Here is a 57,671-nt window from a genome sequence, read left to right as displayed (position 1 = left end):
TGCCACTTTCGCTATGCCAAATGGCGTTTTCCCGGACAACGTTTGGCTATCCGTTTTACCTTCACCAGTAATAATAAGATCCGCATCTTTTGTCTGTTCATGAAATGAAATTGCTTGTAACACAACTTCAATCCCTTGTCTCATTTCCGCGGGAAAGAATGCTTGGAATGCCCCGCCGGCTCCTCCGGCAGCGCCGGCCCCTGTTTTCTCGTGAAGTGATATTCCTGTTTGTTCTTCAACGACATTCGCAAACTTTGTGAGGTTTTGATCGAGATGCTCTACCATTTCAGGCGTAGCCCCTTTTTGTGGACCAAAAACAGCGGATGCGCCGACCGGGCCAACAAAAGGATTTTCCACATCACAAGCAATTAGGAAATGACTCTCCTGAATACGTGGGTCGAAATGCGAACAATCAATTTCATAGAGTTCAGTAAGTGAACCTCCTCCTGGATGCAATTCCTTACCTTCTTTATCGAGAAACTTCATCCCGAGTGCTTGTAACATCCCAGTCCCAGCGTCATTTGTAGCGCTTCCACCGAGCCCAATGACAAACTTTCGAAACCCAGCATCAAGTGCGTGCCGGATCAATTCCCCTGTTCCATACGTTGACGTAATAAGTGGATTTCTTTCAGTTTCCTCTAAAAGCATGAGTCCTGAAGCTTCCGCAATTTCGATCGCACATGTTTCCCCATCACCGAGTACGCCAAAGCTTGCTTCAACATTTCTGCCAAGCGGGTCCTGCACAACGAAAGGTACTTCTTTTCCTTTCGTAGCACCTACCAAACTTCGCATGGTGCCTTCTCCGCCGTCTGCCGCTGGAAGTAAAACAGTTTGAATCGTTTCGTCATACTCACTAATCCCTGCGGCCATTGCTTCGGCTGCCTCTAGCGCAGTCAAACTCCCTTTAAATGAATCCGGTGCCACTATAACTTTCATTACTCTCACCCCGTTATTTAAGCGTTTACAAAAGTATAATGACATAAATTCGAAAAGTCATTATACTTGATGTATAAAAAAGTACGGAGTATTTGTGAATTTCTATACAAAGGGGTAGTTTTTTTGTTGACAAAACAGCTTGCGGAAGAAATTGTCGCACCCACAATGGTCAAATTAAACCGTAATTCAGGTAAGCATTCGGCACTCATCATATTATTCAAAAATAATAATATTTTATATCAAGGCCATATTTCAGCATACTATTAAAGAGAAGGGGGTTATCAAGAGCAGGGAAAGCGATATCCAAGTAAACGTCATTATATTGCGGAAAACCGACTAAGCACTGGGTATACTTAGATAGGCAGGAATGATTATTAAGTATTGTAAAATAATAAACACATGATAAATAAGTGATTCTTTATGACAACAGAAAAAATAACCATCCCTTTTCAACTCATAGACGGGATGGTTACTATTCATAAACTTTTATTTTGATTGAATATATTTCTCGCCAAGGATGCTATCCAACTGAAAAGCAGCTTTCGGCAATTGTTTCTCCAGAAATATCTCTAATTCTTCTTTTTCGATTGAGTAGTATTCTTCAATTTCACGTGAGAATAACAATTTCTCCTGCTGCAATAGTTGATCTAAACCAGGCAGCTGTTTCGGCTTTAGTAATTCATCTGGCAGTAATTGTTGCAGTGCATTCGTGTAATCTTCTAACGTACGCGCACCAACGATTCGAACGCCTTTTTGTTCTTCGTCGACCATGACGATTGTTGGAAATCCGCGGACGCCTAACTTACGGACAAGCTGGAAGTCTGCATGTAAAGATAGGTTAGCTTCTGTTTGCTTTGATTGACTAACGATTTCTTCCCCATTTAGCCCAATTTGATTCACAAGAGTAATTAACAGGTCGTCTTGTGCAATGTTTTGATTGAACGCAAAAAGTTCTTCACGTGCACGACGTAAAAAAACGTTTGCGAGCTCCGGACTTTCTTCTTGAATGACTTTGTAAACACGAGATGGAATGAAAGATGATTCGATTGGGTTGTCGTACCAAACGGTTCCATCGATTGGCATACGGGAGTGTTCTCCTACTTCCCTCCAGTGACCCGCCACATCGGCTGGACTAGAAATACCGTTACTTACATCCGCGAAACCGTCCCATTTCTCAAGCAATCCTCCCATAAGCGTGTGCATATTAAAATATTGCCCATATTGACTGACAAATTTTCGAAGAACCGGCTCCAATGCCCAGCAATGCGAGCAGATTGGATCCGTTACATAATATAGTTCAATCTTTTTCTTCGGTGCTGTTAAATCGATGAACTCCATTGGACTTGTGTCTTCTCCAGCAGGTCCGCAAATACCTGTTTGCAAATCACACATCATAGGATTCTTCGTACCCATTATACATTCCCCTTTTATATTATTTTTTTCCTTCCCCAAGCTCAATATACTTCACAGCCCATTCATGTACAGGCTTTAAAGCAATTGCTAGCTGTTGGCCTTTTTCGGTCAGATGATACGTAATCGCGACGGGCGTTCCTTCTGTTACTTTTTTTTCGACTAATCCGAACTCCGAAAGTTCCGTCAACTTCAAAGATAGTGAACGTGGTGTAATATCATTTAAATCACGTTTCATCTGAGAAAACTGGGACATGAAATGTGGACAGTTCGATAAATAATGAATGATCAGCCCATTCCAGCGCCTTCCTAATATCTCAAAGCAAGATTCTAAATAAGGACATACTTGAATAAAGATCACCCTCACACTTCATGATATAAATATTATACCAAGTATAAATAGTATACTCAACATCTTTATAAAATGTTCAATAAATTTCATATCAACTATTATCATATCGTAGTAAAAGAAAGAATAGATTGATAAGGTATTGTGATTGCTTACCAAAAGAGGACAAACTTTGAACTACCCACCACTTAAAACGTTCCGTTTTTGAAGCGGGCGATTCCTAAGAACACCAGTGCGCTCACTAGTTATTGATTAGGCTAACCCCGCAGTCCCTGCGGTTACTTGTATAGCTTCATTACGAATATTGATACTTGCGTTTAGATCTCGATCATGATGTTTGCCACATTCCGGGCAAGTCCATTCCCGCAATGCAAGATTTTTAACGTCTTTATTACGGTAATGACAATTTGAACAAAGTTGACTGGAAGGAAAATTCCTAGCAACAGACAAAACCTTCTTCCCATACCATTTTGCTTTATATTCAAGCAATGTTCTAAATTTTGACCACGATACTTCACTAATCGCTTTTGCTAATTTACGATTCTTTAGCATATTCGTTACTTGCAAATCCTCAATACCAATGACGTCGTGGTTTTTGACAATCTCAGTAGAGGTTTTATGCAAGTAATCTATTCGTGCATTCGTGATTTTTTCGTGTAGACGTGCAACTTTAATACGTTGTTTATGCCAATTAGAAGATTCTTTCTTCCGCCTGGACAATATACGTTGTGCTTTCGCCAACTTCTTTTCCAATTTACGAAACCATTTAGGATTTCCATATATTGTTCCATCAGACAAAACGGCAAAGTCTTTTAAGCCAACATCAATTCCAATAGAAGAATCTGTTTGGGGCAGTGGTTTCACTTCTGTTTCGGCAAGAATGGACACAAAGTATTTGCCACTCGGATTCCGTCTAATTGTAGCGTTAAGGATACGGCCCTCTACTTCACGACTTTTTGCAAATTTAACGAAGCCAAGTTTGGGTAACTTCACTTTATTGCCAACGATGGAAATATTTCCGTTGGTATGTTTTGTTGTATAGGATTGTACTTTATTCTTTTTGGATTTAAAACGTGGTATTCTGTTTTGTTTCTTGAAAAAACGTGAATAGGCATCAGCAAGATTTTTAAGCGAGGATTGGAGGGCAATGCTGTCAACTTCTTTTAACCATATTAATTCCTTTTTTAACTGTGTGAGTTGTGAAGAACAAAAATTGTAAGTTAATCCTTTTCCGGTTTCTTGGTACGTTTGGTTCCACTTTTCCAAAAAGTGATTGAAGACAAAGCGACTACAACCGATTGTTTTAGCAATTAGTATTTCCTGCTCTTTGTTTGGATAGATGCGGAATTTATACGCTTTATTGACTAACATTAACCTTCACCTCACCTCTAGGAACATTTGTTTCATTGTAGCGCAACAGAGAAGGCTTTGACTATCGCCAACCGACATTCATCTCCCACTTACTCATTGGGCTGCGCCCTACACATTCCTTGAAATGGGAGTATTCTGTCAGAAAATGATAAAAAACTAGATGATTCCTATAAAAACATTCTTTTTACTTTTAGTATTGAAAGGAGAAGCGAATGACAGAATATCATCAACAATCAGTAGTTGAAGTTATGCAAGGATTAGGTGTGACACCTCACGGCTTAAGTAATGATGACGTCCATAAAAGACAAGAATTATATGGATACAATGAATTGGTGGAAGGTAAAAGGACAAGCTCATTCGCCGTTTTTTTAAGTCAGTTTAAAGATTTATTAGTCATTATTTTAATGGCCGCTGCTTTCATTTCATTTTTAATCGGTGAAGTGTCAAGTACGATTGTTATACTAATTGTCGTTATTTTAAACGCAATCTTGGGAACAGTACAGCATGTGAAAGCAGAACAATCTTTGGATAATTTGAAAGCTTTGTCCTCCCCTGTTGCAAAAGTTGTTCGCAATAATCAAATTGTGGAGATTCCATCAGAAGATTTAGTCGTTGGAGATCTTCTTTATTTGGAGGCCGGCAATTATATAAATGCCGATGGAAGAATACTGGAAAGTCATAATCTGCATGTAAATGAAAGTTCATTGACAGGTGAATCATTGGCTGTAGCGAAAAGTACTGAGCCCATCGAAGAAGATCATGTATCCCTTGCCGATAAAAAAAATATGATTTTCACAGGAAGCTTTGTCACCAATGGACGAGGGATCGCAGTTGTCACGGCTGTTGGGATGGAAACAGAAATTGGAAAAATTGTTAATTTGCTCGATACCGCAAAAGAGAAAAAAACACCTTTACAAGTAAGTCTTGATCAATTTGGAGAAAAATTGGCTTTGGGGATTACAATCATCTGTTTAGCCATTTTCACGATCGACCTTTTCCGGGGACGCGAGCTAGTAGACTCGTTTATGTTTGCTGTTTCGCTTGCAGTCGCAGCCATTCCCGAAGCATTAAGTTCGATCGTTACCATCGTGCTTGCTTTCGGGACTCAAAAAATGGCAAAAGAAAATGCCATTATCCGAAAACTCTATGCTGTTGAAAGTTTGGGCAGTGTGTCTGTGATTTGTTCCGATAAAACAGGAACATTGACAGAGAATAAAATGATTGTTCAACACGTCTTTGTTGATCAAAAAGTTGTCCCGCATGACGGGCTTCACATAGAAAATCCAATTGAGAGAAACTTACTTTTAAAGGCGCTATTATGCAATGATGCATTCGAAAGAGACGATAAAGAAATCGGTGACCCTACCGAAATTGCACTCGTCAAATTAGGTAAGCAGTACAATTTTGATGAGTTGCTCGTCAGGAAGCACAATCCAAGATTGGCAGAACTTCCTTTTGATTCAGATCGAAAGCTAATGAGCACTGTGAATACATTCAATCGTAAAACGATCATGGTTACAAAAGGTGCATTAGACGTTCTTCTGCCCAGAATTGTAAGGATCGATACTTCCAAAGGAACCATTGAGATGACGGAAGAAGACCGTAAAAAAATCGAAGAGGCAAATAACAATTTTTCTAGTAATGGTTTAAGAGTATTGGCAATTACTTACAAAGAGATACAAACAAATGAAACAATCGATGTCAGAGCCGAAAGAGATTTAATCTTTATTGGACTAATCGCGATGATGGATCCTCCGAGAAGGGAGTCAAAAGCAGCGGTTGAGAGCTGTATAAAGGCTGGCATTAAACCTGTGATGATTACAGGGGATCACAAAATAACAGCCACCGCGATCGCCAAACAAATTGGCATTTTAACGGATCCCTCAGAGGCAGTCGAAGGATATGAAATAGAACGATTAACAGATCAAGAACTTCAGGGATTGGTTCAAGATTTTTCCGTCTATGCCCGTGTAACGCCGGAGCATAAAATCCGAATCGTGAAGGCTTGGCAGGAACAAGGACATGTTGTTGCGATGACAGGAGACGGCGTCAATGACGGTCCTGCCCTAAAACAAGCTGATATAGGGGTTGCGATGGGAATCGCTGGTACTGAAGTGGCGAAAGATGCCTCCTCTATGATTTTAACGGATGACAATTTTTCGACAATTGTCAAAGCGATTGAGAATGGAAGAAGCCTCTATACGAATATTAAAAACGCCATTCTCTTCTTATTATCAGGGAATGCAGGCGCTATATTTGTTGTGTTATATGCAACTGTTTTAGGATTACCCGTTCCCTTTGCACCTGTGCACTTATTATTTATCAACTTGCTAACCGATAGTTTGCCTGCCATTGCGATTGGATTGGAACCGCATAATAAAAAAACGATGAAGGAAAAACCACGAGATATTCATACGCCATTGCTGAATAAAAGATTTACGATCCAGGTAGTTCTAGAAGGTTTATTAATTGCGATCGTAACAATTATCGCTTTTCGAATCGGGTTACAGACGGGGGATACGTTAACAGCAAGCACAATGGCCTTTACAACATTATGTTTATCGAGATTAGTCCATGGCTTCAACTCGAGATCCAAAGAATCAATCTTCACAATCGGCGTATTTTCAAACAAATATACGTGGCTAGCCTTTTTAATTGGGTTTTTATGTTTACACGTTGTATTACTCGCTCCATCGCTTGCAGGTGTGTTTAAAGTTGCCCCTTTAAGCGGCATGCAATTGGCCCTCATTTATATTCTGGCGTTTCTGCCATTTTTGGTGAACCAATGGGCTAAAGCTTTGTTTGTAAGGAGAAAATAATGCTATTTCAAATGAATGCAATATGTATGGATCAATTCAAACTCCGTCACAAATTTGTGACGGAGTTAATTGATTGTTTACTATAAAAGTAAAGCCCTTTATCACTCAAAGACGCTTATCGTTTTTACCTGCTACCATTTTGAAGCTCTTCGTACAGAGCGTGTGCTTTTTTCTCTGCTACTTTCTGGTCTTTGTCGAAAATGGTAATCAGTTTGTTTCCGATAATAAAGTTCCACTGTCTTGACATGCCATTCTCCTCCCCCTGATACACACCACATTCTCTTTGTGTTGTATTATTAAATTTTTCAAAATTTCTGTATTTTTACTACATTATATCATATTTCTTTTTAATATGCTTTCATTTTGTAAAATTCTTTGAATTTTTATATAGTTTCAGATAATAAAACAAACACGAAGGTTTAAACAATCGTGTTTGTTGAAATGAATTTGTTTATTCAATTGATCAATGCCAATAACACAACATTCCAGCCAAAGTTACTTTTCACTTTTTTTGCTCCACCATGTAGCAAGCAGCGAGCCGGAAATATTATGCCATACACTAAAGATCGCACTCGGTACAGCGGCTAGCGGTGAAAAATGTGCTGCTGCCAATGCCGCGCCTAGCCCGGAGTTTTGCATGCCAACTTCAATAGCGATCGCTTTACGGTCAGCATAATTTAATTTTAATAAACGAGCAACTCCATAACCTATCAAATAGCCTAACCCATTATGAATAATGACAACTAACAAGATGAGCAAGCCTGTTTCAGCAATTTTTTGCTGACTGCCACTGACGACAGCCGCGACAATCGCAACGATTGCAGTAACGGAAACGAGCGGCATTGCTTTCACACTTTGTTCTGCTTGCTTACGGAACAGAACTTTTGCAATCAAGCCTAGAATAATCGGGATCAAAACAATTTTCACAACCGACCAAAACATAGCCCCTGCCGAAACCGGCAGCCATTTACTCGCTAATAACAAAATGAGCCCGGGTGTCACAAATGGCGCCAATAAAGTTGTGCAAGACGTAATCGCAACGGATAAAGCAACATTTCCCCGTGCTAAAAAAGTCATTACGTTTGATGACGTACCACCTGGACAACAGCCAACAAGAATAACGCCAGCAGCAACTTCGGGCGGCAATCTAAATCCGACTGCTAATCCAAAAGCAAGCAATGGCATAATCGTAAACTGTGCAATAATCCCAATCGCTACTTTTTTCGGATGCTTTCCAACTTCCTTGAAATCATCTACTGATAAAGTCATACCCATTCCAAACATAATGATGCCAAGCAATATAGAAATATATGGGGCGATCCACGTAAAACCATCTGGGACAAAAAATGCCAGCGCCGCAAAAAGCAATACCCAAAATGCAAAAGTATTCCCCGCAAACTGGCTAATTCTTTCCAATACTTTCATCTTTCAAACAACTCCTTTTAAACTATGAAATAACTATACAGTATTTACAGAACTTTGCAACGGCAAAATAAATTTTTTGTCGAATCGTGAAAATACTTCCAAAAAAATCAAAATAGGACCAAGTGATCACTAAAGCAGCTGATCGACCTGGTCCTATTTTTCATTAACTTAAGTTATTTTCACGCAAACTATTATCATGTAATATCAATTGCGCCAATGCTTCCATTTCATCTGAAATCGCCCGATCTCCTTCTAATGGCGGGCAGATTTCCCTCACCTTTTCCAAATACGCCCTTGTTGCCGGTGCCAATTGATTTTCTGCACCTTCCAAATAAATAGCTTGTGATGCACAAATCATTTCAATCGCGATGACTCGAGCAGAATTATGGATAATATCGCGTGCTTGGCGTGATCCAATAGTCCCCATGCTGACATGGTCTTCTTGATTGGCCGATGTAGGGATCGAATCGACACTTGCAGGATGCGCTAACACCTTATTTTCAGAAACGAGTGAAGCCGCCGCATATTGCGCAACCATTAAGCCGCACTCAAGCCCTGGATCGACTGCCAAGAATGGGGACAGTCCACTCAATTGCGGATTCACGAGTCTCTCTGTTCTTCGTTCGGAAATATTTGCCCATTCTGCTGCACCGACTTTTAAAAAATCCATAGCCAGCGCAATCGGCTGACCATGGAAATGCCCGCCGGAAAGTACTTCGCCATTCTCTAAAATAATAGGATTATCCGTTGTTGAATTGATCTCAACTTTCAATCTTTCTTCAACATAATTAAATGCCTGCCAGGAAGCCCCATGTACTTGCGGGATACAGCGAATAGAATAGGCGTCTTGCATCCGGATTTCACCTTGATGTGTGATCCGCTTACTCCCCTCTAGCCATTTCCGCATGCGTGAAGCGACAAATTCCAGTTCCGGATGTGGACGAACAGCCAATAGATCACTATCAAAAGCTGAAATAATTCCTTGCAGGGCTTCCATCGTCAAACAGGCCGCCATATCTGCTGCTAATCCGACTCGCTCTGCTTCATTAAGTGCAACAACTCCCACACCGGTCATTGCCTGCGTTCCATTAATAAGCGCAAGTCCTTCTTTCGCTTCCAATGTAACCGGTTTCAAACCTGCTCGTTTTAGCGCTTCCCCACCGGAAAGAATTTCTCCCTCATATTCTGCCTTTCCTTCTCCGACTAAAACAATGGCGACATGTGAAAGTGGCGCCAAATCACCGCTCGCTCCAACCGAACCTTTACAAGGTACCACTGGATGGACGCCTTTATTAATCATATCGACTAACAAGGATAGTGTATCTTCTTTAATGCCTGAAAACCCTTTCGCAAGCGCATTGGCACGCAACACCATCATCGCTCTTACAACCGGTTTGGGTAACGGCTCGCCAACCCCTACGACATCCGCGCGTAGTAAGTTCAATTGTAATTTTGCAATATCTTCTTTTTCAATTTCAATATCACTTAATTTACCAAATCCTGTATTGACACCATAGATCACTTTTCCATCTTTCAGTTGTTTTTCAATTCGATCTCTACTCGCACGCACTCTTGCTAATGCTGTTTCAGGTATCACGACTTTTGCCTGTCCATACACAACGCTTTCTATCTGCTGCCGATCTACTGTAAACCCATCCAATTCAACTAGATTGTTCACGATAGGCCGATCCATTTCTACTAATTTTCCACTTTTCATGCCTGACCACCCCTTCTACATTATAAAATCATAGCTGCCAATATCCCAAAAACAAATAAGGGAATGTTGTAATGGATAAATGTTGGTACGCATGTATCCCAAATGTGATTATGTTTACCATCTGCATTTAACCCGGATGTCGGTCCAAGTGTGCTATCAGATGCAGGGGATCCCGCATCTCCTAACGCCCCTGCCGTTCCAAGCAAAGCAATGGTTGCTAATGGACTAAAGCCCATTAACATACATAATGGAACAAAAATCGTCGCTAAAATTGGAATTGTCCCGAACGACGTACCAATCCCCATTGTCACTAAAAGTCCAATGAGCAGTAAGACAATAGCTCCAAATAATTTACTATCACCGATCACAGAGTCTACCGCATTCACTAGATCTACAACAGCCCCAGTTTCTTTCAGGATCGTTGCATATCCAGAGGCGATGAGCATGACGAATGCGATGGCTCCCATCAATTTCACACCGTCTTGCACGACAGCTTCCCCATCCGCTAACGTGACAATTCTTCCAGCAAACATCACGATAATCCCTGCCATAGCACCTACAACAAGAGAACCAACGACAACTTGTGTCGCAAGTGCGACAACGATAGCTGCAAGCGTAATAAAATCTTTTGGCTGAAACTTGCGTGGACCTTCGTCACTCGATGCACTCATCTCAGCCAAAGCCTCACCCAACCGGACTTTTTGTTCTTGTTCTTGCTCTTGTCCTTTGTCATAATCCCTTGGCTTACGATACGTGATGAAAATCGCAATCGCTAACCCGACAAACATTCCAAGAGCTGGAAGTGCCATAGCTAACGGAATTTGACCGAGAGAAACCGGCATACCGTTTGCCTGCATCTCATTCGCAATAATCCCATGAAAAATGAGCCCATAGCCAGCCGGAATCAAAATATACGGCATCTTCAATCCGAATGTTAATGCACAAGCCACCGCTCTTCTATCAATCTTCAAATAGTTAAAGAAAAGCAATAATGGTGGAATTAAAATCGGAATAAAAGCAATGTGAACAGGTATAAGGTTTCCTGACAAACAAGTAAGCCCTGCAATTATTAATAGTAGCACAAATTTACTTGTCTTTTTCATTGCTAATAACTTATTAATTAGAATCGTTGTAATTCCGGAATAAGCAATCATCGCTGCAAACACACCGAGTAAAATGTAACTCAAGGCCGTTTCTGATTGTCCGCCCATCCCGCCAATAAATGTGGAAACCGTATCTGCTAAAGATAGATTGGCTGCTAGACCTGCGACAACGGTAGCCATTAACAAAGCAAAAATTACATGTACCCTAGCTAAACTTAAAACCGTCAGGACAATGACGGAAATGACTACTGGGTTTGTGAGCATTAAAACCCTCTCCTTTATATTAGGATAGATACAACGCCTGCTCTATTATTTTTCCGTCAATGATTATGCTTGTTTGTGGTTTTCGTACCATTGTTCAATCAATCCAGCAGTGAGTCTGCCAGTATTTATTAAGTTTTCTATACTAATACACTCTCTAAATGAATGGATATTTTGGAACCCAAGCCCTAATGTGAGGCATGTTAGTCCATTTTCATTTAACACATTCGTGTCAGCGCCGCCCAACGTTTCCGTTAGATAAGGCTGTACTTGTATGTTTCGAGCCGCTGCTTCGACTGTCTTCGTTAAGATATGATCTTCTGGAATATCAAATCCACTATACTTTTTCTCAATTCTCACATCTACACTGCCGCCGTTTTTCTCTGCTGCTTTTTGCATCGTTTCCTGCATATGTGCTAATTGCTGATCAAGCTTTTCTTTTGAGAAACTCCGTACCTCCCCCGCAACCGTTATGGCACCCGGTATAATGGACGTTAACTCCCCACCTTCTATAATTCCGATATTCGCAAGCGTCTCTTCGTCAATTGACCCTAGTTTCATATTTAACAATCCTTCAGCGGCAATCAAAAACGCACTATTCCCTTCTTCCGCGTTAAGCGCAATATGGGCAGCATTCCCTTTCACTTCCATCCAAATTCGACTGCTGTAAGGGCCTTTTAAAATAATTTGACCGACGTCACCACTGCTATCGAAAATATACCCCGTTTTACTTCTTGCTTTCGTATAATCCATATAGGTTGCGCCAACAAGCCCAGGTTGTTCATTGACCGTTAAGATCAATTCAATCGGCCCGTGTGGCGTCCCACTTTCAATAATTGCACGAATCGCCTCTAGATAGGCAGCCAGTGCAGCGCGATCATCTGCCCCTAAAATCGTTGTTCCATCAGAATAAATGACACCATCTTTAATCACTGGTTTGAGTCCTTCTGTCGGTAACACAGTGTCCATATGGGTTGAAAAGAAAAGCGGTGGAATGGAAGGATCCGTTCCTTCTTTCCATGCAATTAAGTTACCTACTTCGCCGTTAAAGTTTTTGTGGGCATCATCAAATTCAAATGTAAATCCCAGTTCAGGCAGCACGTCCGCTAAATAATTCGCAACAAGCTGTTCTTTCGTACTTGGTCCGTTGATTTTTGCTAATTCAAGGAATAAGTTTAATAAACGTTCCTCATTTATTTTAGATGCAGCAATAGATGTCTGTATGGACATTTCGGATCCCTCCATGAAAGTTTATATTCTTACCGTGACACAACGACTTTCCCTTTTTTAATAACCGTTTCAACGAGATTAGTTCCAAGTTCATAGGCGATGTGCTTATAGGAAGGTACATCCCAAATTTGCAGGTCAGCTAGTTTGCCTTCTTGGATCACACCACGATCATCCAGATCAAGCGCTTGCGCTCCTCCAAATGTAGCGGCTTTGATCGCTTCCTCTACGGAAAATTTGTATAGACGACAAGCTAAGTTAATGACAAACTGCATAGATTCGGTATAGCAGGCCGGGCAAAGATCGGTAGCAAGTGCTACTTTTACGCCAGCATCCAACATTTTACGTGCGTCAAATGGCCGCTGATGTCCAACCGCAAAGTCTAATGCCGGCATAAGAACAGCTGTCACTTCTGAGGCCGCAAGCTTTTCAATCACATCATCCGGCGTATAATTCATATGATCTACGGATACCATGTTCATCTTCACGGCTAAGTCCGACCCGCCAATATAGGAATACGCATCCGCATGTAATTTGGGCTTCATGCCATACGCTAAACCAGCTTCCAATATGCGTTCCGATTCTTCCGCCGTAAAATAGCCATCATCACACCACGCATCACAAAACTCTGCCAGTTTCTTTTCCCCAACTTCTGGAATCATTTCATCAATGATCAGGTCAACATATTGACTTTTCGTCATGCCTTCTGGAATTCCGTGCGCGCCAAGGAATGTGTTGAGAACATCTACAGGCGTTTCAGCATTCAGCCTTCTTCCTACTTCTAAAATCTTCACTTCACTTTCTGTCGTCAATCCGTATCCACTTTTACTTTCAACTGTCGTGATGCCAAATTCCAGCATTGCCATCATTCGTTTTTTTGCTTGTTGAAATAATTCCTCTTCGGTCGCATCCCGCGTCAGTTCAATGGTCCGATTTGGTCCCGTTGTGATACCAAGCTCTTTTGGATCTTTGCCGATTACTTTTGCGGCATATTCCTCGACACGTGAACCGTTAAACACAAGATGCGTATGGCTGTCCACAAAACCTGGAGCGACGACTTTTCCAGTCGCATCGATCATACGCGTTCCGTCCATCACAAATCTTTCAGTTATTTCATCTTCATGACCAACTCCAACAATGGTTTCTCCTTTCAATGCAACCCAGGCATTCGTCAACACACCGAGATTGCCTGCGCCATCTCCAACACACGTAATCACCTCCGCTGCATTCGAAATGATCGTATCTGCTTTCAATTTTTCTTTGACATTTACCATATCTAAAGCCTCCATCTCCCCTTACCAAAAGGCATTTCTTCATAATATCAACAACGCAATCGGGGTCATAATAAGTAGTGACAACACTGTTCGTATAAACCAAATCGACAAAATATGGCTCATCTTAATCGGTATTTCGGTTGATAGAATACAAGGTATGAGCGCAGAGAAAAACAAGATCGTCGAAATGGACAACGAACCGATGATGAAACGTGTTTCCAAACTTGCCTCCAGTACAACAAGAGAAGGTAAAAACATATCCACAAGATTAATAGCCGCTGCCTTCGCTGCAAGAAAAGGTTCTGGTATTTGCAGTAAAGTTGTTAATGGATAAAACAAATAACCAAAATAATCGAATACTGGCGTATGATTGGCCAATAGTAAACCGATTAAACCGATAGACATGATGGAAGGTAATATGCCCATCGCCATAACAAAACCATCTTTCACATTGTCAATAACATTGCGCCTCAATGACGGAGCACGATCTGCTGTTTGCATAGCTAATTCCCATGCTTTTTTGACTCGGTTTTTTCGAATGATCTCTTCTGGAAATCCAACTTCCGTATAATAGTCATCTTTTATTTTATTGATTGGCCATATGCGAACGGTAATGGCGGTTACAACAAAGGTAACGAAGAACGTTAACCAAAAATACAAATTCCAAATATGCATCAAGTCTAACGTTTTCGCTACGACAATCATGAATGTCGCGGATACTGTTGAAAAGCCGGTAGCGATAATGATCGCTTCTCTTTTCGTATACTTTCCTTCTTTATAAATTCGGTTCGTAATTAATAAACCGATTGAATAACTTCCTACGAAGGATGCCACCGCATCGATAGCGGATCGCCCGGGCGTTCGCCAAAGCGGCCGCATAACCGGCTGCATAAAAACACCAATGAGTTCGAGTAATCCATAACCAACGAGCATCGCAAGGAAAATCGCACCAATTGGAACGAGCATGCCAATTGGCGTCAATAACTGGTGAAACCAGTATGGACCCATATCTTCAGCAAGGAGCCAAGCAGGACCTATGTTGAATAATACTAAGAATGCAGAGATGGCTCCGAACACCTTGAACAAGCTGATGACAAGATTGACCTTGTCTTTCTTCCACGATTTTGTATAAAACGGATAGATGGCTCCTAATAACACAATGATCATCGTATAGTAGGCTGCGCCGATTCCAATTGACCCGCGAATCCACGTAACTAAGTGATCCAATGGAATGGAGTTTTTACCGTTTACATCAATTGGAACGAAAAACATAAAAATTCCAATGGCACTAAAGATACTAAACTTAGATAGATTCTTAACGGAATAAACGGTCGACCGCTGCTCTTTTTCGTTAAAAACTCTTTCCAATCCTTGTTCGGGAACATCGCTCATCGTATTCACCTCATCATCCACGATTCTCAAGATTCATACCAAACTCCCTAAAGAATTGTAGAGATCCATACATATGGATCTCTACAATTGTCAGACTCACATTCTAATAAGCGGCTTGCGTTACGCTTTCACTTCTTCTTTCTTTAAATCCTTCGGGCCAAATGTCGCTTCAGGTGTCCACCAAAGTGGAATTTGAATGCTTTCGTCCGTCAGTTTTCCTTTTCCATTCGCAACGTCACGGGCAATTTCATAGCCTGCTTGCGCATGTCGAACGACCCCAATACCTGAATCGACCGTCATCGCAACTTCAAGTCGCATATCAGATTCTGCTGTTCCATCCGCTACCATTGTCACGCCCGTATGCACCGCTTCACCCATTGAATAGTTCGCTTGGATCGCGATTAGATCACACATCCCGACTGCGTTTAATAGACCATTCAACATCGGCCAGTCCGAAATCAAGTCACTGCCGTCTTTCATATCTTCCGATTCGAATGTCGGATTCACAATGGAACCAGAGTCCAAGTTGTCACGGGAGAACGCAACCGGACCTGACAATTCCCCGCGGCGGATCATGTCGTTGACTTCCAGCGCAAAAGCTTTACGCTGACCGAAGCCCATGTAACAAATACGTGCCGGTAACGCTTCAATTGGAATATGCTCTTTTGCGAGTTTAATCCAACGTGTGACGAGGTAATCATCACTGAATTTCTCCAAAATCATATCGTCGATTTTGCGCAGATCTTCTGGATCTCCAGACAAACACACCCAACGGAACGGTCCGCGACCTTCACAGAATAGTGGACGGATGTATTCCGCAACGAAACCTGGCAGACGTTTCGCTTCTGCTGGATCCATTCCGGCATCGACACATTCTTTTCGGTGGCTTGTCCCGTATTCAAATGAATGTACACCTTTATCCATAAATTTAATAAGCGCTTTCAATTCACGGATCATCGTTTCGCGTGCTTTTTCTAAATACAATTCACGGTTCGTGTCACGCAGTTCTTCCGCTTCTTGTACCGTATATCCTGCCGGCAAATATGAAATCGGGTCATGCCCCGGTGTCATGGAAGTCGTAATATCCGGTAGCCATCCTTTTTCAAGCACTTCTTCAAATACGTCCGCTGCGTTCCCAACGACAGCGATGCCAAGCGGTTTTCCTGCTGCTGCGTATTCTTTCGCTTTCGCAATGGCTTCATCTAATGAACCTGCAAGCTCATCGATGAATCCTTTATCGATACGGCGCTGGATAATTTCTACGTTGGAGTCACACAAGATCGCTACACCGCCGTGCATTGTCATCGCACGCGTCTGGTTACCGCCCATTCCGCCCGCTCCGGCCGTTAACAAGATTTTCCCAACAAGGGAGTCGTTATAATGCAAGCGCGCAATGGCAGAAAGTGTTTCAAATGTCCCTTGGATAACCCCTTGCGTTCCGATATACTCCCACGGAGCCGCCGTATAGTTCGCATAGATTGTTAAGTTTTTATCTTGTAGATCATAGAATGTCGGCCAATCCGCCTTCATAATATTCGTCGTCGCCATGACGACTGTCGGCGCATATTTATGTGTTTTGAATACCGCAACCGGCATTCCCGATTGAACGACCAGCGTCTCGTCATCTTCCAGCTCTTTTAATGATTTCACAATCGCATGGTAAGATTCCCAGTTACGCGCAGCTTTCCCAATTCCGCCATAAATGACAAGCTCTTCCGGTTTTTCCGCGTTTTCCATATTATTTTCAAGCATGCGCAAGATTGATTCTTGTCTCCATCCTTTACAACGTAATTCCGGACCTCTCTGCGCTTTTACTGAGTATAAGATTTCTGGTTTTGTCATGGATGATTCCCCCTAAAATAATATAGTTGCCTTTCTTACTCTTCTATATTGCAAGTGTCATGCCGAAACTATCGAATTAGATAGAATAATTTTATATCAATTCAAAAAAACGCTTTATCTTAACGTTTCTTTCAACATTTCCAAACTGCTGTAGGCTTTATTATTTTGAATCTCGTGGAAAATAAACAGAAAAAATGCAGATAAATTTTGCAGGTGCAGTGCAAATAAAACGAAGCTAAAAACCTGTAGAACCACCATCATTCATGATTTTCTGATGGCGCAGAAAAGATAAAAAGCAGGTGCAGATACTTTTTCAATAATTCCCAAGAATCAAAATTATGTTATACTACAAGTGATTCATTAGACAAAGGGGGAAGCGTTCCTTGAAGGCTGAAACAATTGGGGCAATTATACGAACGTTCTTAGATGGGGTAATTGTTTTAAACGAACAACATGAGATCCTTTGGTACGACATCACAGACAACTTCCCTATTGAAGTGACAAAAGGCATTCCTATTTCTACCGTTTTAGATTGTGAAGATCTAAGTTTCACGAACAATGAAGCAACGATCTTCTCTAGAAATGGAAAACTTTTTTCAATAGAAGTAAAACTCTTTTCGGCTACGCATCATTCTATTTTCTTATGTATAAAAGAGCTGACAAATACAATGACCGATTCTGAAGAAAGATTGTATTGTTTGGAGAAAATCATCGACTCTCTCGATGAAGGTGTAATGATGAGTGACCCGGAAGGAAAAATTACATTATATAACCATGCACAAGAAAAAATGGAGGGCTTAAACAGTCAGGACATCGTCGGCAAACATTTATGGTCTGCCTATAATTACAATCCACAATACTCAGAGCATAAGCATACATTTAAAACTGGAAAGCCTATTTTCTCAAGATATCGAGCACACTCTACGGTAAACGGCGTGCCTAAATACGTGAACTATAGTACCTTTCCTATTCAAAAAAATGGTGAAACCATTGCCGTTTTTTCTATCAGTACGAATGAGTCAAAACTAAAAGAACGACTTCATCAAACCATCGAAATTAAAAGACAAGCGAATGCTACAAATCATGAAAAAAACGATTCAAAAAATGGAACCGCTTTCACATTTAAAGATATCAAAGGTAAAAGCCTGGCACTCAAAACACTGATTCAGGAAGCACAAAATGTTGCTTTACACAATGCAGATACATTGATTGTTGGAGAAACCGGAACTGGTAAAGAATTATTTGCACAAAGCATACACAATCATAGTCCAAGGGCGGAGCATCCTTTCGTTGCGGTCAACTGCGCTGCAATCCCTGAAAACTTATTGGAAAGCACATTGTTCGGCACCGTCAAAGGTGCATTTACAGGCGCAACGGATCAAATTGGACTGTTTGAATACGCACAAAATGGGACTCTATTTTTAGATGAGATTAACTCCATGCCTGTGACATTACAAGCAAAGTTAATGCGAGTTTTACAGGAACGGCTCGTTCGAAAAGTAGGTTCAAATGAAGTGACACCGGTGAAATGTACAGTGATCAGTGCATCTAATGAAGATCCAGAAGTGTTAATTGATGAAGGAAAAATGCGGCTTGACTTGTTTTATCGCATTGCCCACACAAGCTTGCATATTCCGCCTTTGCGAGAAAGAACAGAAGACGTTCATTACTTTATAGACTACTTCCTACAAAAATATCAAAAAAGGCTTACGAAATATGTTCCAAAGTTCTCTGAAGCATTACAGACGGCCTTGCTTCATTATCAATGGCCTGGCAACACGCGAGAATTAGAGCATTTAATCGAAAATATCGTCATTCGTGTTCCAGAAACGGCAAAAGAGATTGAAATCGACCATCTTCCTTCCTACATGCGAAGAAAAATATTTACGGGACGGGAAAATGTACAAGCCGAGCAACAAGAGAGCAGCAAAAGACCACTCAAAGAAATCTTTACAAACTCAAAAAAGAATTTTATCGAAATGACGTTAACGCAAACAAACTGGAATGTTTCACAAGCTGCAAAAAAACTTGGCATCACTCGGCAAAGTTTGCAATACCATATTAAAAAACATGGTCTAAAAAAACCCCAGTGAGTAAAATAAAAGCAGAACAGGGCTACAATGGATAGCTCTGTTCTGCTTTTGGTTGAAACCCTCAATGTTTCATTAGAACATATTATGCTTTCACTTCTTCTTTCTTCAAATCTTTCGGGCCAAATGTCGCTTCAGGTGTCCACCATAGCGGGATTTGAATGCTTTCATCCGTTAGTTTTCCTTTTCCGTTCGCAACGTCGCGAGCAATTTCATAACCTGCTTGCGCATGTCGTACGACACCAATACCTGAGTCAACCGTCATCGCAACTTCAAGGCGCATATCAGATTCTGCTGTTCCATCCGCTACCATTGTCACGCCCGTATGCACCGCTTCACCCATTGAATAGTTCGCTTGGATCGCGATCAAGTCACACATACCGACTGCGTTCAATAGACCGTTCAACATCGGCCAGTCCGAAATCAAGTCACTGCCGTCTTTCATATCTTCCGATTCGAATGTCGGATTCACAATGGAACCAGAGTCTAAGTTGTCACGGGAGAACGCAACCGGACCTGACAATTCGCCGCGGCGGATCATGTCGTTGACTTCCAGCGCAAAAGCTTTACGCTGACCGAAGCCCATGTAACAAATACGTGCCGGTAACGCTTCAATTGGAATATGCTCTTTTGCGAGTTTAATCCAACGTGTGACGAGGTAATCATCACTGAATTTCTCCAAAATCATATCGTCGATTTTGCGCAGATCTTCTGGATCTCCAGACAAACACACCCAACGGAACGGTCCGCGACCTTCACAGAATAGTGGACGGATGTATTCCGCAACGAAACCTGGCAGACGTTTCGCTTCTGCTGGATCCATTCCGGCATCGACACATTCTTTTCGGTGGCTTGTCCCGTATTCAAATGAATGTACACCTTTATCCATAAATTTAATAAGCGCTTTCAATTCACGGATCATCGTTTCGCGTGCTTTTTCTAAATACAATTCACGGTTCGTGTCACGCAGTTCTTCCGCTTCTTGTACCGTATATCCTGCCGGCAAATATGAAATCGGGTCATGCCCCGGTGTCATGGAAGTCGTAATATCCGGTAGCCATCCTTTTTCAAGCACTTCTTCAAATACGTCCGCTGCGTTCCCAACGACAGCGATGCCAAGCGGTTTTCCTGCTGCTGCGTATTCTTTCGCTTTCGCAATGGCTTCATCTAATGAACCTGCAAGCTCATCGATGAATCCTTTATCGATACGGCGCTGGATAATTTCTACGTTGGAGTCACACAAGATCGCTACACCGCCGTGCATTGTCATCGCACGCGTCTGGTTACCGCCCATTCCGCCCGCTCCGGCCGTTAACAAGATTTTCCCAACAAGGGAGTCGTTATAATGCAAGCGCGCAATGGCAGAAAGTGTTTCAAATGTCCCTTGGATAACCCCTTGCGTTCCGATATACTCCCACGGAGCCGCCGTATAGTTCGCATAGATTGTTAAGTTTTTATCTTGTAGATCATAGAATGTCGGCCAATCCGCCTTCATAATATTCGTCGTCGCCATGACGACTGTCGGCGCGTATTTATGTGTTTTAAATACCGCAACCGGCATTCCTGATTGAACGACTAGTGTCTCATCATCTTCCAGCTCTTTTAACGACTTAACGATTGCATGGTAAGATTCCCAGTTACGCGCCGCTTTTCCGATTCCGCCATAAATGACAAGCTCTTCCGGTTTTTCCGCGTTTTCCATATTATTTTCAAGCATGCGCAAGATCGATTCTTGTCTCCATCCTTTACAACGTAATTCCGGACCCCTTTGTGCTTTTACTGAGTATAAGATTTCTGGTTTTGTCATGGATGATTCCCCCTAAATTTTTTTATGCCTCTCACTTTTCTAATAATGCAACTCCCGTGCCAACTTCATCGAATTCGTTATAAAAATTCATTTTTCATTTACAAACCGCAAGAAATCAGCAATTTAAGTTACCAATTAGAAGATCAAAATTATTTCTCCAACACTTTTCCGCATTTTAAAAACGGATAAATGCAGATATTTTTTGCGGTTAATTGGATTAAATAATTCTTAAGCTTGTAAATCCATTAATAAGAGTAGGTGGGTCGGTGCATATAAATTTTTCAGTCTGCAAGGAGACATGCAAATCCAATATGCTAGATCACCGGGACTACTACCAGCGCTTAAAAACTCACGTTTATTGAGCAATTGGCACCACACGCTGTAAAACAAAAAAAGCCGACCCATTAGGATCGACTTGGTGCCACAGGCACCCAAACAAACATGATTATTAAAAAACCACCTGTACCACAACATTTGCTGTTGGGTGCAGGTGGTTTTTGTTCTCAGGATTTATTTAGTGTTATTTTGGTTAGCGTTATTTTGCTTTTGGAAGTTTTGTGTAATTTCGCCAAAATCATTGGCAAATTCTGTGTTGTTTGGATTTTGCCTTCCCTGTTGGTTATTTCTTTGATTGCGTTGGTTCTGCTCTTTGTTCTGATTTTGCTGATTCTGATTGTTGTTTGGCATGCTTCTTCACTCCAATAATTTTGTTAAGTGAATTTCACTTACAACAGTAAATTGCGCTATTTAGCAGAAATAATACTCCCCTTTAATTTCCAAGCGTTTTTTAAACGTGGGAATTTGGGATATTTTACTTGCGTATCGGTCGATTGGTTGATAAATTGATGAAGTCTACAAAATCGATCATAAGATTTTTAGGGATGACTCAACTCAATTGTAGTTTCAAAAAAACAAAAACATCTTTAAAAATCCGTGAAACAGAGGGAATAGAATGTATTTTTTATTCCGATAATATACATTCAGTCAATACAAATACCCCTTTACAGTGAAAATTTAAAAAGTAAAAGGATGGGATGACGTGGTAAAAGTAGGTATTTTGGTCGGTAGTTTACGTAGAGAATCACTTTCCAAAAAGATTGCAGCTAATGTAGCTTCATTATTTCCAGATGGATATGAAACAGAATTTATCAAAATCGGCTATATGCCTCTTTATAATCAAGACAATGATAGTGATCACTATGTTTTAGGGGAATTTAATGCATTTCGTGACTCAATTAAAGATATTGACGCCGTTTTGTTTGTAACACCTGAATATAATCGTTCTATTCCAGCCGTATTAAAAAATGCACTCGACATAGGCTCCCGCCCTCTTGGCAAAAGCGTGTGGAATGGGAAACCTGCTGCCATCATCAGCCAATCCCCTGGAAATTTAGGTGCATTTGGTGCAAATCATCATTTACGGCAAGTACTATCTGTTTTAAATATGCCGGTCGTTCAACAGCCTGAAGTGTACATTTCCGATTCAGCAAATTTATTGGATGAAGAAGGTAAAATTGCCAATGAAAAAACCGTTCAATTCCTACAATCTTTTGTCGATACTTTTGTTGAATTAATTGAGAAACATCACGAATAAAACGAAGAGCCCAGCACTTCTAGGACAATCCTATAAAAACAGGTATGAAACAGGTGGAGAAAAACGAGTCGTTTTTCTCCACCTGTTTCGTTTCAGAATATGAAGTAGTTTTTGCTATACTATTTTTGAAAGTTATTAATGGAAATTGATAAGTCGGAGGAAAGTATGAAGAAATTTTAAAAAACGATGAAAGGACTTATAATCTTTTTATTAGTCGTGGCTGCCTTCATCTATCTAAATAACAGTTCTCTGTTTACTAAGGTTAAAGATGAAGCCCCCCTGTTACTAGCGCACAGGGGAATGTCACAAACTTTCCCTATGGAGGGAATTGCCAGTGACACATGCACAGCAAAGGGGATCTATGAACCAGAACATCCTTTTTTAGAAAATACGATTCCTTCCATGAAAGCTGCTTTTGAAGCTGGGGCTGACATCGTTGAATTTGATATTCATCCTACTAAAGACGGTCAGTTTGCCGTTTTCCATGACTGGACGCTGGAGTGTAGAACGAATGGCGAAGGCGTTACTAGGGATCACACAATGGCAGAGCTCAAACAATTAGATATTGGTTATGGTTATACAGCCGATAATGGGCAAACCTATCCTTTTCGCGGCAAAGGAGTAGGCCTCATGCCTTCTCTTGAAGAGGTCCTGTCCTTTTTCCCAGAAGAATCGTTTTTGATTCACATTAAAAGTGATGATCCAGAGGAAGGAATTCAGCTCGCGCAATTTCTTTCCAAACTGCCAAATGAACATTTAAAGCAACTAACTGTTTATGGTGGAGACCAGCCGATTCAATCATTAAAGGAAAAGCTGCCAGAACTTCGCGTAATGTCTATGGCTACTTTGAAAAGTTGTATGATTCCTTATATTTCCGTCGGGTGGACAGGTTATATTCCCTCGGCTTGTTACCATACACAAATTCATATTCCGGAGAATTATGCGCCATGGATGTGGGGATGGCCGGATAAATTTATCAATAGATTAGGAAATGTAGGCACCCGTGTGATTCTTGTTGCAGGTGACGGTGGATGGTCAGAAGGTTTTGATACACCCGAGGATATGAGGCGACTGCCTTCTCGTTATTCCGGTGGTGTTTGGACGAATCGAGTAGATATCATTGCTCCTTTATTACAAGATTAAAACGATAGCTTTGGATGGGATATAAAAGTACACACCTATACCACAATAACTTTATTGGGTACAGGTGTTTTTTATTTATCGTTATTTTGATTTAGGAAGCCTTAAGCACCTAAGTTAAAAATCATATGCAGCTTCGTTCTCTTCTCGAATCTTTGTATACGTCTTTGTTAAATCTACTGTATCCTCTACCAACCGCTCAATTCGGAAAAGCACATCATCATTTATGATTTTTTTTCGATGAAAATCTTTTTCTTCGATAAATACATACGTTTGAACGATTTGCGCCTTCATATAGGCCAAAATTGGTTTTAATTGTTGTTCGATCATTAAGTAATGCTTAGCCGTGCCCGGCGGTAATTTTCTTTTTTGGCTATACTTGTGCACCCGTGTCATTAGTTGATACAACGTCTTCTCTTCTTCTTTTGTTAATACATCTTCAAAAAAAGAAGTTTGAAACGCTAGTTGGGCAGGCATCGCCTCTGCTAAAACTTCTTCGGCCTTTTTAGTTAAGCTAATTGTTTTCGTTTTCCAGCTTTGTTTCCGTAGAATGTAACCCTCTTTTTCAAGCCGTGCAAGCATACGAGAAATACCGCCTTGTGTAACCGTCACTTTTTTAGCCAATTCACTTTGCGTAAGCGGCTGGTAAAGTTGAATTTGAACGAGTACATCAAATTGCGCTGTTGTCAGATCAAAGCGCTTTAAAAAATCATTTGAAAGTTGGTTACTTTGGTTTGTAAAACGCATTAAGCGTAACCAAATGAGTGAACCAATCGTGTGATTACGCATTCCCGTTTCCTCCTCCCCATCGTTTATCTTGTCATCAATTTACCGCGCAAATGATAAAGATTCAAGATTAATATCTCGAATTCTAGCTAAATACATGCTTTTATATCACATATTAAGGTGCTAGAAAAGTAAAAGAGACAGTCCTGGAAGTGCTTGGCTCTTCGTTTTAGGACAGTCTCTTTATAGAAATTCACTTACACGAGTCTTATTTACGTATTGTGTTTAATGCAGTTGTCCAAGGGATCACTTGGTCTAGCATTTCGTTCACTGAATTCGCTTGAACAGCGGCTGGTTTGAAGTCCGTTCCATTCTCGAAGTCTGTAAATAATGATAATGCCGGATGTACACGTACATGTGCAACGAGTAATTCACTTAAAATACCACGTAAATGTTCTGCCGCACGAGCTCCACCTACTGAACCATATGATACGATCCCCGCTGCTTTGTTGTTCCACTCTTCACGTAAGTAATCCAAAGCATTTTTTAATGCTCCTGTGATAGAGTGATTGTATTCTTGAACGATGAATACGAATCCGTCTTGTTTTGCAATGATTTCTGACCAAGCTGCCGCACCTGATGCGTCGCCGCCCGCTTCACCTAAAAGTGGTAATTTGTAATCTGCGATATCGATAATCGTGTAGTTTGCATCCCCACGTTTATCTGCCAATTCTTTTACCCATGCCCCTACTTGTGGACTTACACGTCCTTCACGTGTTGACCCTAAAATAATACCTATATTTGATTTTGTCATCGTTTTTTCCTCCTCTTGTTTTGATCCAAATAACTTACTTAAAAATCCCATTTGCTCAATTTCACCTCCCTAAAAAGTACTTTTTTCAATTTCAATTGTGCCCATTCTATACTTTTATTTTTCACTTCGTACTTATCAAAATGTATCAATTAGACTTTATTTCCTTTGCAGATCCGAAAAGCTTTTTATCTAAAGCGAACAACTGGCTTCCGCTAATCAAAAGTACTCCTGCAATTGATAATAAAGCTACATCTAATTCATAGCCTGCTGCTTCACTTCCCATGAAACCCAAAGATAATTTTGCTTTAAAGATGGCCCCAAGCAACACCAAAGCGATTAATACCGAGACAACTCTAGTTCCAATCCCAAAAATTAAAGCGATTCCTCCGAACAGTTCAATGAAAGCAACAACATATCCCAAGAATCCTAAAATACCAATACTTTCAAACCAGCCTGCTACATTACCAAGCCCCATTTGAAATTTTGCTACACCATGGATTAGGAACGTTATTCCTAAAACTACTCGAAGAATTAACAAACTCCATTCATATCTTGATCCCATCATTCATTCTCCTCTATTTATGATTTCTTGATTTTCTACTTAAGATTTCCAGCTAAAAAGTCAGATTCCATCTACTCAATCTTTATTTACTCGTTGCCTTCCTGACAATTGGAGCCACCTCTGTAGCAAATAACTCAATAGCTTCGGCAACTTTTTTAAATGGCAAGCCACCTATATCGATCTGTGCCATAAAACGTTGATGCCCAAAGAGTTCGTATTGGTAAAGGATTTTCTCAACGATCTGTTGTGGGCTTCCTACGAACAAAGCAGTGTCAGAAGCAGTCATTTGTTCAAAATCTGCTCGTGACATCCCTCCGCCGCTCATCCCTCGCTGACGGTTTACGTATGACCAATAATTTGAATAATACGGATAGAATTCATCTTTGGCTTGTTGAGTGGTCTTTGAAAAATATCCGTGACCAGTTACACCAACCTTGAGATCTTCCAAAACATGTCCAGCCTCGATTCCAGCTTGACGATACAATTCAACTAGCGGCTCAAATCGCATGGGATCACCTCCAAGAATTGCTATCGCCATCCCGACACCCAACCTACCAGCGCGGGCTGCACTAATTGGAGTTCCTCCAACGCCAACCCATATTGGTAACTCTTTCTGCAAGGGGCGGGGTGCAATTTCAGCATTTCTTAATGACGGGCGAAAGTGTCCGTCCCATGTAATTCTTTCGTTTTCATTGAGCTTTAATAACAAATCGATATGTTCCGAAAACAAGGCATCATAGTCATTTGTGTCATAACCGAAAAGAGGGAATGATTCAACAAATGCACCACGACCTGCAATTATTTCTGCACGTCCATCCGATAGTAAATCCAATGTAGCAAAGTCTTCAAACAAACGAACTGGGTCAACCGTGCTTAACACTGTCGTTGCACTTGTCAATTTGATTCGTTTGGTAATTTGGGCGATGGCGGCTAAGACAACAGCGGGTGAGGATGTGGCGTAGTCTAATCGGTGATGCTCGCCTATCCCGAAAACATCCAGCCCTGCCTCATCGGCAAGTTTGGCTGCTTCCATTATCTCCCTAGTTCTTTGTCCTGCACTGATTGCTTTGCCAGTAACCGGATCTGGAACGATATCTCCCAGTGTATATAAACCAATTTCAATTCCTGAATTTTTAATTCCTTCAATTTCACGCATTGTAGTTTTTATCCCCCCATCTATTCCTTAGACTCACTCTTAACCGAGCCTTCTATTGATATTCACAATAAACAAATTGTTAGTTGGTTACTTTACGTAAGTTAGTATATAATCAAAGTTAACGGTAGTCAAGTAAGTGATTTGTAAAAAGCTATTTAATTATTTATTAATGATACTTATACTATAAGTAAGGAGCTGATTAAATTGGGGAAGTCGATTTGTCCTAGGTTTGAAAAGGCTATAGGTTTATTAAGCCAGAGGTGGACAGGTTTAATTGTTTACCAACTACTACCTGGCCCACAGCGTTTTTGCAGTATTGAATCATCAATCGGTATAAGTGGCAGAGTTCTATCCGAAAGGTTAAAGGATCTTGAAAGCGAAGGGATTGTTAATAGGGAGGTTTTCCCAGAGACACCCGTTCGAATCGAATATTCTTTAACAGACAAAGGCAGATCGCTAGAGCCTCTTATGCGAGAAATGGAAAAGTGGTCACAGAACTGGTTAGAGGCATAAGGTTCCGTTTAAATAAAAGTGTCCCCAGTAATGATTAAAACCGAGGACGCTTTTTCGGTATTTAGACATCTTTAACAGAGAACCAAACGTGTATATCCATCATTAGTTTCCAAGGTGGGTCTCGTACGTGAAGACGAGCTTGATTATTCCGCAAAAAACACTGTCGATTTTTGCGATCTCGTTCCCTGCGAATTGAACGTATAGATACGCTAGAAACTTCTGCATATGCTATGGCTACAGTGAAAATAATAGTTGCCGCTGCCCCCATTTTTAAACTTAGCACACAATTTTCTCCTCATTGTTTGCTATCATAATAATGAATGTAATCCAAAGAGTATATTCACCAACGAATGATTAAGTATGGTAGAAATGGTGGATTATGAACTTGGGCTTACATTTTAATATTTGTGATATTTTCAGTAGTAAGCTGCCATAATCTACATGACAGCTCACCAATTTACGCAATAACTCCAATTTAAATAAAAGGAATGATTTTATGTTACATGCAAAACTGGAACAGAAAGTTCTTGATGTCTTAAAGGAAAAAATTCAATTGATTGAAACAGATCGAGGTGCCACCTACTTGGTGGGTCCCATTCAACTACCCGTGAATCTTGATGGAGAAACGGTTATTTTCCAATGGTATTGTTGGCTAAACCAATGCCAAGTAACGGATAATTACCAAGAAATTATTGATCAACTGGCGTCTGCCAATTTGGCGGAGTACCAACAATCGAGCGTGCTTGTCTATGGTGATTTTGAAAACGCGGACGATGCACTCATTCGGATGCATTCTATTTGTCATACGGGCGACATATTTGGCAGTAAAAGATGTGATTGTGGTTATCAGTTAAAGCAGTCGATGAGGAATATTGTAGTGCGTGGGACAGGTGCTTTATTTTACTTGGCGAACCATGAAGGTCGTGGAATTGGCTTATTCAGTAAAGCGATGGCGTATGTGCTTCAAGAGAACGGTTACGATACCGTAGAAGCAAACGAAAGCCTTGGCTTTGTCGATGATGCGAGAAATTACGAGGATGCCATTCGTATTTTGAAAACACTTCGAACAAAGCCGGTTACACTTATGACAAATAACCCCAAGAAACTGGAGGCGATGCAAAATGCTGGTCTTCGACTGTCTGGAAGAGAACCGCTATGGGGTGACAAATCAGCGTTCAATGAAAATTATTTGCAAGTAAAAATTCAACGTTCTGGCCATATTGGAGAAGAAGGGACAAATCTAGATGACCAACCATGAATTTTATATGAAGTTAGCTTTGGAAAACGCGCGGGCCATGAAGGGACAGACTGACCCGAATCCACTTGTCGGTTCGGTGATTGTCAACAACAATCGAATTGTCGGAATGGGTACGCATTTGAAAGCCGGCGAACCACATGCCGAAATCCATGCGATTAGAATGGCGGGTAAGCAGGCGAATGGCGGTACAATTTACGTCACTCTTGAGCCTTGCTCTCATTTTGGGCGTACAGGCCCATGCGCTAAAGCAATTATTGAGGCGGGCATTCAAAAAGTCGTCATTGCGACACTCGACCCAAATCCGGTTGTTGCGGGGAATGGCGTGAAGATGTTAGAAGAGGCAGGCATTGAAGTGATTGTCGGTGTATTAGAAGAACAATCCCGAAAGATGAATGAGGTATTTAATAAATTCATCGTCGAACAAAAACCTTTTATAACAATGAAAGCCGGCAGCACATTGGATGGAAAAATTGCCACACATACAGCGGACAGTAAATGGATTACATCTCTCGAAGCGAGAAACGATGTACATGTTTTGCGAAATGAAAATATGGCCATTTTAGTCGGTGTGAATACGGTCATTGAAGATAACCCGGAACTGACGACAAGGATTCCAAATGGCAGAAATCCGATTCGTATTATTTTAGATTCCTCCTTGCGCATCCCTCTCGATGCAAAAGTTGTGACGGATGGGCAGGCGGAAACATGGATTTTCACTGCAAATACGTACAATGAAGAGGCTAAGAAGACGTTAGGGGAACGAGGTGTTTCCATTTTCCACACTTCAGGCATTCGTCATGTCGATCCGCAGGATGTTATTCGGATGCTTGGTGAAAAACTTGTTTCGTCCGTCTTAATTGAAGGCGGTGGTTCAATTCATGCTGCTTTCCTAGAACAACAGCTTGTTGACAAGGTGGAAATTTATATTGCGCCAAAACTAATTGGCGGCGCACAAGCGCCGACATTCTTGGAAGGTGCAGGTGCTGCACTCATGCGTGATGCCGTAGAATTAGAAGATCTCCACATTACGCCAATTGGGAAAGATTTTAAGTTTACGGGCTATCCAAAATACACAACGAAATCAACTGAAGGTGTTTAATATGAAGTTTGGATTTGATATCGACGATACGTTGATTAATCTAAGAGAGCATGCTTTTCATTTATACAACAAAAAGCTCAAACAGCAGGTGGATCTAGATCTTTTTCATGCGCTGGACAAAGTGGAAATCCACGAGCTTTTTGGCATGACAGCTAAAGAAGGCGCCAATATGTGGAAAAGTTCGCTGGAGGAAATCTATTACACATCGTGCCCGCCGTATCCTAATGCGGTGGAAACGTTGCAAAAACTTGCGCATGAAGGACATGAAATCTACTATATTACAGCAAGACCGAAAGAACATGGCGAGCGTACAAGAGAATGGATGATTGAACAAAAATTTCCGGTACACAAGGATCGCTTTTTTTACGGCATGAATGATGAGGATAAGGTTTACATTATTAAAGAGTTGGAACTAGACTATTATTTCGATGATAAGCCTGCGGTTCTTGATACATTGGGAGACTGTCAGCTAAACTTGTTTGTGAAAAACCAATCTTATAATCAGCATTTAGCAATTCCACGAATTACAAACTGGTCTGAACTATTTGATCTACTAGGCAAAGAAAAACAATCTTCGACGCAAGCTTAAATGAAGCGTTTTGCAGACATAGGAGAGTAAAATAAGGGACTGTCCTAGAAGTGCCTGGCACCACGATACACTTTCAAAATGTAGTATCATCTTTCAATTTTGATACTATATTTAGTGTTCAATGGTGCCTGGCCCTTCGATTTAGGACAGCCCTTACCTTGGTTGGACATGTGTAATTGTGAATGGGCCTCTGAACGGCTGTGCATGATTTTTCGCTTCAAGTTTTGCAACAATACAAATGGCCCCTTTGATTAGTTAGTAGTTGTGAAATAGAATTCCCCTAGAATTTCCTTTGCTTGATAACGTCCTGGCGAAAGCTCTTTTTCAATAAAAGCGTGTACTTCTGATTGTTCAATGTCATACATAACTTCAATTTCTTTGGAAAACAAAAGTTTTTCTTTTTCAAGCAAGCTAGAAAGGGATGGTTGTTTTTGGGGTTGAAGGTCCTACGAGGATACAATTGCCCGTATTATTAGGGAACAGCTTGAAGTTATTTTTTATAAAATGTTATTCAAGCAAAATCCAACTGAAAACAAGCAAGTGCTAAAAGTTACTGCTGTCATGTTAAGTTGGGGAATTTACGGAACTTCTGTGGAATGAAGAAGAAGTAGTCAGGGGACCCTGCCGGAAGAATTTATCAAATTGGCAATTCCTTCTTTACTTTCCGGGATCAATTTTACGTCTACCGACGATTGGACATGAGCTTCTATTGAATCAATCCAATAAGCGAAGGAACTGTAAGAGTATTTGTCAAAACAGTTCCTTCGCTCATCTATTATCTATCTACTTACTTAACCCCAAATCTCTTTTGATAAATCTACAATAAACTTCAACTTTTCCCACTGCTCTTCTTCTGTCAACTTGTTTCCGTGATGCGTTGAAGCAAATCCACATTGTGGACTTAAGCAAATTTGTTCAAGTGAAACGTATTTCGACGCTTCTTCAATCCGTGATTTAACGAGCTCTTTCGCTTCAAGTTCTCCCCTTTTAGAAGTAATGACACCTAAAACTACTCTCGCTCCGTCTTTTGGAATATGTTGAAGCGGTTCGAAGCCGCCTGAACGCTCATCGTCATACTCCAAGAAAAATCCGTCCACTTTTTCTTTTGCCAAAAATCTTTCCGCAATTAAATCGTAACTGCCTTCAAAAGCCCAGTTGGATCGGTAGTTTCCGCGACATAAATGAGTTGTCACAAATAAGTCTTCAGGTTTCCCTTCTAATACTTCATTGGCAACACGAAGCGCTAAGTCAATTAAATACTCTCTTGAATATTTACCGTCATTAAATGGAATATCCGGTGAAGAAAGCCCAGCAATATACACATCATCCAGTTGTAAATAGCGAACGCCCGCGTCATAAAAAGCCTTTATTGCATCACGGTATGTTTGAATAATATCTTTTGCATACTCTTCAATATCCGGGTAAATATTTTCATCTCTAATCCCAATGTTAAACAATTGGTTTGGACTTGGAATGGTTTGTTTCGCAACTGCACGTCCGCCAACGATCTCATTAAACTCTATGAAGTCTTTAACATGCGGATGATCATGGTTGAACGAAATTTTTCCGATGTTACGAATATTATAGCGTTCTGTTTCTTCATCTCCGTTAAAAATATAACCTTGTTCCGGTACATACCCTTCAATTCCGTTTAAGTGCTCTAAGAAATCCGTATGCCAGAAACGCCGCCTGAACTCTCCGTCTGTCACAAGCTCCAAACCAACCTCGATCTGTTTATCAACAATTCTTTTAATTTCATCTGTTTCTACGTTGCGAAGCTGCTTAGCTGTAATTTCTCCCTCTTTAAACAACCTTCTAGCTTCATGCAGATTTTCCGGTCTTAATAAGCTCCCTACGTGATCCGCCCTAAATGGTGCTGTAATGATTTTAGTTTTTGTCATTGCTGATTTCCCCTTTTCTCATTTTTTCTTAATAAGGAAAAAACCCTTCTTATAAATAAGAAGAGTTCAGCAATTTCGGCATCTACTCTTCTTATCTCCAAGCTTTTCGCTACTGGAATTAGCACAGTTCTGTACAAGTCTGTTGCTGAGGTTTCATAGGGCCAGTCCCTCCACCTCTCTGGATAAGAAAGTCGCTTATTAAGTTAGTCACCACTTTACACGTGAAATAATTGAATGTCAATCATAATTTGAATGTTCCTATAAACAGAAGAATCAAATTCAAAAAAAATGACGATCCGACTTTGTCCGTAAATAGAAAACCACTCCCATCTATGCGATAATAAAAGAACAAATGTTTTATTACTAGAAAAAGAGGTGCACTGATGAAAACAGTTATCCTTGCCGAAAAACCCTCCCAAGCAAAGGCCTATGCCGAAGCATTTACCGTCAAAAGCCGTCAAAAAACACATATTGAACTAGCGCAAAGCCAGCTTTTTCCAAACGGCGCAATTATTACTTGGGGCATTGGGCATCTCGTTGAGTTAAAAGAGCCAAAAGCCTATGACGCGCGTTGGAATCGGTGGACACTTGGTAGTTTGCCGATTTTGCCGGAACGGTATGAGTTCCAAATTGCGAAAGGGAAGTATGCACAATTTCAGGCTGTGAAGAAATTGATACTTGCGGCGAATGTTGTCATTAACGCCTGTGATGTCGATCGAGAAGGTTCCAATATCTTCTATAGTATTTACAACCAGACGGGGGCGAGGGGAAAAACGATTAAGCGGCTTTGGATTAACTCCCTTGAGGTGGATGAAATCCGAAAAGGCTTTGCCAATCTACAAGATAACGGGAAAGACCTGCTCATGTATGAGGAGGCAAAAGCTCGTCAGATTAGTGATTGGCTCGTTGGGATGAACGGCTCACGGCTCTATTCGCTACTTTTGAAAGCGCGCGGGATTCAGGAAGTGTTTCCAATCGGGCGTGTTCAATCACCGACGGTTTACTTAATTTATCAACGACAGCGAGAAATTGAAACATTCATATCAGAACCCTTTTTTGAGATTGAGGCAATGTTTACGGCTTCGCATGGGACGTATAAAGGGAAAGCAAAAGTGAAGGTGCCAAAACGTGAATTGGTTCAAGAACTACTAGCGAAACACCAAATTCGTCCGGATTCACCGGGTACAGTCGTTTCCATAGACAAGATGGACAAACGAACACCGCCCCCGCAGCTTCATTCTTTGTCAACGTTGCAAGCGACCGCGAATCGGCTTTGGAAAACGAGTCCTGCGAACGTGTTAAAAACGATGCAAACGCTCTATGAAAAAAAGCTTGTCACGTATCCACGTACAGATGCGAGGCATATTACCCCAAATGAATTTGCTTATCTTGCGGATCAGGTAACTGGATACCAACAGCTCATTGGCCATACTTTCCCAGTCGCTTCCCTTGCACCGAAAAAGCGTTATGTCGATAGCACAAAGGTTGCCGAGCACTATGCCATTATCCCGACGAAAAAAATCCCGTCACAGGCAGTTCTTGGACGGTTATCTCCCCTTGAGCGGAATTTGTATGAGGAAATCGTCCGGACGACCCTTGCGATGTTCCACACCGACTATTTATATACGGAAACAAAAGTGACGACGGATGTAAACGGGCTCCCTTTCTTCACTGTTGGAAAAACGGAGCGGGATAAAGGTTGGAAGGCACTTTTCGTTCGTCAAACGAAAGAAAAGGACAAAGAAGAGCCAACATTACCGCCCCTTTTCATGCACGAGACGGTCCAAAGCGATATCGGGATCAAAGAAGGCAAAACAATGCCGCCTAAACCGTATACAGAAGGACAACTTATTGCGATGATGAAAACATGCGGCAAGCTCGTTGAAGATCAACAGGAGACGGAAATTTTGAAGGAAGTGGAAGGACTTGGTACAGAAGCGACCCGCAGCGGTATTATCGAAACCATTAAGCGGCATGGCTATATCACTGTTACTAAAAACATTGTTTCGATTACAGACAAAGGACGCATTCTTTGCCAGGCCATTGAAGGTAATCTACTTGCTAGCCCATCCATGACTGCAAAATGGGAGGCATATTTGCGAAAAATCGGCAATGGTGAAGGTACACCGCAACGTTTTCTTGATGGTATTGCCCAGTTTATTCATAAACTGTTAGCAGAAGTTCCGAAACAACTAGAATCGCAACAAATTGACATTACGTTACCTGCGGCGCCGTCCCGAGGATCGAAATCATACGCACCACAAGAAATCGCACCGTGCCCAACCTGTAAAAAAGGCATGATTGTTGCACGAAAAGGGTTTTACGGTTGCAGCGAATACAAAAATGGCTGTAAACAAACCTTTCCCGGTCTGTTCTTAAAAAAGAAACTCACGCCCCACCAAGTGAAGCTACTTTGTACAACAGGCAAAACAAATGTCATTAAAGGATTTACCGCCAATAATGGCAATCAGTTTGCCGCGAAGCTGGAGTTAAAGGAAGGAAAATTACAATTAGATTTTAAATCGTAAAAAGATGCCATGGTTGTCCCAGAAGTGTCTGGCTCTTCGTTTCGGGATAACCCCTAGCATCTCTGATTCATTCACCAGTTTTCGCAAAACGCTCAATCCTTGCGCCAATTTCATCGCGCACACGCTGGAAAAACACCCATTTTTCTTCATCTGTTCCTTCTGCTTTTGCAGGGTCGTCAAATCCCCAATGAGCGCGTTTGATATGAGAAGGTGTGATCGGACATTTGTCGGCAGCATCACCACATAGTGTGACGACAAAATCTGCCTGACGTAAGATTTCCGGATCGATCACATCTGAGGTCTGATCTAAAATGTCAACACCAGCCTCTTTCATCGCTTTCACAGCATTTGGATTGACGCCGTGCGCCTCAATTCCTGCACTATAAACTTCCCATTCTTCCCCAAGAAGCTTTTTGCCCCATCCTTCAGCCATTTGACTGCGGCATGAGTTACCCGTACATAAGAAATAAAGTGTCTTTTTTGACATGCTGAAAGTCCCCTCTTCTATGTTTGATTAGATGATTAATAACCACAAATACAGCCCGATTAGTGTAATAAGAAGTGTAGGCACTGTTAGAACGATACCGGTTTTAAAATAAGTCCCCCAAGAGATTTTCACACCTTTTTGAGAGAGGACATGCAACCACAATAAGGTAGCCAAAGAACCGATCGGCGTGATTTTCGGTCCTAAATCTGAACCGATCACATTTGCATAAATCAACGCTTCACGAATCGTCCCTGTTGTATTCGTATCCGCAATGGCTAGAGCGTTGATCATAACAGTTGGCAGATTATTCATGATCGATGACAAAATCGCCGCAATAAAGCCCATAGCAATCGTCCCGATAAACAGACCTTGATCTGCCGCCATTTGGATGAGATCACCGAGCACACTCGTCAGCCCAACATTCCGCAATCCGTAAACAACGACATACATCCCTATCGAGAAAAACACGATCGCCCAAGGAGCGCCTTTAAGGACTTGTCTCGTATGAACGGCTGGACTTCTTTGTGCCATAAACATAAAGAAAATAGCCATGATCCCAGCAACAATCGAAACAGGAAGCCCCGTAAATTCACTCGAGAAATACCCAATGAGCAATATCCCTAATACGCCCCAAGACAGCCGAAACATCTTCCCATCTTTCACAGCATCTTTCGGTTGCTTTAAATCTGATACGTTATAGTCTTTCGGAATACTTTTACGGAAGAATAAAAACAACACTACAATACTCGCAACTAAAGCGAATAAATTCGGTACAATCATTCGAGATGCGTATTCAGCAAAACCAATTCCGAAAAAGTCTGCTGAAACAATATTCACTAAGTTACTCACGACTAACGGAAGCGAAGTCGTATCCGCAATAAAACCGCTAGCAATAATATACGGGAAAACCATTTTTTCGCTGAAATTCAAATTCCTTACCATTGCAAGTACGATTGGTGTTAGGATAAGGGCTGCCCCGTCATTTGCGAATAAAGCCGCAACAATAGCTCCAAGAATGCTGACATAAACAAATAGGCGAATGCCGCTGCCTTTCGCAAATCTTGCCATATGGAGTGCAGACCACTCAAAAAATCCAATTTCATCTAAAATCAAGGAAATAATAATAATGGCAATAAAAGTAAGTGTCGCATTCCACACGATTCCCGTTACGTCTATCACGTCTTGAAAGTCTACTACTCCGACTAACAAAGCGACACCTGCCCCAACACAGGCGGACCAGCCAATGGATAAGTTTCGTGGCTGCCAAATAACAAAAATAAGTGTCATAATGAAAATCAATGACGCTGTAATAACTGAAACCAAACTGCCTTCTCCCCTCTAGTTACAACAAATTCTAAGTCCTTGCGCTTCCAGCTCAGCTATCGATTTGTTTTGATCTGGAAGGTGTTCAAGGATGTTTTGGATAAAAGGAAAGTCTTCATGATTTTCATTGATCGAATAGAAAATCCATTGACCCCTGCGCTCTTCTTTCACTAATTCAATATCTCTCAGTTTCCGCAAATGTTGGCTGATTGCGGGCTGACTCATCTTAAAAATCTCGACAAATTCACATACACAGCATTCATGTGACTTGAGAAGTTTCATCATCGTTAAACGAGTTTGATCTCCGAGCAATTTTAGTAACTGTGAAGCCCGTTGCATATCAATCGTACCTTCCGTATTCATATGCGTCCCCCGCCTTTCTTAAATCATCATATAACTATGTACTTATATTGACAAGTAGATTTTTTACTATTATTCTACCCCCTAAAGTATAAATCCCTATTTTGTTAAGAATGCATAAATTTTCTTATTTTCACTTGGAGCAGTTGATGATCAATGCTATATTTGCGTTGTTTGTCCTTAGTTGAAAACAAGAAGCATAACGAACGAACTAGGAGATGAAAGACTTACAGGAAGGAGTAAAATTATGAATCAAAACAACTCGAATAGGGGATTTAAAAGACTTTTAGAAATTCTTTTCGTATCAACAAGGCTTGGTTTGACATCGTTTGGTGGACCAACCGCCCATTTGGGATATTTTCACGACGAATATGTCCGTAGAAGAAAATGGATGGATGAAAAAAGCTATGCTGATTTAGTTGCTTTAGCACAATTTTTACCTGGACCGGCAAGTAGCCAAGTAGGAATTGGGATCGGTGTCATGCGGGCGGGAGTATTAGGAGGCATCATTTCCTTTATAGGGTTTACCCTTCCTTCGGTAGTTGCACTCATTCTCTTTGCTTTGCTACTGGAAGGATTTGATATCGAAAATGCTGGATGGATTCACGGATTAAAAATTGTGGCCGTCGCTGTCGTTGCACATGCCATTCTAGGGATGGCAAAAAACTTAACGCCAGATCTGAAAAGAAAAGCGATTGCGTTATTTGCCCTCGTCAGTACACTTCTTTTTCAAACAGCTTTTACACAAGTTATTGTCATATTGATTGCTGCGCTTTTGGGATTCATTCTGTATAAATACCATCAAGAAAACGAAGAGACGATCTCACAATTCCCAATTACGAAGCGTGTTTCTGCAATCTGTCTACTGTTGTTTTTTGGTTTACTATTTCTTTTACCGATCATTCGGGAAGTAACTGGATCATACTGGGTTGCTCTATTCGATAGTTTTTATCGATCAGGTTCTTTAGTTTTTGGTGGAGGACATGTCGTTTTACCTTTGCTAGAACAAGAGCTTGTACCAAGGGGCTGGATTAGCGAAGAAGCCTTTTTAGCTGGATATGGTGCTACCCAAGCTGTACCTGGTCCCCTCTTTACATTTGCGGCTTATTTAGGAGCTGTTATGAATGGCTGGCAAGGTGGTTTTGTCGCCACAATCGCAGTTTTCTTACCTGCATTCCTTCTCATTCTCGGTGCATTGCCTTTTTGGGATCATTTAAGAAACAACCCTAAAGTAAAAGGAGCGATTATGGGTGTAAACGCAGCAGTTATCGGTATTTTAATTTCCGCGTTTTATCAACCCATTTGGACAAGCTCCATTCTGGCACCGATTGATTTTGCGTTGGCCGCAATTTTGTTTAGTATGCTTGTCTTTTGGAAGCTTCCCCCTTGGATGATTGTCGTTTCTGGGGTTATAGGTGGCACTTTATTAACATTATTCTAATGATCCACGTAAATATTAATTTTACAAATTATACAAACCATGTTACACTGGCGAAAGTCAAATAAGAGAGCGCGTTTTGGAGGAGTCTGTCACCAAGGGGTATCTATGCCCTTTGGTTGGCAGGCTCTTTTTGCATTTGCTCATTCTTTGACCAAAAGAAAAAAAGAGATATAAGATTTATCGTGACATGGCGAGAATTTTATCATTTGGAAGGAGGATTCCCTTGGAATTTGTGCTGTTAATTTTTCTACCGTTAGTTGCAGCTCTATTTGTTCCGCTCCTGTACAAGCGGATCAAAAATATACATACTGGATGGTTCGTCTTTGTGATTCCGGTCATTTTATTCATCTATTATTTACGATTCATTGAGATGACGATGAATGGGAATGTGACAACATCAACGCTTTCATGGATTCCATCGCTCGATATTTCATTTATCGCAGTCATTGATGGGTTAAGCCTTCTTTTTTCCTTACTCATCACTGGAATCGGATCGCTCGTTGTGCTCTATTCAATTTTCTATCTCGATAAAAAACAAGAGAAATTGAATAACTTTTATGTTTATTTACTCATGTTTATGACTGCCATGTTAGGGATCGTACAATCAGATCATGTGATTTCTCTTTATTTATTTTGGGAATTAACGTCCATTTCATCATTTTTACTGATCGGCTATTGGTTTACGCGTGATCGTTCACGATTCGGGGCATTAAAATCAATGATGATTACCGTATTCGGTGGACTGATGATGCTTGGTGGTTTTGTACTCCTTTCTATTATGGGTGATTCGTATTCCATCCGAGAATTGATCGGAAACGCAGATTCCATTATCGGACACGACTATTTCACGCTGGCTCTTGTCCTCATCCTACTCGGTGCATTTACGAAATCCGCACAGTTCCCATTTTACATTTGGTTGCCGGACGCAATGGAAGCGCCTACACCAGTAAGTGCCTATCTTCACTCGGCAACGATGGTCAAGGCTGGACTTTATCTAGTCGCCCGCTTTACACCACTTTTTGCATTTTCCGAAGTTTGGGTTTGGCTCGTCACTGGCATTGGACTTCTCACCTTGTTCTGGGGATCATTCTTTGCTGTTAAACAAACTGACTTGAAAGCGATTCTTGCATTTTCAACGGTGAGTCAGCTTGGGCTAATCATGTCATTACTTGGTGCGAGTGCTGTTGCGTACCATGTAGACGGCCCAGACGCAATCATTTTTAAAGTTGCTGCATTCGCTGCAATCTTCCATTTAATTAACCATGCGATGTTCAAAGGAAGTTTGTTCATGACTGCGGGGATTGTTGATCATGAAACAGGAACGCGGGATATCCGGAAACTTGGCGGCTTAATGAGTATTATGCCTGTCAGTTTCACAGTAGCATTTATCGGCTCTATGTCGATGGCCGGCCTGCCGCCTTTCAGCGGATTCTTGAGTAAGGAGCTCTTCCTCACTTCCATGTTGGCGCTTCGCGATTTTGAATTGTTCAATTTTGCTACATGGGGCATTCTGTTCCCAATCATCGCTTGGATTGCGAGTGTCTTTACGTTTGTTTATAGTTTCTATTTTGTCTTTAAAACGTTTGCAGGGAAACGAAAACGTCAGCCGCTTCCAAAACAGCCGAAAGAAGCTCCTGTTGGCATGCTTCTGTCACCTGTCATTCTAGCTACACTCGTAGTTGGCATTTTCTTTATCCCTAATATCGTTGGGAAAATGTTTGTGAAACCGGCAGTCGTTGCAATGCAGTTCGGTTTGTACAATCATCCAAATGAAGTTGCCGTTCACGTGTCTGCTTGGCACGGTTTGACGCCTGAGCTGCTGATGACGTTAGGAATTATCGCCGTTGGTGCTCTCTTATTCTTAACGATGAAAAGATGGCAAAAGCTTTACGAGATCCAGCCACAATATTTGTCTTTAAATGCGCTATATGATTCGTTAATGATTTTCGGAGAAAGCGGCATGAATCGATTGTCTCGCTTTTATATGACGGGACTGATCCGCACCTATCTTATTTATATGTTTGCTTTCATCGCGGCAATCACAACCATCATGCTATTTGTACAAGATGCATTTGTTGTGGATATGGATAGCTTTTCTGCGCTCAATGCCTACGGGGTCATGACGGCGATCATACTTGTTCTTGCTGTTTGTATGGTTTTATTTGCGAAAACAAGATTAGCAGCCATTATCGCGCTTGGGGGCGTCGGCTATTCTGTTGCTCTGTTTTTCGTTATCTACAAAGCGCCTGATTTAGCGCTCACACAGCTTGTCATTGAAACAGTATCTGTTGCGTTATTCTTATTAGCTTTTAAGTTTTTGCCTACTCTTAAAAGACATGGTGAAAGTACAGCATTTCGCTTTGGAAACTTCGTGATTGCAGCTGCTGTCGGTGTTACGATGACACTTGTCGCCCTATCAGCGCATTCACAAAAATTAATTCCTTCTATTTCCGAATACTACAAAGAAACCGTATTTACGGAAGCTGCAGGTGGGAATATCGTAAACGTCATTCTTGTAGATTATCGTGGATTTGATACGTTGTTTGAAATTGCTGTTCTGGCAATTGCCGGAATCGGTGTATATGGCATGATTCGACTACGACTCGCTAGAAAGGAGAACTCAGATGAAAACAAATGATGTGATTTTACAAACAGGGACGAAAGTTGTCTTTTTCATCATCTTTCTTTTCTCCATTCATATATTCTTTGCCGGGCATTTCGCGCCTGGAGGGGGATTCGTAGGAGGACTTCTGACAACGGCAGCAATCGTTCTCCTGCTTCTTGCTTTTGACCTAAAAACCGTGCAAAAAGCTTTGCCATTCAACTTTATGATTGTTGTGGCCATCGGCTTATTACTTGCTTTAGGCACAGCAGCAGGCTCCATTATCTTTAATGTGCCATTTTTCACACATGCATTTGGCGATTTTTATTTACCGTTATTCGGCGAATCCGCACTGCATACGGCAATGATTTTTGACGCCGGCGTTTACCTCGTCGTTGTCGGCTCAACGATTACGATGATCCAAACGATTGGAGGGGATTCGTAATGGAGTTTGTCATGTCAATTATTATTGGGATTCTATTCATGGCAGCTGTCTATTTAATCTTATCAAGAAGTTTGCTGCGAATTATTCTTGGGACAGGTCTTCTAAGTCACGGAGCGCATTTGCTCATTTTAACAATGGGCGGACTTGGAGGTACATCGCCGCCTGTACTTGCGGAAGGTGTGACAGACTACGCAGATCCCCTTCCTCAAGCGCTTATTTTAACGGCGATTGTTATCAGCTTTGGTGTCACAGCGTTCATTCTCGTTCTCTTTTACCGAACGTATGCGGAACATCAGACCGATAATATGAATTTAATGAAGGGAAATGACGAACATGATTAATCTATTATTACTGCCGATCATTTTGCCGTTTTTCTTCGCGATTATTCTTTTATTTTTCAAAGAAAAAATCCAGATCCAACGGGCATTGACGCTTATCGGTTTAGTCATTAGTTTCATCGCTTCGGTCGTTTTAATGTCAGTGGTGAAAGACAATGGCGTTCAATCGCTCACACTTGGAAGCTGGCCAGCACCTTTTGGGATCACGATGGTTTCGGATATGGTGTCTGTGTTACTTGTCACGACTTCCATTGTGATCACTTTCTTCATCGTCATGTATAGCTTTATATCCATTGGGAAAGAGCGAGAGCGATTCTATTATTATCCTTCTGTCCTTTTCCTATTAACCGGTGTCAATGGTGCGTTTACGACAGGTGATATTTTCAACATGTTCGTATTCTTCGAAGTCCTTCTCATGGCTTCCTACGTACTCATCGTGCTTGGCGGCGAGAAAAAACAGTTGCGCGAGTCGATTAAATACATACTCGTTAACGTCATTTCATCTGCTTTGTTCGTTGCAACAATTGCGCTATTGTACTCGGTCATTGGAACGGTCAACATGGCGGATATTTCCGTGAAAATTACGGAGATTGGTCAACCTGGCATTATTACGGTTATTGCGGTTCTGTTCCTCCTCGTGTTTGGGATAAAAGGAGCTCTTTTCCCGCTGTATTTTTGGCTGCCAGGATCTTATGCAGCTCCACCGATGCCCGTCCTTGCGCTATTTGGTGCTTTGTTAACAAAGGTTGGTATTTACGCGATTACGAGAACGTATACGTTGTTTTTCATTCACGATTTGTCCGTTACGCATGAACTGCTTTACGTGTTATCGATTCTGACAATACTTGCGGGCTGTATTGGCGCGCTTGCTTACTTCGATTTAAAACACATTATGATTTACAACATCGTCATTGCAGTTGGGGTCATTTTGTTCGGCGTTGCGCTGATGAATGAATCCGGCATGACAGGTGCGATGTTTTATTTAATCCATGACATGATTATTAAAGGCGCATTGTTCCTCCTCATTGGGATCATCATCGCGATTACAGGTACGTCAAACTTACGCCAAATGGGCGGTTTAATGAAGACACATGCTCCGCTCGGCTGGATGTACTTAATTGCGGCATTTGGACTAGCAGGAATTCCCCCCCTTAGCGGATTTACGGGCAAGCTTCTTATTGTGAAGGGTGCTTTTGAAGCCGGACACGTATGGGGAAGCATTATTATTCTTGCATCTAGTTTAATTGTCCTCTTATCTGTCATTCGGATTTTCATTTATGCATTTTGGGGTGAACCGGTTGAATTAAAGACGACAAATCGAAGGGCTTACCGCAAAATGATAATTCCTGCCACCGTACTCGTTGTCCTTTCAATTGTGTATGGGGTTGGAAGTGAGTGGTTCGTTCCCTATATGTCAGACGCCTCAAAAGTATTACTAAACCCATCTCTTTATATTGATGCGGTTCTAAAGGAGTAGATGACGATGGCTTTTCAAATACTGTTGAACTTTTTCATCGCGCTCGTCTGGATGTTCTTAAGCTCTTCGTTAACGGTGACGAGCTTTGTCGTCGGGTACTTGATCGGGTTTATTCTCCTTTTGATGATGAGGCGTTTCTTTACCGTGAAACTGTATACGAGACGACTTTGGGCTGCGATTAAGCTCACACTACTTTTCATTAAAGAATTGATCATGTCTAATCTATCTGTGCTGTTCTTAGTGATTCGTCCGAAATTAGCGATTCAACCAAGGATTTTTGCACTTCCGACCGACCTGAAGCATGATTGGGAGATCACTTTACTTTCGAGTCTGATTACGCTGACCCCGGGAACAGTTGTCATGTATGTTTCTGATGATCAAAAGGTTTTATACGTTCATGCCATTGACGCAGGCGATGTAGAGGAAGCCGTTCATTCCATTAAAAACACGTTTGAAAAAGCAATTCGGGAGGTGAGTCGCCCATGATGACATTTATTTGGGTATCTTTACTAATTGTCATTTTATCGATGCTCGGCGTCTTGTATCGAATCTTTCGTGGACCTTCCACTCCGGATCGACTCATTGCGCTTGACGTGATTGGTGTCATGTTTATTTCAGCGACAGCCTTGGTGTCTATATTGTTCCATACAGCCTTTTTCTTTGAAGTGATTTTGCTTCTTGCAGTTCTCTCGTTTATCGGAACGGTTAGCTTCTCTAAATTCATTGAGAAAGGAGAGATCATCGAACGTGACCGTAATCGCTAATACGCTCATTGTCTTTACGATCTTAACAGGGCTTATTTTCACTGTTGTCACAGTGATTGGTGTCCTGCGCTTTCCCGATGTGTATACGAGGGCACATGCCGCTTCTAAGAGTGCCACATTGGGCGTAATCGGTATTTTGTTAGGTACATTCTTTCACTTTTGGTTAAATGAAGGGCTATTTAGTATAAAGCTTCTTCTTGGTATTCTCTTCTTATTTATCACCGCGCCAATTGGCGGGCATTTATTAAGCAGGGCTGCCTATCTGTCAGGTGTGAAACCAACGAAACATACTGTTGGTGATGACCTTGCGGAAGTTGTGAAACAATCGAAACGTGATTGAGGAAGAATAAGCTGCTTTATACTGCCTGAGGGGCCAGACACTGCTGGTATTTGCGGAGCTCGCGAGTATGTGCAATGTCTGGCCTTTTTAAAATACCCCAAAAGCTCTCCCCCCCTTTAGCATGCCGCTACCACTCTAGTAAAGCTCTTTATCATCAGTCTGCAGGTGCCCCCTACCACCTTTTCAACTTTTCAGTAAATTTTATGTGATTACTATTGACTTTCTCATGGGCACGCATTAATATTTAAAGTGAGATTGAGAATCGTTATCAGTCGAATTTAAAACGTTTGGAGTGGGAAATATATGAAAAAGAGTTTTGGGCTGCTACTCATCGCTTTGCTACTTGTCCTCGCAGCATGCGGAAATAGTACGAAACAAAGTAGTGACACTACAACTACAAAAAATGAAAAGAACAACGAAAAATCTGAAGTGAATTTGTATACGAGCCGACATTATGATGTTGATGATGGGTTATATAAAAAGTTTGAAGATGAAACAGGCATTAAAGTGAATGTCATTAAAGGAGAAGCCGATGAGTTAATCGAGCGGATTAAACGTGAAGGATCAGCGACGAAAGCGGATCTTTTCTTAACAGCTGATGTCGGAAGATTGTACCGTGCAAAAGAACAGGGATTACTGCAAGCCGTGTCAAGTGACATTTTGTCGAAACAAGTTCCCGAAAAATTCCGTGATTCCGACAATATGTGGGTGGGTTTGACAAAACGTGCGCGTATTCTAGTGTATAATAAAGATAAAGTGGAGCCTGAAGAGTTATCAACTTATGAAGCGCTCACAGAAGATGTGTGGAAAGGACGCGTACTGATCCGTTCTTCCGAAAATGTCTATAATCAATCACTATTAGCTTCTTTCATCAATATTGACGGTGAAGAAAAAGCGAAAGAATGGGCACAAGGAATCGTCAATAATATGGCACGCAGTCCAGAAGGCGGAGACCGTGACCAAGCAAAGGCTGTCGCTGCTGGTATTGGTGACATTGCAATCATGAACACTTATTACCTAGGACAAATGCTCAACTCACAAGATCCTGAGGAAGTAAAAGTGGCAGAACAACTTGGGGTTTTCTTCCCGAACCAAGAGACGACAGGCACACATGTTAACATTAGTGGTGCTGGCGTCGTAAAAAACTCAAAAAATGCGGACAATGCATTGAAGCTTCTGGAATTCTTAACTGATGAAGAAGCACAATATACATTTGCAGAAGCAAACTATGAATATCCGGTCAATCCGGATGTTGAACAAGCAGAACTTCTAAAATCTTGGGGTGACTTTAAAGAACAGGATATCCCACTAACAACTCTTGGAGAAAATAGTGCGAAAGCGATTATGATTTTTAACGAAGTAGGTTGGAAATAAAGGTTTACCCCCTATTGCTTTTGCAGTAGGGGGTACTTTGGGAAATGACAAAGGATGGGTTTGGCATGATGAGGCGAATTTCGAATGTAAATGGTTGGACGATCGGTTCAGTACTGATTATTATTTTATTATTTGTACCAAATTTATCGATAGTAACAGGTATTTTTACACCTCCAAGTGAAAATTGGGCGCATATTCAGGAGTTTATGCTGCTAGGATACATTAAGTCATCACTCACACTTGTTTTTTTTACAGCCATTTTCACTATCGTAATTGGCTTAAGTCTTGCTTGGCTCATCGCACAATATGACTTCCCGCTTCGCAACTTTATGAAATGGGCATTGATCTTACCTTTGTCGATCCCGCCATTTATTGGTGCTTATACGTATCACGGCATCCTGAACTACACGGGGATCATTCAAAAGACGCTGCGCAATCAGTTTGATATCACGCCGAATCCGGCCTTTTTCGATATCATGAATGTCCCAGGCGCTATTTTTATTTATACATTATTTCTTTTTCCATATGTTTATATGATTACTAGAATTTTCTTATCCAATCAAGCAGCCTCCCTCATTGAAAGTGCACGAACACTTGGAAAAAGCTCGGTGGACATTTTCTTCAAAGTCGTCCTTCCGATCTCACGTGTTTCGATCATTGGTGGGGTAAGCCTAGTTATATTAGAAGTGTTAAACGACTATGGTGTTGTAAAGTATTTCGGCATTCAAACTTTCAGTACTGCTATTTTTCAAACATGGTTTGGTTTAGGGGATCTAGATTCGTCGATCAAACTTGCTGCGTCCTTAATGGGCATCGTTATTTTCCTTCTCGTTATCGAGTGGGTACTCAGAGGCGGGAAAAAATATAGTTTCGCATCAACGAAAGTGAGACCGCTCCCGCTCGTTAAATTGACGGGGAAAAAGGCGGTTATCGCAACGTCTTATACGCTATTTATTTTTACGGTAGCATTTCTCATACCGGTTCTACAGCTACTGGATTGGTTTGTACTTACGTTCGGTAAAGTTCCAATGGAAGAAGTGTTAACGTATACCAAAAACTCCATCATTGTTGCTGGAACAGCCGCAACGCTCATTATTTTATTCTCGCTCGTTATTGGCAATTTCAGCCGAATTACGAAGCATAAGTTTGGAAATGTTTTACCGAAATTAACGATACTCGGGTATTCCATACCTGGAGCGGTCATTGCGGTGGCAGTTGTGACAACATTTATTGCCATTGACCGGTTTTTAGCACCTCTGTATCTCTCTATGGGCCTAGATTCCGCGCTTATCTTAAGTGTCAGTCTCGTTATGCTCGTCAGCGCGTACATTATTCGCTTTTTCGCAATTGGTTACAACTCCATTGAATCAGGATACGCTAAAATCGGCACCGATTTCCGGGATGCTTCACGTATGCTCGGTGTCAGTGGTTTCCGAACGTTTTTCAAAGTTGATATTCCGATGATGAAAGGCGCCATTATTAGCGGATTTATCCTTACATTTGTCGATATTTTAAAGGAAATTCCATTGACGCTCATTTTACGCCCGTTTAACTACGACACACTCGCAACAAAAGCATTTCAATATGCAAGTGATGAAAAGATTATGGAAGCGTCACAAGCTTCCTTGCTCATAGTCGGTGTTAGTGCAATTGCAATTTTCGTTTTCCATAAGTTGCTACGAGAGGAGCCGGAATAATATGTTTATAGACATTCAAAATATGTGTTTCAACTATACAAATTCGTCAGCAAAGGCAGTCGAGGGTTTTACATTTTCGGTACAAAAAGGTGAGGTCATCTCCATACTTGGGCGAAGCGGCAGTGGAAAAAGTACGATTCTCCGACTAATTGCTGGACTTGAGATGCCGAAATGCGGTTCATTTACATTGGCAGGTAAAAAAATATTTGATGATTATACATTTGTACAGCCTGAAAAGCGCGGGATTGGGATGGTGTTTCAAGATTATGCACTGTTCCCACATATGTGTGTAGCAGACAACATTTTATTCGGCCTTCCTAAAATGAGCCGACATGAAAAAATGAAACGGTTGAAGGAAGTCTTGGAACTTGTTGAACTAGAAGGTTTTGAAAAAAGATATCCGCATCAATTGAGCGGAGGTCAGCAGCAACGTGTTGCACTTGCACGTGCGATCGCACCACAGCCTGAACTCATTCTTTTAGATGAACCATTTAGTAATCTAGACACGGATCTGCTTGTTAAAATCCGTGAAGACCTTCGCCGCATCTTAAAGAAAGCGAATGCGACTGCAATATTCGTAACCCACAATCAAAATGATGCCCATGCACTTGCGGATCGAATTATTAAGATCAAAGATGGTCGAATTGATCAAGTTGGACGTCCTTGCGACTTATTAGGGATTCCGACAAATGATGAAGTTGAGCTAGAGTTATTACCCGAAGAATCTCAAAAGGAACTTGTCAGTGTATGAAGAAAAAACTTGTATGTACATATAAAATGTACATTCTCTACTAATTGAAGATAAAAAGAGTTATCCATGTAGCTAGACTTCTACTACATGGATAACTCTTTTTTATCGCTCCTATTGTGTTTCTAAGCTTTCCACTCGCTGTTTCTTCGCCTTCCTGAAATGAAACAACTCATAAATGACCGGTATTATGATCAACGTCAATAACGTTGAAACGGTCAATCCCCCAATGACAACAACCGCTAAACCTTTTGAAACTAAGCTGCCCATCTCCTCTTTCCCCACTAGTAGTGGAATCATGGCAAAAATTGTTGCCAACGCCGTCATGATGATCGGACGTAGACGAGCGGCCCCCGCTTCGAGCAATGCTTCTCGAATCGACATTGTTTCCTCATTTTGTCTGACCCGATCCAATAGAACGATGGCATTCGTTACGACAATACCGATTAACATTAACGCACCAATCATCGCTCCAATATCAATAGGCGTTTTCGCAATTAATAATCCGAGAACGGCCCCGATGACCGCCAAAGGCAATGTGAACAAAATGACTAGCGGGGCGCGTAATGTTTTAAATGTCATCACCATAATTAAGTAAACAAGTCCGATCGAAACTGCCATGAGCTGAAACAGTTCTGCGAATTGATCCGCTTGTGCACTTGCCGCCCCGCCTGTTTCAATCGTAACGCCTTCCGGCAATGAAAGAGTAGTTGTTTTCTGTGTAATTTCTTGGGAGATTTTGGACAAATCTTTCGAATCTACCTCGATTGTCACCCGTACGTATTCCTTGCCATCTTTCCGTAACACACTTGTCGGCTTATTTGCTTTTTCGATTTTTGCAATAGAGGAAAGCGGAACGAGTTGTTGATTAACAATGACTTGGATTTCTTTCAATTCAGCATCTGTCTTTGGATGCATGGAACTATCCAAGTAGACCATCGTATCTTTGTCCTCCAGTTTAATCGTTCCTAGTGGGACTGGATTTAACAACAACTGCACTTGTCTTGCAACTTCTTCTGTATTTGCTTTTTCTTGATCAATAACGATGTCGTAAACTGCTTTGACATCACTTTGATTACTCGTCACTTTTTCAACGCCGGGGATCCCCTCTACTTCATCCATGACCTGATCCGCTGCCGTTACTAATTCGGATGCATCTTTTCCTACGATATCAAGCGAAATGGTCGAACCGCCTGTTGGCATCATCGAAACGAATGAAACTTCCATTTCGGCATCAGGATACTGCTCTTTTTGCTGATCGATCTTTTCGATCAATTTCTCCGTGCTCCCACCGCTTTTCATCACCACATGAAAACGTCCGGTATTTTGTGCGTTTACTTCACTAAATTCGGCATCTTCCGGGTTGGATCCGAGGAAGAGAATGACTTCTTCTACAGTGGATTGCTTCATTAAAAATGTTTCTAATTGTAAAACTTCTTCTTTCACTGTCGTAAAAGGCACTTCATCTGGATACGCGATCGATAGGACGATGTCTTGATCCGTCGCATCTTCGGTCCCTTTCGGCATTGCAAAATACAAGCCAATTGACCCAATAAAAACAATGATTGTTGTCACAAGCGGTACCCATTTATGGCGAAGACACCAATCCAACATCCGCATATATCGTTTTGACGTCCTATACGCTGGCAATTTTCCTTTTTGCAGCAGGCCTGAGCTCATTAACGGTACGACGATCAATGCGACGAGTAAGGATGATAAAAGTGCATACGTAATCGTCAAGGCGAACGGCAAAAGGATGTCTTGCATCGATTTGACAAGCCCCATTGGTAAAAACACAGCAACGGTCGTTAACGTGGAAGATGTAATGGCAGACGCCACTTCTTTTGTCGCCTCGACGATGACAGGCTTTGAAAAATCCCTATTTTGTGCTTTCCGGAAAATATTTTCAATGACGACTATGCTGTCGTCGACTAATCGTCCGACTGCGACCGCAACTGCACCGATCGTTAAAATGTTTAATGTAATGCCTGAAAGCGACAGCAATAATAATGTTAATCCGAGTGACAATGGGATACTAATGACCGTAATTGCCGTCATGCGGATATGGCGCAAGAAGATGAATATGATGATCGTTGCAAACAATGCACCTAGCAGAACTGCTTGCATCATACTGTCTACCGAGTTGACAATAAAGTCAGAAAACGAAATGAGCATGGACGCTTCAATGGCTGATTTGAAGTCCACATTCACTTGCTTGATCATGTTGTCCACTTTTTTACCAATTGCGACCGCATTGGCATTCGGCTCTTTATAAAGCACTAAGGCAACGGCCTCTTTGCCATTCACCCGTGTAAAAAATGTAGAACTAGAATCTGCAATGTCGACAGTAGCAATTTCTTTTAATGGAATGCCTGGAATAATTTCTAATGCCTCTAATGCTGCTACCCCGTCGATTTGACCGACAACTTTAATAGACGTCGTTTTGTTGTCAATCGTCTCTTCCGCAACCGATACAGCAAGATTTTTCCCATGAAGGATGCCCATAAGCGCTTGAAGCGGAATTTGATGCGCTGTTAGCTTTTCTTGATCCACCTTCACGTTCACTTGTGTTTGTTGGCTGCCGTACACCGAAACATTCGATACGCCCGAAATTCCTTGAAACTTCGGAATAACTTCATTGTCGACTTTCTCCATGGCATTGCGATCTATACCGCCGGGAAAAGATAGCCCGATTTGCCATAATGGAATCATATCAAGATTAAGTTGTGAAACGATCGGCTTCGAATAGCCTTCTGGTAATTGAATGCTGTCGACCGCTTCCTGCACTTGTGCTTTTGCTTCTTTCATATCAATCGATGCATCCAGTGAAATATCTACAGACGTGAAGCCATCTGCAGCAGTTGAAAACACATCTTTTTTCCCTTTCACAGTCCCGATCGCTTTTTCAATCGGCTTTGTCACTTGCTCGGTCATCGTTTCCGCATCGGTCCCTTGCCCGATGACAATGACCGTCACCATCGGATTATCCGCAGGCGGCAAAAACTCCTTTGGCAATGTGAAATAACTAACAATCCCAAGCCCCAGCGACAAAACAACCATCAAAATCACTGCAGCCTTGTTTTTTAATGCCCAGTTTGTAAACCGAATCACAGCCCCACTCCCCATTCCCTGAAATTGGTTAAACCTTCCACATTAAACGTATTGCAATAAGAGGGCAGTTATAACAGGCTGGAGGATGAACTTGGATTGACCTAAAGTCGTAGATTAAAAAAGGTGCCAGGGAAAGCTACAATTCGCGGAAATATGCGAGTTGTGACGATCACTAGGCACCTATATACAAATCAATTATTTTATTCTAAAAGGTAACTTTTCGTTCCCTCTCTTCACTTATAATTCCTGGTAATCCCGCTGATACGTTCCACCGTCTTTTACATCCGAATGGTATAACGCTTTTAACGCGAAACTTTTCTCCAAGTCATGTTCTTTCATCACCTGTTTAAGACGTTTTGTCAGTTCGGCATTGTTTTTCACGAGTTGCTCCATCTTCGATTTCGAATATTGCACGTTTCATTACCTCCCTGCCGTAAATTGATCTTCATAGTATACCACTGATTCGTTGCCTTCCTGTAAAAAGAGTGATTGACAGTAGAATTATTTTCTACATCAACCACTCTTCTCATTATTTCAACAACCCAACCATTTCAAGTCCGTATGCAATACCATCTTCGCTAACGTCTTTCGTTACGTATCTAGCAACTTTCTTCACTTGTTCAGGCGCATTCCCCATCGCAACGCCATGACCGACATATTGTAGCATTTCAATATCGTTTAAATTATCGCCAAAGGCATAGACATCGTCTTTCGAATATCCGGCCTTTTCGATGAACTTTTCAATACCCACTGCCTTTGAACCGCCAAGCGGAAGAACGTCCACTGAATATTCATGCCAACGGATAAAATTCAAGTCTCGTATATTGTCTTGATAATAAGACTCCTCATGATCTTTACAATAGAGCAATGCCTGGTAAATATCGGCTTCTTTGAAATAGTGCTCATCAAATAGAAGCTGTGACGCGTCTATTTGCAGGGAAGCGAGTGATTCTTCGATATCAGGATGACTTTCAACATTCGCACGCATATGCTGGTCGCCCAAAAAGACCATCGGATGCTCCCGAGAAATCGAATACTCCGCTAAATGCGCCAACAATTCCCGATCAATTGGATTTTTATAAATCACCTCGCCCGCAATCTCCACATATTGCCCATTAAAACAAACGAACGAGTTGATGCCCAATTCTTCGCGCAAGTCCTCAAAGAAATAAGTCGGGCGCCCCGTCGCAATCGCAACGTCATGACCAGCCTCTTGCAAAAGCTGAATCGATTCCTTGGCCGAGGCAGGTAATTGTTTATCATGGTCCAGTAATGTACCATCAATATCAAACATGATCATCTTTTTTGTCAACAATAGTTCCCCCTATACAAAAGAGCATAAATGCAAACCTTAATTCAAGTGTAGCACAATCCTTATGTAGATTTTGTACGGTACTTCACTGTTCTTGATATGCCCAGAAACAAATAAATCACCCCTCAATTGATGAGAAGTGACTTATTATTTCAATTTACTTCAATGTCGGCCAAAAACTTCGTTTACCGAGCAACATTAATATCGCTGGAATAAGCAAAGGCCGAACGATAAATGTATCGATCAAAATACCGAGTGCCATGATGAATCCAAAATGCTTCAGCTCATTAATCGGCATTGTCGTTAAAACGAGAAAAGTGGCCGCCAAAATAATCCCCGCAGAACTAATGACGCCGCCTGTTCGTTCAAGTCCATTTCGCACCGCATCCTCAAATGACACCATTTTCATTTCTTCCCGAATTCGAGCGATGAGCATAATTGAGTAGTCGACACCTAAAGCTACAAGAAACACAAATGTATAAAGTGGAATTCGGTAACCAATTGATTCTAACCCTAAAAAGACGTCAAATAAATATAAGGAAAGACCCAATGTTGCCGTGTACGATAAGACAATTGTGCCGATCATCAGGAGCGGAGCGATAACAGAACGTGTCTGCAACCCAAGCATAATGGTAATAAGGATCGTCATTAATCCCATCACAAGCCACGAATCACGGCTATTAATATCCCGTAAATCCGCGTACTTCGCACTTTCTCCTGCAAAATAAAGTTCTGTCTTCGTAAGCCCAGCTTCTTTCACAATGCTTTTTTCTTGATCCCGCAAGGTAAGTACCGTGTCGAATGCTTTTTCGTCATATGGGTTTCCTGTGAAAATTATAGAAAATTTGGCACTTTTTCCATCTGCAGATAAAGGATTTCCTTGCGTTGTTACTTTTTCAACACCCGGTTCACTTTCCACTTGGTCAATCATCGCTTGCAGTCCATCCATTGTTAACAGTTCTTCAGAAACGATCAGTAATGTTCCCGGTGCTAAGCTTCCTTTTGAAAAAGCATCACCGAGGCGTTCATATCCAACCCGAGACGAAAGATCTTCTGGAAACGAATCGATTAAGTCATAGCTCTTCCCAAGGCTTAGTAAGTTAGCGGAGCTAATGATTAATAACAACATGATCGTTATGAAAAAACGAAGTGGTTTTGTCGTCACGGTAGAAGCAACTTTACTCCATACTGTCGCCTTCTCAACACTCTCTTCACCATATTTCGGGATAACCGGCCAAAACGCTTTTCTGCCGATCAATGCAAAAAGGGCTGGTAGTAACGTTAAACCCGCAATCAGCATGGCACCCGCCGCAATTGCAAAAACAGGAGCGAAATTTCGGTACGGTTCGTACACTGTGAAAAATAACGTTGCAACAGCAAGTACGATTGTACTGCCACTGTAAAAAATAGGCTCTTTTACGTAGCGCATCGTTTCAACCATTGCCGCATCCACCGACTGATGGCGCTTCAATTCTTCACGATAGCGCGAAAAGATCAATAGGGAATAATCCGTCACAACGGCAAACAATAAAATGGTCATAATCGACAACGCCTGACTATCCGTCATAAACCAGCCGGCTGATGCGAATAGTCCAATAAGCCGGTCAACAGCAGCATAGACAATTGCAGCTGCAACGAGCGGAATGAAAGTAAGCAGCGGTGAGCGGTAAATGATCAGCAACAGTACAAGAATAAGTCCGACTGTCGAAAGAAGTAAGACCACATCCGCACGGCTAAATAATTCTACTGCATCTGAAGCGATCGCAGCCGGTCCAGTCCACGACAATTCGATTGATTTATCTACTTGTTGAGCCACCTGTTCTTTCATTGAAGAAATGATTGCATTTAAATCATTTCCTTCCAACTCCTCCGAAGCTGTTAGCGGCATGAAAAATGTTTTCTTGTCTGCTGACCAAAACGTTTGCCTTATTTCCGGTTGGAGCTTCGTAATAGGCAGTGCCTCCACAGCCCCTTCTGTATCGACGGCTTCAATCGCCGTTGCTATCTGAAGAATCTCTTGTTCTGTTAAGCCCTCTTCTTTAAACAGAACGGCAAATAACGGGATACCGCCTTCCTGTGGAAAATACTGCTCTAATTGTTCGTCTGCAATAATGGAAGCAGCATCATCTGGAAGACCTGCATTTTTATTCGCCTCTGTAAATTCTTTTGCCCCCGGTGCGACTGCTGATAAAATGATTGTCACTAGCAGCCAGCTTATAACAGCTATCCACCATTTCCTTTTCATACACGTTCACTCGTTTCCGTTAGGAATGTCAGAATGACAAATAACGCAAAACTAATAAGCAAAATTGTACCGCCGACGATATACAAGATCAGCGCCAATGTTTCGTTAACGCCAAATGGACGCATAAATTGCAGCCACATTCCTGTCGTTAAACCAACTGCACCAATGATCGCCGTCCAGCCATGAAATGCCACGAGCTTTTTCGCGCGCACTTTGAATAAGCGATAAAAGACACCCCAAGCAAATAATGACAGCCAGCCAACCAGAAGAATATGCGCGTGAATCGGTCGAAATGCATACGATCCTGCTCCTGCCATATGTGAACCTAACACTGTCCCAATCAAGCCAAAAATCGCGGCAATACGAATGAGGCGAATACTCCATTTTTCGTTCATTTTTTACATTCCTCCTTGATATTCATACGATACGTATATCATAAGAAATGAACATGAACGGAAGATGAACGGAACGTTACAGTTTTGGCAAGAATACCGTAAAACAAGTTCCTTTGCCGAGTTCACTATGCACTTCAATCGTACCCTGATGGAGGCTGATTACTTGTTGAACGATGGATAACCCTAGACCGGTGCCGCCCGATTCTTTTGTTCTTGATTGATCTGCCCGGTAAAAACGATCAAATACATGCATCCTTGTTGCTTCAGCCATACCGATGCCATTGTCGCTAAAGCTAATTTTGACACCGTCGGCTTGATCCGTCAGCGACAGATCGATTGAGCCCCCAACTTGTGTATATTTAATTGCATTGGATAACAGATTTTCCCAGACTTTTTCAAGAAAAGCAGGATCACCTGTGTAACGTACATCCTCCATGTCCATCGACAGCGAAAGCTCTTTTTCCTCCAACAGCCACCTTACTTTACGAACAGTTTCTTTTAGCTGTGCACTCAAGTCGAATGTTTTCATAACTAGCGGAGAAGTAAGTTGATCCAATGAAGTTAATAGCAATAATTGTTTCGTCAGTGATGACAGCCTTTCCGTTTCTGACTGGATGACAGACGCATAGCTTTTTCTCTCGTCCTCTTTTAACTCTTCCTTCAATAAAAGCGCTGAATAGCCTTTAATATTCAGAAGCGGTGTTTGAAAATCATGAGATACATCACTTATAAACTCCTTACGCATCCGATCATTTTCCCGTAGTTTTTCTGTCATCCGTTGAAAGCTTTGTGCCAACTGGCCGATTTCGTCCTTCCTTTTAATTTGAATTGTTTCAGAATACTGCTCCTCGCCAACCTTTTTCGTTGCAACCGTCAGCTTCGTAATCGGCTCTATTAATTTTTTAGCAACAACGAGCATCGATAATAAGCTGAAAATAGCCATGACAATTACCATTCCACCAAGTATATGATGCACTTCAGTAAATAACATCTTAATATCTGGGCGAAGAAATAAGGCATACTGCTCATTTTGATGCTTAAAAGGAACGCCAACCGTATTCGCCGATTCATTCGAGAAAAAACCCGTTACAAATGTTTCACTCGGCAAATCACGCATCCCATGATAAATTTCTCTATTTAATACTTGTTCCACCGCAGCCGGCGACAAATTGTCCTTTCGAAAAGGTTCTCCGTATAACTTCGCTTCCCCTTTAGAATCAATTACCAAAAGTCTATAACCCATCGCTGCTTGCGTCCTGAGATACTCATTTAAATCCAGTGATCCATTCTGTTCGATGAATGATGTAATGCTAAGGGCGATGTTCATATTCTTCCAGTCATTCTTCTCTTTTAGCACTTGATGATAATATGTATTCACGAATAAATAAGCAACAAGACCGCTTGTAAACATAATGCCAACCGTAAAAGCTAAAAACTTTCCATATAATGATTTCATGCCAGAACCTCTAACTTATACCCCACGCCTCTTACCGTTGAAATAACGACATCTTTCGTTAGTTGATCCAACTTACCTCGAATTCGCTTAATATGCACGTTTAACGTCTGTTCGTCCCCTTCATAATCGAAACCCCATACACGTTCTAAAAGGATGTCTCGCGTAAATACTTGATTGGGACGTGATGCAAGCAGCGATAATAACTCAAACTCTTTCAACGGAAGTAATAATACTTTATAGCCGACAGAAACTTCATAGCTCTGCCGGTTGATCATCAATGAGCCAGCTTGAATGAGGTCATCCGCTGCCTTATCATACCTTCGTAAAATCGCATGGATGCGGAAGAGCAACTCTTTTGGCTCAAACGGCTTTACAACATAATCATCTGATCCCGCCAAAAAACCTCTTTCTTTATCCTCCAACTCTCCTTTTGCTGTCAGCAATAATACGGGGATGTCTGTCGTCCTCTTAAACTCTTTCGTTACTGTAAAGCCGTCCATTCCTGGCATCATAACATCCACAATCGCTAGATCCGGTCGATCGTTTGCTAAAATCTCCAAAGCTTCATAGCCATTCGTTGCCTGCAAAACGACATAACCGGCATCCTGTAATTGGATTTTAACCAATTGCAAAATATTTGGATCATCGTCCACGACTAATATCTTTTTCATACACACACCACTGCTACTAAAAACATAGAAAAATGTCCTTTTTCTATGCCAGACTATTCCTGCTTCTTCGTACCCCGCCTCGCCAATCTCACGCTACTACGGTTGGTTTAGCACTCCACAGGCGTAAATTCGGATGTAGCCCACCCTACTTTTGCAAGTTGTTACTTTGAGGTAACAATCGC

General features: G+C 41.5%; 50 protein-coding genes, 1 pseudogene and 1 riboswitch (1 of these 52 running past the window's edge). Of the genes and pseudogenes, 22 read left to right on the top strand and 29 right to left on the bottom strand.

Going from position 1 to position 57,671, the window contains the following annotated elements; all coding sequences use genetic code 11:
• Window positions 1–936 carry the 5' portion of a glycerate kinase gene (locus AU377_RS15095; RefSeq protein WP_067408724.1) on the bottom strand. 192 nt of this gene lie to the left of the window's left edge, so the window shows 936 of its 1,128 coding nt (coding positions 1–936); it begins with the start codon at window positions 934–936; its stop codon lies off the left edge, out of view.
• A 123-nt stretch (window positions 937–1,059) separates the two neighbouring features.
• Between AU377_RS15095 and AU377_RS15605 the strand changes: the two genes are divergently transcribed.
• On the top strand, window positions 1,060–1,203 hold the full coding sequence (locus tag AU377_RS15605) for a hypothetical protein (protein ID WP_156450468.1): 144 nt from the start codon (window positions 1,060–1,062) through the stop codon (window positions 1,201–1,203).
• A gap of 219 nt (window positions 1,204–1,422) precedes the next feature.
• Here the strand turns inward: AU377_RS15605 and AU377_RS15090 are convergent, their stop codons facing one another.
• The 3 genes from AU377_RS15090 to tnpB form a co-directional block, all read right to left on the bottom strand.
• On the bottom strand, window positions 1,423–2,349 hold the full coding sequence (locus tag AU377_RS15090) for a DsbA family protein (protein WP_067408722.1): 927 nt from the start codon (window positions 2,347–2,349) through the stop codon (window positions 1,423–1,425).
• A gap of 19 nt (window positions 2,350–2,368) precedes the next feature.
• Window positions 2,369–2,698 carry a helix-turn-helix domain-containing protein gene (locus AU377_RS15085; protein ID WP_067408753.1) on the bottom strand — a complete coding sequence of 110 codons (330 nt, stop codon included), beginning with the start codon at window positions 2,696–2,698 and terminating at the stop codon, window positions 2,369–2,371.
• Between the two features lie 249 nt (window positions 2,699–2,947).
• Entirely contained in the window at window positions 2,948–4,066 is a 1,119-nt protein-coding gene (gene tnpB / locus AU377_RS15080; RefSeq protein ID WP_067408720.1) for an IS200/IS605 family element RNA-guided endonuclease TnpB, read from the bottom strand.
• A gap of 212 nt (window positions 4,067–4,278) precedes the next feature.
• On the opposite strand from tnpB, the gene AU377_RS15075 reads away from it, so the two are divergent.
• Window positions 4,279–6,885, top strand: a complete 2,607-nt coding sequence (locus AU377_RS15075) for a cation-translocating P-type ATPase (RefSeq protein ID WP_067408718.1) — start codon at window positions 4,279–4,281, stop codon at window positions 6,883–6,885.
• A gap of 124 nt (window positions 6,886–7,009) precedes the next feature.
• Here the strand turns inward: AU377_RS15075 and AU377_RS15860 are convergent, their stop codons facing one another.
• The 8 genes from AU377_RS15860 to hutU (AU377_RS15040) all read right to left on the bottom strand — a co-directional run bounded on the left by AU377_RS15860 (window position 7,010) and on the right by hutU (AU377_RS15040) (window position 17,126).
• Entirely contained in the window at window positions 7,010–7,132 is a 123-nt protein-coding gene (locus tag AU377_RS15860; protein WP_256381701.1) for a hypothetical protein, read from the bottom strand.
• 248 nt (window positions 7,133–7,380) lie between these two features.
• Window positions 7,381–8,310 (bottom strand): bile acid:sodium symporter family protein, encoded by a 930-nt coding sequence (locus AU377_RS15070; protein ID WP_067408716.1) that lies wholly within the window; start codon window positions 8,308–8,310, stop codon window positions 7,381–7,383.
• A 163-nt stretch (window positions 8,311–8,473) separates the two neighbouring features.
• Window positions 8,474–10,027: a histidine ammonia-lyase gene (gene hutH / locus AU377_RS15065; RefSeq protein WP_067408714.1), complete on the bottom strand. Its 1,554-nt coding sequence runs from the start codon at window positions 10,025–10,027 to the stop codon at window positions 8,474–8,476.
• A 20-nt stretch (window positions 10,028–10,047) separates the two neighbouring features.
• Window positions 10,048–11,394, bottom strand: a complete 1,347-nt coding sequence (locus AU377_RS15060) for a Na+/H+ antiporter family protein (protein ID WP_067408712.1) — start codon at window positions 11,392–11,394, stop codon at window positions 10,048–10,050.
• 63 nt (window positions 11,395–11,457) lie between these two features.
• Entirely contained in the window at window positions 11,458–12,621 is a 1,164-nt protein-coding gene (locus AU377_RS15055) for a M20/M25/M40 family metallo-hydrolase (protein ID WP_156450467.1), read from the bottom strand.
• Window positions 12,622–12,650: 29 nt separating this feature from the next.
• Window positions 12,651–13,892, bottom strand: a complete 1,242-nt coding sequence (gene hutI, locus AU377_RS15050) for an imidazolonepropionase (protein WP_253724509.1) — start codon at window positions 13,890–13,892, stop codon at window positions 12,651–12,653.
• Window positions 13,893–13,931: 39 nt separating this feature from the next.
• The gene (locus AU377_RS15045) at window positions 13,932–15,314 is read right to left on the bottom strand and encodes a YjiH family protein (protein ID WP_253724508.1); all 1,383 of its coding nucleotides are present in this window, start codon (window positions 15,312–15,314) and stop codon (window positions 13,932–13,934) included.
• Between the two features lie 90 nt (window positions 15,315–15,404).
• Window positions 15,405–17,126 (bottom strand): urocanate hydratase, encoded by a 1,722-nt coding sequence (hutU, locus tag AU377_RS15040; protein WP_067408704.1) that lies wholly within the window; start codon window positions 17,124–17,126, stop codon window positions 15,405–15,407.
• A 383-nt stretch (window positions 17,127–17,509) separates the two neighbouring features.
• On the opposite strand from hutU (AU377_RS15040), the gene AU377_RS15035 reads away from it, so the two are divergent.
• Window positions 17,510–19,219 (top strand): sigma-54-dependent Fis family transcriptional regulator, encoded by a 1,710-nt coding sequence (locus AU377_RS15035; RefSeq protein ID WP_082732071.1) that lies wholly within the window; start codon window positions 17,510–17,512, stop codon window positions 19,217–19,219.
• 82 nt (window positions 19,220–19,301) lie between these two features.
• On the opposite strand, the gene hutU (AU377_RS15030) is transcribed toward AU377_RS15035, so the two are convergent.
• Together hutU (AU377_RS15030) and AU377_RS15600 are read right to left on the bottom strand one after the other, a co-directional pair.
• On the bottom strand, window positions 19,302–21,023 hold the full coding sequence (gene hutU, locus AU377_RS15030; protein WP_067408704.1) for a urocanate hydratase: 1,722 nt from the start codon (window positions 21,021–21,023) through the stop codon (window positions 19,302–19,304).
• Window positions 21,024–21,533: 510 nt separating this feature from the next.
• The gene (locus tag AU377_RS15600; protein ID WP_156450466.1) at window positions 21,534–21,710 is read right to left on the bottom strand and encodes a hypothetical protein; all 177 of its coding nucleotides are present in this window, start codon (window positions 21,708–21,710) and stop codon (window positions 21,534–21,536) included.
• 352 nt (window positions 21,711–22,062) lie between these two features.
• On the opposite strand from AU377_RS15600, the gene AU377_RS15025 reads away from it, so the two are divergent.
• Both AU377_RS15025 and AU377_RS15020 read left to right on the top strand, forming a co-directional pair.
• Entirely contained in the window at window positions 22,063–22,617 is a 555-nt protein-coding gene (locus AU377_RS15025; RefSeq protein ID WP_067408702.1) for an NADPH-dependent FMN reductase, read from the top strand.
• Between the two features lie 186 nt (window positions 22,618–22,803).
• On the top strand, window positions 22,804–23,760 hold the full coding sequence (locus AU377_RS15020) for a glycerophosphodiester phosphodiesterase family protein (RefSeq protein ID WP_067408700.1): 957 nt from the start codon (window positions 22,804–22,806) through the stop codon (window positions 23,758–23,760).
• A gap of 114 nt (window positions 23,761–23,874) precedes the next feature.
• Here the strand turns inward: AU377_RS15020 and AU377_RS15805 are convergent, their stop codons facing one another.
• From AU377_RS15805 to AU377_RS15000, 4 genes are all read right to left on the bottom strand, one after another.
• The gene (locus AU377_RS15805) at window positions 23,875–24,546 is read right to left on the bottom strand and encodes a MarR family winged helix-turn-helix transcriptional regulator (protein WP_082732070.1); all 672 of its coding nucleotides are present in this window, start codon (window positions 24,544–24,546) and stop codon (window positions 23,875–23,877) included.
• 205 nt (window positions 24,547–24,751) lie between these two features.
• Window positions 24,752–25,348: an NADPH-dependent FMN reductase gene (locus AU377_RS15010; protein WP_067408698.1), complete on the bottom strand. Its 597-nt coding sequence runs from the start codon at window positions 25,346–25,348 to the stop codon at window positions 24,752–24,754.
• 94 nt (window positions 25,349–25,442) lie between these two features.
• The gene (locus AU377_RS15005) at window positions 25,443–25,859 is read right to left on the bottom strand and encodes a DoxX family protein (RefSeq protein WP_067408696.1); all 417 of its coding nucleotides are present in this window, start codon (window positions 25,857–25,859) and stop codon (window positions 25,443–25,445) included.
• Window positions 25,860–25,941: 82 nt separating this feature from the next.
• Entirely contained in the window at window positions 25,942–27,015 is a 1,074-nt protein-coding gene (locus tag AU377_RS15000) for an LLM class flavin-dependent oxidoreductase (protein ID WP_067408694.1), read from the bottom strand.
• A gap of 204 nt (window positions 27,016–27,219) precedes the next feature.
• Here AU377_RS15000 and AU377_RS14995 point away from each other — a divergent pair, with 204 nt between their 5' ends.
• The 5 genes and pseudogenes from AU377_RS14995 to AU377_RS15800 all read left to right on the top strand — a co-directional run.
• Window positions 27,220–27,528, top strand: a complete 309-nt coding sequence (locus AU377_RS14995) for a helix-turn-helix domain-containing protein (protein WP_067408692.1) — start codon at window positions 27,220–27,222, stop codon at window positions 27,526–27,528.
• A gap of 496 nt (window positions 27,529–28,024) precedes the next feature.
• Window positions 28,025–28,786 carry a GTP cyclohydrolase II gene (locus AU377_RS14985; RefSeq protein ID WP_067408689.1) on the top strand — a complete coding sequence of 254 codons (762 nt, stop codon included), beginning with the start codon at window positions 28,025–28,027 and terminating at the stop codon, window positions 28,784–28,786.
• Window positions 28,773–29,885 (top strand): bifunctional diaminohydroxyphosphoribosylaminopyrimidine deaminase/5-amino-6-(5-phosphoribosylamino)uracil reductase RibD, encoded by a 1,113-nt coding sequence (ribD, locus tag AU377_RS14980; RefSeq protein WP_067408687.1) that lies wholly within the window; start codon window positions 28,773–28,775, stop codon window positions 29,883–29,885. The genes AU377_RS14985 and ribD overlap by 14 nt, the downstream gene beginning before the upstream one ends.
• A 1-nt stretch (window position 29,886) precedes the next feature.
• A complete protein-coding gene (locus AU377_RS14975) occupies window positions 29,887–30,474 on the top strand; it encodes an HAD family acid phosphatase (protein ID WP_067408684.1) in 588 nt (195 codons plus the stop codon).
• Window positions 30,475–30,915: 441 nt separating this feature from the next.
• Window positions 30,916–31,176 (top strand): annotated as a pseudogene (locus AU377_RS15800) (TetR/AcrR family transcriptional regulator); the annotation flags it as partial.
• 89 nt (window positions 31,177–31,265) lie between these two features.
• Here the strand turns inward: AU377_RS15800 and AU377_RS14970 are convergent.
• The gene (locus tag AU377_RS14970) at window positions 31,266–32,375 is read right to left on the bottom strand and encodes a 5-methyltetrahydropteroyltriglutamate--homocysteine S-methyltransferase (RefSeq protein ID WP_067408682.1); all 1,110 of its coding nucleotides are present in this window, start codon (window positions 32,373–32,375) and stop codon (window positions 31,266–31,268) included.
• An 88-nt stretch (window positions 32,376–32,463) separates the two neighbouring features.
• Window positions 32,464–32,564, bottom strand: a riboswitch (SAM riboswitch).
• Between the two features lie 194 nt (window positions 32,565–32,758).
• Between AU377_RS14970 and topB the strand changes: the two genes are divergently transcribed.
• Window positions 32,759–34,903 carry a type IA DNA topoisomerase gene (topB, locus tag AU377_RS14965; RefSeq protein WP_067408680.1) on the top strand — a complete coding sequence of 715 codons (2,145 nt, stop codon included), beginning with the start codon at window positions 32,759–32,761 and terminating at the stop codon, window positions 34,901–34,903.
• Between the two features lie 67 nt (window positions 34,904–34,970).
• Here topB and arsC read toward each other — a convergent pair whose 3' ends face one another.
• Genes arsC through AU377_RS14950 form a run of 3 tightly spaced genes read right to left on the bottom strand, consistent with a single transcriptional unit; the run spans window position 34,971 to window position 37,076 of the window.
• Window positions 34,971–35,390 (bottom strand): arsenate reductase (thioredoxin), encoded by a 420-nt coding sequence (arsC, locus tag AU377_RS14960; RefSeq protein ID WP_067408678.1) that lies wholly within the window; start codon window positions 35,388–35,390, stop codon window positions 34,971–34,973.
• 27 nt (window positions 35,391–35,417) lie between these two features.
• A complete protein-coding gene (locus tag AU377_RS14955) occupies window positions 35,418–36,713 on the bottom strand; it encodes an arsenic transporter (protein WP_067408676.1) in 1,296 nt (431 codons plus the stop codon).
• Window positions 36,714–36,728: 15 nt separating this feature from the next.
• The gene (locus AU377_RS14950) at window positions 36,729–37,076 is read right to left on the bottom strand and encodes a metalloregulator ArsR/SmtB family transcription factor (protein WP_067408674.1); all 348 of its coding nucleotides are present in this window, start codon (window positions 37,074–37,076) and stop codon (window positions 36,729–36,731) included.
• Window positions 37,077–37,320: 244 nt separating this feature from the next.
• Between AU377_RS14950 and AU377_RS14945 the strand changes: the two genes are divergently transcribed.
• From AU377_RS14945 to AU377_RS14895, 11 genes are all read left to right on the top strand, one after another.
• Entirely contained in the window at window positions 37,321–38,514 is a 1,194-nt protein-coding gene (locus AU377_RS14945) for a chromate transporter (protein ID WP_067408672.1), read from the top strand.
• A gap of 223 nt (window positions 38,515–38,737) precedes the next feature.
• Entirely contained in the window at window positions 38,738–41,152 is a 2,415-nt protein-coding gene (locus AU377_RS14940; protein ID WP_067408670.1) for a Na+/H+ antiporter subunit A, read from the top strand.
• On the top strand, window positions 41,139–41,561 hold the full coding sequence (locus AU377_RS14935) for a Na(+)/H(+) antiporter subunit B (protein ID WP_067408668.1): 423 nt from the start codon (window positions 41,139–41,141) through the stop codon (window positions 41,559–41,561). Before AU377_RS14940 ends, AU377_RS14935 begins: the two co-directional genes overlap by 14 nt.
• Window positions 41,561–41,902 (top strand): Na(+)/H(+) antiporter subunit C, encoded by a 342-nt coding sequence (locus AU377_RS14930; protein ID WP_067408666.1) that lies wholly within the window; start codon window positions 41,561–41,563, stop codon window positions 41,900–41,902. The genes AU377_RS14935 and AU377_RS14930 overlap by 1 nt, the downstream gene beginning before the upstream one ends.
• Window positions 41,895–43,376: a Na+/H+ antiporter subunit D gene (locus AU377_RS14925; RefSeq protein ID WP_067408664.1), complete on the top strand. Its 1,482-nt coding sequence runs from the start codon at window positions 41,895–41,897 to the stop codon at window positions 43,374–43,376. The genes AU377_RS14930 and AU377_RS14925 overlap by 8 nt, the downstream gene beginning before the upstream one ends.
• Window positions 43,377–43,382: 6 nt before the next feature.
• Entirely contained in the window at window positions 43,383–43,862 is a 480-nt protein-coding gene (locus AU377_RS14920) for a Na+/H+ antiporter subunit E (RefSeq protein WP_067408662.1), read from the top strand.
• Window positions 43,859–44,140, top strand: a complete 282-nt coding sequence (locus AU377_RS14915) for a Na(+)/H(+) antiporter subunit F1 (RefSeq protein WP_067408660.1) — start codon at window positions 43,859–43,861, stop codon at window positions 44,138–44,140. The genes AU377_RS14920 and AU377_RS14915 overlap by 4 nt, the downstream gene beginning before the upstream one ends.
• Entirely contained in the window at window positions 44,124–44,480 is a 357-nt protein-coding gene (gene mnhG, locus AU377_RS14910; protein WP_067408658.1) for a monovalent cation/H(+) antiporter subunit G, read from the top strand. Before AU377_RS14915 ends, mnhG begins: the two co-directional genes overlap by 17 nt.
• A gap of 303 nt (window positions 44,481–44,783) precedes the next feature.
• Window positions 44,784–45,854 carry a Fe(3+) ABC transporter substrate-binding protein gene (locus tag AU377_RS14905; RefSeq protein WP_067408656.1) on the top strand — a complete coding sequence of 357 codons (1,071 nt, stop codon included), beginning with the start codon at window positions 44,784–44,786 and terminating at the stop codon, window positions 45,852–45,854.
• Between the two features lie 65 nt (window positions 45,855–45,919).
• Complete coding sequence (locus AU377_RS14900) at window positions 45,920–47,551, top strand: iron ABC transporter permease (protein WP_067408749.1); 1,632 nt, start codon at window positions 45,920–45,922, stop codon at window positions 47,549–47,551.
• Between the two features lies 1 nt (window position 47,552).
• Window positions 47,553–48,302: an ABC transporter ATP-binding protein gene (locus AU377_RS14895; RefSeq protein ID WP_067408655.1), complete on the top strand. Its 750-nt coding sequence runs from the start codon at window positions 47,553–47,555 to the stop codon at window positions 48,300–48,302.
• Between the two features lie 111 nt (window positions 48,303–48,413).
• Here AU377_RS14895 and AU377_RS14890 read toward each other — a convergent pair whose 3' ends face one another.
• From AU377_RS14890 to AU377_RS14865, 7 genes are all read right to left on the bottom strand, one after another.
• Window positions 48,414–51,410, bottom strand: coding sequence for an efflux RND transporter permease subunit (locus AU377_RS14890; protein WP_067408653.1), 2,997 nt, complete (start codon window positions 51,408–51,410; stop codon window positions 48,414–48,416).
• A 237-nt stretch (window positions 51,411–51,647) separates the two neighbouring features.
• Window positions 51,648–51,824: a hypothetical protein gene (locus AU377_RS15665; RefSeq protein WP_172794075.1), complete on the bottom strand. Its 177-nt coding sequence runs from the start codon at window positions 51,822–51,824 to the stop codon at window positions 51,648–51,650.
• A 115-nt stretch (window positions 51,825–51,939) separates the two neighbouring features.
• Window positions 51,940–52,722, bottom strand: coding sequence for a Cof-type HAD-IIB family hydrolase (locus AU377_RS14885; RefSeq protein WP_067408651.1), 783 nt, complete (start codon window positions 52,720–52,722; stop codon window positions 51,940–51,942).
• A gap of 157 nt (window positions 52,723–52,879) precedes the next feature.
• Complete coding sequence (locus tag AU377_RS14880) at window positions 52,880–54,967, bottom strand: MMPL family transporter (RefSeq protein ID WP_067408649.1); 2,088 nt, start codon at window positions 54,965–54,967, stop codon at window positions 52,880–52,882.
• The gene (locus tag AU377_RS14875) at window positions 54,964–55,362 is read right to left on the bottom strand and encodes a hypothetical protein (protein WP_067408647.1); all 399 of its coding nucleotides are present in this window, start codon (window positions 55,360–55,362) and stop codon (window positions 54,964–54,966) included. The genes AU377_RS14880 and AU377_RS14875 overlap by 4 nt, the downstream gene beginning before the upstream one ends.
• A gap of 76 nt (window positions 55,363–55,438) precedes the next feature.
• Complete coding sequence (locus AU377_RS14870) at window positions 55,439–56,818, bottom strand: HAMP domain-containing sensor histidine kinase (RefSeq protein ID WP_067408644.1); 1,380 nt, start codon at window positions 56,816–56,818, stop codon at window positions 55,439–55,441.
• Window positions 56,815–57,489 (bottom strand): response regulator transcription factor, encoded by a 675-nt coding sequence (locus AU377_RS14865; RefSeq protein ID WP_067408643.1) that lies wholly within the window; start codon window positions 57,487–57,489, stop codon window positions 56,815–56,817. Before AU377_RS14865 ends, AU377_RS14870 begins: the two co-directional genes overlap by 4 nt.
• Window positions 57,490–57,671 lie beyond the last annotated feature (182 nt).

Origin of the sequence: Sporosarcina sp. HYO08, assembly GCF_001563475.1 — a bacterium.
Lineage (GTDB): Bacteria > Bacillota > Bacilli > Bacillales_A > Planococcaceae > Sporosarcina.
The sequence above is the reverse complement of the archived record's forward strand: the minus strand, read 5'-3'. Positions and strand labels throughout refer to the sequence as shown.

Excerpts from the sequence above, each read along its gene's own strand:
- AU377_RS15090 (WP_067408722.1), bottom strand. The coding sequence starts at position 2,349 with ATGGGTACGAAGAATCCTATGATGTGTGATTTGCAAACAGGTATTTGC.
- tnpB (WP_067408720.1), bottom strand. The coding sequence starts at position 4,066 with ATGTTAGTCAATAAAGCGTATAAATTCCGCATCTATCCAAACAAAGAG.
- AU377_RS15075 (WP_067408718.1), top strand. The coding sequence starts at position 4,279 with ATGACAGAATATCATCAACAATCAGTAGTTGAAGTTATGCAAGGATTA.
- AU377_RS15860 (WP_256381701.1), bottom strand. The coding sequence starts at position 7,132 with ATGTCAAGACAGTGGAACTTTATTATCGGAAACAAACTGATTACCATT.
- AU377_RS15070 (WP_067408716.1), bottom strand. The coding sequence starts at position 8,310 with ATGAAAGTATTGGAAAGAATTAGCCAGTTTGCGGGGAATACTTTTGCA.
- hutH (WP_067408714.1), bottom strand. The coding sequence starts at position 10,027 with ATGAAAAGTGGAAAATTAGTAGAAATGGATCGGCCTATCGTGAACAAT.
- AU377_RS15060 (WP_067408712.1), bottom strand. The coding sequence starts at position 11,394 with ATGCTCACAAACCCAGTAGTCATTTCCGTCATTGTCCTGACGGTTTTA.
- AU377_RS15055 (WP_156450467.1), bottom strand. The coding sequence starts at position 12,621 with ATGTCCATACAGACATCTATTGCTGCATCTAAAATAAATGAGGAACGT.
- hutI (WP_253724509.1), bottom strand. The coding sequence starts at position 13,892 with ATGGTAAATGTCAAAGAAAAATTGAAAGCAGATACGATCATTTCGAAT.
- hutU (WP_067408704.1), bottom strand. The coding sequence starts at position 17,126 with ATGACAAAACCAGAAATCTTATACTCAGTAAAAGCGCAGAGAGGTCCG.
- hutU (WP_067408704.1), bottom strand. The coding sequence starts at position 21,023 with ATGACAAAACCAGAAATCTTATACTCAGTAAAAGCACAAAGGGGTCCG.
- AU377_RS15600 (WP_156450466.1), bottom strand. The coding sequence starts at position 21,710 with ATGCCAAACAACAATCAGAATCAGCAAAATCAGAACAAAGAGCAGAAC.
- AU377_RS15020 (WP_067408700.1), top strand. The coding sequence starts at position 22,804 with ATGAAAGGACTTATAATCTTTTTATTAGTCGTGGCTGCCTTCATCTAT.
- AU377_RS15805 (WP_082732070.1), bottom strand. The coding sequence starts at position 24,546 with ATGCGTAATCACACGATTGGTTCACTCATTTGGTTACGCTTAATGCGT.
- AU377_RS15010 (WP_067408698.1), bottom strand. The coding sequence starts at position 25,348 with ATGGGATTTTTAAGTAAGTTATTTGGATCAAAACAAGAGGAGGAAAAA.
- AU377_RS15005 (WP_067408696.1), bottom strand. The coding sequence starts at position 25,859 with ATGGGATCAAGATATGAATGGAGTTTGTTAATTCTTCGAGTAGTTTTA.
- AU377_RS15000 (WP_067408694.1), bottom strand. The coding sequence starts at position 27,015 with ATGCGTGAAATTGAAGGAATTAAAAATTCAGGAATTGAAATTGGTTTA.
- AU377_RS14985 (WP_067408689.1), top strand. The coding sequence starts at position 28,025 with ATGTTACATGCAAAACTGGAACAGAAAGTTCTTGATGTCTTAAAGGAA.
- ribD (WP_067408687.1), top strand. The coding sequence starts at position 28,773 with ATGACCAACCATGAATTTTATATGAAGTTAGCTTTGGAAAACGCGCGG.
- AU377_RS14975 (WP_067408684.1), top strand. The coding sequence starts at position 29,887 with ATGAAGTTTGGATTTGATATCGACGATACGTTGATTAATCTAAGAGAG.
- AU377_RS14970 (WP_067408682.1), bottom strand. The coding sequence starts at position 32,375 with ATGACAAAAACTAAAATCATTACAGCACCATTTAGGGCGGATCACGTA.
- topB (WP_067408680.1), top strand. The coding sequence starts at position 32,759 with ATGAAAACAGTTATCCTTGCCGAAAAACCCTCCCAAGCAAAGGCCTAT.
- arsC (WP_067408678.1), bottom strand. The coding sequence starts at position 35,390 with ATGTCAAAAAAGACACTTTATTTCTTATGTACGGGTAACTCATGCCGC.
- AU377_RS14950 (WP_067408674.1), bottom strand. The coding sequence starts at position 37,076 with ATGAATACGGAAGGTACGATTGATATGCAACGGGCTTCACAGTTACTA.
- AU377_RS14945 (WP_067408672.1), top strand. The coding sequence starts at position 37,321 with ATGAATCAAAACAACTCGAATAGGGGATTTAAAAGACTTTTAGAAATT.
- AU377_RS14935 (WP_067408668.1), top strand. The coding sequence starts at position 41,139 with ATGAAAACAAATGATGTGATTTTACAAACAGGGACGAAAGTTGTCTTT.
- AU377_RS14930 (WP_067408666.1), top strand. The coding sequence starts at position 41,561 with ATGGAGTTTGTCATGTCAATTATTATTGGGATTCTATTCATGGCAGCT.
- AU377_RS14925 (WP_067408664.1), top strand. The coding sequence starts at position 41,895 with ATGATTAATCTATTATTACTGCCGATCATTTTGCCGTTTTTCTTCGCG.
- AU377_RS14920 (WP_067408662.1), top strand. The coding sequence starts at position 43,383 with ATGGCTTTTCAAATACTGTTGAACTTTTTCATCGCGCTCGTCTGGATG.
- AU377_RS14915 (WP_067408660.1), top strand. The coding sequence starts at position 43,859 with ATGATGACATTTATTTGGGTATCTTTACTAATTGTCATTTTATCGATG.
- AU377_RS14905 (WP_067408656.1), top strand. The coding sequence starts at position 44,784 with ATGAAAAAGAGTTTTGGGCTGCTACTCATCGCTTTGCTACTTGTCCTC.
- AU377_RS14900 (WP_067408749.1), top strand. The coding sequence starts at position 45,920 with ATGATGAGGCGAATTTCGAATGTAAATGGTTGGACGATCGGTTCAGTA.
- AU377_RS14895 (WP_067408655.1), top strand. The coding sequence starts at position 47,553 with ATGTTTATAGACATTCAAAATATGTGTTTCAACTATACAAATTCGTCA.
- AU377_RS14880 (WP_067408649.1), bottom strand. The coding sequence starts at position 54,967 with ATGAAAAGGAAATGGTGGATAGCTGTTATAAGCTGGCTGCTAGTGACA.
- AU377_RS14875 (WP_067408647.1), bottom strand. The coding sequence starts at position 55,362 with ATGAACGAAAAATGGAGTATTCGCCTCATTCGTATTGCCGCGATTTTT.
- AU377_RS14870 (WP_067408644.1), bottom strand. The coding sequence starts at position 56,818 with ATGAAATCATTATATGGAAAGTTTTTAGCTTTTACGGTTGGCATTATG.
- AU377_RS14865 (WP_067408643.1), bottom strand. The coding sequence starts at position 57,489 with ATGAAAAAGATATTAGTCGTGGACGATGATCCAAATATTTTGCAATTG.